The sequence below is a fragment of the Pseudomonas sp. CC120222-01a genome (assembly GCF_003097235.1).
Taxonomy (GTDB): domain Bacteria; phylum Pseudomonadota; class Gammaproteobacteria; order Pseudomonadales; family Pseudomonadaceae; genus Aquipseudomonas.
Genome location: NZ_QEQQ01000010.1, coordinates 1 through 55,089, shown reverse-complemented (window position 1 = coordinate 55,089; position 55,089 = coordinate 1). Strand labels below are relative to the sequence as shown.

The window sequence follows — 55,089 nt, the reverse complement described above, 5'->3', positions numbered from 1 at the left end:
GGTATTGGCCCCGATGATGCCATCCGCGTTCCCCGCCTCATGCCCGCTGGCATTCAGCAGATTCTGCAACTCCATCCGTTCGCTGCGGCTCAATGGCAGGTCTTCTTTTGGCCAACTGCCGCTGATGAAGCCCCAGCCTGAGAAGCGATCACCCAGCAGGCTCACCGCCAGGGCATAGGACGACGAGTTGTTGTACTTGAGGATCGCGCGGAAATTGTCCAGCACCAGGAACGCGGGCCCACGGGCGCCAGCCGGTAACAGCAGGGCCGCCGACAGCTGGTTGCTGCCAGCTGGCAGCTGGGTACCTGCCGGTAGCTTCACGCCCATCTGCAGCCACTCGTTCACCGGCTTGCGCAGCGCGCCGTCTGCCTGCCAATAGTCGAAACCTGCTGGCACCTGAACTTCGAAGCCCCACGGCTGGCCATGCTTCCAGCCCGAGCTTTGCAGGTAGTTGGCCGTTGAGGCCAGGGCATCAGGCGTGCTGTTCCAGATATCGCGACGGCCGTCACCGTCGAAGTCCACCGCGTAGGTGTTGTAGGTGGTCGGGATGAACTGGGTCTGGCCCATGGCACCGGCCCACGAACCACGCATGGCCTCAGGCTGGATATCGCCATGCTGGATGATTTGCAGTGCGGCGATCAGTTGGTCCTGGGCGAACTGTGGGCGGCGCCCTTCATAGGCCAGGGTGGCCAGGGAGCGGATCACCGACTTGCTTCCCTGGAACTGGCCGAAGTTGCTCTCCATCCCCCACACCGCCACCAGCGCCTGGCGGTCGACGCCATAGCGCTGCTCGATGCGGGTCAGCAGTTCGGCGTTCTGTTCCAGCAGTTTCTTGCCGTTGCGTACGCGCAGGGGCGACAGCGCTCCATCCAGGTATTCCCACACCGGGCGGGTAAATTCGGGCTGGCTGCGATCGGCCTTGATCACGTCCATGTCTGGCGTGACGCCGAGGAACGCACGGTCGAAGGTGCTCACTGCGATGCCGGCCTGCAGTGCCTGTTGGCGGAAACCGGCTTGCCATTGGGCGAAGGTTTGCAGCGGCTGGATTTCAGTGCTGACGTCGGGCGTGGCGCCAGGCAGGGTAACGACCGGTGCAGGCTGGGCAGGGGCCAGCGGCAGGGCGTCGGCGGCGGTGGGTTTTTCCGCGCAGGCGACGAGCAGGATGAAGCTGGAGGCCGCGAGCAACTGGCGGGAATTCCAACGGGGGAGAAGACTCAAGAGCATGCACAGATCCAGAATTGCAGGTCAGGTGCCGACCATACCATGCCTGCGCTTGCGATGCTTTCATGCCGCCAAAAAGTAAGAAGCCTCCCAATCTCTCGATTGGAAGGCTTCGCGGCGGTAGCTGCCTTTGCCCTTTTCCGGTTGTTCCTGGCGGCAGCGGAACAGGGGTTGGGCGATGATCGATTTGGCCTTGTTGGGGCCGTGCTTTTTCGGCTTTTTGCTCATGGCGGGGTTCCCGACTGGTTGGTTTCGGGGCGCACTTTAGGCCTGAGAGGGTGGCGGGGCCAATTGATTGTGTTTATGGCCCAAGCCCCAGCTATTCCGCAGGAAGCACCAATCGCTGGCCAGCCATCAACAGTGCCAGCCGAGACAATCCGGTCCATGGCGAACCCTCGGCCTGCCCCTTGATCTGCGCATCGATACGCTGGGCATCCTGCAGCAATTGCGCCCAACGCTGCGCCGAGAGGCGCTGCAGGGCCTTGCTGACCAGCGGTCGGCGTTTGTCCCACACGGGTGGGCGCGCTTGGCTGAAGGCTTTGTCCAGCGGCACACCTTGGCTGAACTGCTGCGCCAACCCGGCCAGCAGGCGCAACTCACGGGCCAGTGCCCAAAGAATCACCGGGGGTTCCACACCTTCGCCGCGCAGGCCTTCGAGCATGCGCAGGGCATGGGCGGCTTCGCCATTGAGGATGGCGTCAACCAGCCCGAAGACATCGAAGCGCGCACTGTCGGCAACCGCCGCCTGTACCGTTTCGACGGTGATCTGCTTGTCGTCTGCCAGCAGCTTGAGCTTTTCGATCTCCTGGGCAGCGGCCAGCAAGTTGCCTTCGACCCTTGCGGCGATCAGGTCGACGGCATCGCGCTGGGCAGACAGCCCGGCCTGGGACAGGCGCTGGTTGATCCACTGGGGTAATTGCTGGGCATCCACCGGCCAGATCTGGATGAACTGGCAGTGGGCACCTTCGATCAGTGCCTTGCCCCACTTGGTCTTCTGCGCGCTGCCATCGAGCTTGGGCAGGCTGATCAGCAGCAGGGTGTCTTCGGCGGGCCTGGCGCAGTACTCCATGAGCGCTGCGGCGCCCTTGTCGCCGGGCTTGCCCGACGGCAGGCGCAGCTCCAGCAGGCGCCGCTGGGCGAACAGCGACAGGCTGGCACCCGCTTGCAGCAGGGTCCCCCAGTCGAAATTGGCGTCGGCACTGAACACCTGGCGTTCGTCAAAACCCTGCTGTCGCGCCGCTGTGCGGATGGCGTCGGCGGCTTCCTGACACAGCAGCGGGTCGTCGCCGCTGACCACGTAGACCGGGGCCAGGCTACCTTGCAGGTGCTTGTTGAGTTGGGCGGGAGCGAGCTTCATGGGGAGCAGGCGGGGCACCGAAGTGCCCCGCTCGGGCTTAGTTGCCCGGGATTTCCAGAGGCGACTGCTGCGGCGTTTCCGCCTGCTGGCGGCGCGCTGCCTCCAGTGCATCGGCTTCGGCCTTGGCACGTGCGTCGGCCTTGCGTTGCAGCTCATCAAGCTGCGAGGGGCTCAGCAGTTGCAGGCGTGCAACCATCGACTGCACCAGGTCGCGACGCATTTCTTCGCGTGAGCGCAGGGCTTCCTGGTCGGAGCCGGTGATGTTGGAGCCGTCACGCACGTAGACCTTGCGTACTTCTACCTTGTCGCTCAGCAGTTCGAGGTTGTTCAGCCCCAGGATGCTGTAGTTGAGCGTGGTGGTGAGTTCGTACTCGGCGGTGCGGTTGCCACCGGTATAGCTGGCCGAGCGCGAGTTTTCCTGCTCGTTGGTCAGTACCAGGCGATAAGGTGCGCCGGCGTGCACATTGACGCCACTGCGCTCAAGCACCTGGCGCAATTGCACCACGGTCTGGCCGTAGGCGTTGCGCGCACTGACGTCCAACTCTTTGACGCTCAGTGCATTGGTGCCGGTGCCGCGCAGCTGGAAACCGCAGGCGCTGAGCAGGACAGCCAGGCCCATTACCAGCAGATTGCGTTTGATCATGTTGTTGCTCCCTTGTGGGCCGATACCGCCCACCCGCACGGGGTGCAGGTGGGCGTTGCCATCAGTTGGCGACGATGTTGACCAGTTTGCCCGGTACCACGATGACCTTGCGGATGGTCAGGCCATCGATGAAGCGCAGGACGTTTTCGTTGCTGCGGGCAGCGGCTTCGACTTCCTCGCGGCTGGCGGCGGCCGGCATTTCCACCTGGCCGCGCAGCTTGCCGTTGACCTGCACCACCAGGGTGATGCTGTCCTGTACCAGGGCGCTTTCGTCGACTGCTGGCCAGCCAGCGTCGATAACGGCCTGATCGTGGCCCAGCTGCTTCCACAGCTCGTGGGAGATGTGCGGGGTGATCGGTGCCAGCAACAGGGTCACGGCCTCCAGGCCTTCCTGCAGCAGTGCGCGGTCCTGTTCGGTGGCCTGCGGGGCCTTTTCCAGCACGTTCATCACGGTCATCACCTGGGCGATGGCAGTGTTGAACTTGTGGAACTGGCCCACGTCAGTGCTGGCCTGCTTGATCGCGGCGTGGATGGCGCGGCGGATGACCTTCTGTGCGTCGTCCAGTGCGGCGACATCCAGCTTGCCCGGCAGACCTTGGGCAACATGAGCCTGGGCCAGGCGCCATACGCGGCGCAGGAAGCGGCTTGCACCCTCGACGCCGGAGTCGGACCATTCCAGGCTCGCGTCAGGCGGCGAGGCGAACATCATGAACAGGCGGCAGGTGTCGGCGCCGTACTGGTCGATCATCGATTGCGGGTCGACGCCGTTGTTCTTCGACTTCGACATCTTCTCGGTGCCGCCGATTTCCACCGGCAGGCCGTCGGTCTTCAGGCGGGCGCCGATGATCTTGGCCTTGGCATCGCGCTCGATTTCGACATCGGCCGGGTTGAACCAGTCCTTGCCGCCGTTGCTGGCCACGCGGTAGTAGGTCTCGGCGACTACCATGCCCTGAGTCAGCAGGTTCTTGAACGGCTCGTTGGAGGTGACCAGGCCTTCGTCGCGCATCAGCTTGTGGAAGAAGCGCGCGTACAGCAGGTGCAGGATCGCGTGCTCGATACCACCGATGTACTGGTCAACCGGCAGCCAGTGGTTGGCCGCTTTCGGGTCGACCATGCCTCCTTCGTAGTTCGGCGAAGCGTAGCGGGCGAAGTACCAGGACGACTCCACGAAGGTGTCCATGGTGTCGGTTTCGCGCTTGGCTGCGGCGCCGCATTTCGGGCAGCTGCACTCATAGAACTCGGGCATGCGTGCCAGCGGCGAACCGGCGCCGTCCGGTACCACGTTTTCCGGCAGGGTGACCGGCAGCTGGTCTTCCGGAACCGGCACGTCGCCGCACGACGGGCAGTGGATGATCGGGATCGGGCAGCCCCAGTAGCGCTGGCGGCTGATGCCCCAATCGCGCAGGCGGAACTGGGTACGCGATTTGCCCAGTTCCTTGCGGATCAGGGCCGCTTCGATGGCGTCGAAGGCGCCGGCGAAGTCGAGGCCGTCGAACTCGGCAGAGTTGATCAGTTGGCCATGCTCGCCATAGGCGGCCAGCCACTCGCTGCCGACGTCATCGCCAGCGCTGGTGCGCACCACGGCCTTGACCGGCAGGTTGTACTTGTGGGCGAACTCGAAGTCGCGCTCATCGTGGGCCGGCACCGCCATCACGGCGCCGTCGCCGTAGTGCATCAGCACGTAGTTGGCGACCCACACCGGCAGCTTCTCGCCGGTCAGCGGGTGCTCGACGAACAGGGAAGTGGGCATGCCCTTCTTCTCCTGGGTGGCCATGTCGGCCTCGGCGACGCTGCCGCTCTTGCATTCGTCGATGAACGCCTGCAGCGCCGGATTGCCCTGGGCGGCCTGGGTGGCCAGCGGGTGCTCGGCGGCAACGGCGACGTAGGTGGCGCCCATCAGGGTGTCCGGACGGGTGGTGAAGACTTTCAGGGTGCCTTCGTGGCCAATGCTGGCCTGGTCGAACGGGAACTGTACTTCCATGCCGCGCGACTTGCCGATCCAGTTGCGCTGCATGGTCTTGACCTGCTCAGGCCAGCCCGGCAGCTCGTCGAGGCTTTCCAGCAGCTCGTCGGCGTAGTCGGTGATGCGGAAGTAGTACATCGGGATTTCGCGCTTCTCGATCAGCGCGCCCGAACGCCAGCCACGGCCGTCGATGACCTGCTCGTTGGCCAGTACGGTCTGGTCGGCCGGGTCCCAGTTCACGGTCCCGTTCTTGCGGTAGATGATGCCTTTCTCGAACAGGCGGGTGAACAGCCACTGTTCCCAGCGGTAGTAGTCCGGCTTGCAGGTGGTGACTTCACGCGCCCAGTCGATGGCCAGGCCCAGGCTCTTGAGCTGGGACTTCATGTAGTCGATGTTTTCGTACGTCCACTTGGCCGGGGCGACGTTGTTTTTCATCGCCGCGTTTTCCGCAGGCATGCCGAAGGCGTCCCAGCCCATCGGCTGCAGGACGTTCTTGCCCAGCATGCGCTGGTAGCGGGCAATCACGTCACCGATGGTGTAGTTGCGCACGTGGCCCATGTGTAGCTTGCCGCTCGGGTACGGGAACATCGACAGGCAGTAGTACGTGTCCTTGCCTGGCTGTTCGGTAACAGCGAACGATTGTTGCTCGTCCCAGAAGTTCTGGGCGGCGGCTTCGATATCACGGGGCGTGTATTGTTCGTGCATGGCTACTTTTTGCTGAGAGAGAAGAGACCTTGTTCCAGGCAGCGGAACCTCGCTGCGTCCGGCACTCCGGTGTCGTTTTAGAGTGAACGCCGTAGCATACAGCAGCGCCGCGCATCGTGGGAAACCTTGATTGCGAATGCCCGCTGGTCGCGGCATCCGGCTGCTTTTTGCAGCGACGCTAAGCTCAGGTGTGGGGGGAGATAATCTTTATCTTCAATGAGGTGAACGGATGGGAGAGACGCAGCTACCCGCAAGCAAACCGGAGCTTTACGAACGCCTGATCGACCGTCTTGGCCTGGCACTGGAAGTCGCCAGGACCTCGGTAAGATTACGCGACGAGATGCCAGCCGAGCTGGAGTTGCGTGGCTTGAGCCATGCAGAGTTCGAAGTGATCAAGGCTTACCTGGAGTCCCTCCCGGAACGCCGCAGTGCCTGCGCCGGTACATTCCCGCAAGCGGAACCGGCAACGGCCAAGATTATCTGGCTCAAGGACAAGAAACGCCCCGCCAATTCGGCGAGATCCAGGACGCTGCCACATCGCTAGCCGTTCAGGACGCCAGGCGCGGGCTATCGCGCGCCGGTTCTTCAACACACTTCCCATGATCGACGCCGGCCCGGACTTGTTGACCGGCGTCGATCCTCTATAGGCTGCACACCTTCCATGGAGGTGTGTTAATGCCGATCCGGTTCTTCATCAAGCAATGGCTGATGCCGCCTGGCGTCCTGTTTCTGCTGCTGCTCGCGGCGTGGTGGTTGCGCAGCCGGCGGCCGCGGCTGGCGGCGCTGTGTTTTGCCGTGGGACTGGGAGGCCTGTGGCTGATGAGCTTGCCACTGGTGGTGCAGGAGTCTGCCCGCCTGCTGGAAACCGAGCCGCCGCTGGCGACAGCTGATTGGGCCGGGCTGGCGAGCAGGGCGGACGCCATCGTCGTGCTTGGCGCTGGGCGCGAACGCGGTGACCCGGCCTGGGGCGGTGATGACCAGCCCACGGCGACGGCCCTTGAGCGCATGCGTTTTGCTGCTCGGCTGGCGAAAGCCTCGGGGCTGCCGGTGCTGACCAGCGGTGGCTTGCATTACGGTACGCCGCCTAGCGAAGCACAGCTGATGGCGGATCGCCTGCGCGAGGATTTCGCCGTCGAGGTGAAATGGAAGGAAGAGGCCAGTCGCACCACCTGGGAGAACGCCCAGCTGAGCGCCAAGGTGTTGCAGCCGCTGGGAATACGCCGCGTGGTGGTGGTGACCCAGGCGTGGCACATGCAGCGTTCACGCTGGAGCTTCGAGCGGGCCGGGTTCGAGGTGGTGCCGGCACCGGTGGGGTTCCTGGGGCGCGATCATGCACGGCCGTTCGCTGGGTTGCTGCCCGAGAGCCGGGCCATGTGGCAGAGCGGGCAGTTGCTCAATGAAGCGGCGGGGTTGGCGGGGTATCGATTGTTCTACTGAACCTTGTGTCGCCAGTGCCGGCCTCTTCGCGGGCACGCCCGCTGCCACATGGGAACGCGAAACCCTGTGGGAGCGGGCGTGCCCGCGAAGAGGCCAGTGCAGGCGGAATCAGACTGTCTTGGCAATACGGCCCGCCAGCAGCGCCCAACCCAGCAACAGTACACACAGAATGGCCAGCGGCCAGGAACGCCACTGCAGGTAAGGCGTCAGCTGCTGCATCGGCACCACTTCGCCATACAGCACCGCCCGCTGGAATTGCGGCACTTCAGCGGTAATCCTGCCAAACGGGTCGATCAGTGCGGTCACGCCATTGTTGGTGGCACGGATCATCCAGCGGCCGGCCTCCAGCGCACGCATCTGTGCCATCTGCAGGTGCTGCAGCGGGCCGATCGATGTGCCGAACCAGGTGTCGTTACTGATGGTCAGCAGCAGGTCGCTGCGTGCTGCCAGGCCTGCAGCGAACTCGGGGTAGACCACCTCGTAGCAGATGAACGGCGCAATCTGGTAGCCCTTGGCCTGCAGCAGTGTCTGGTCCGCAGGGCCGCGGGCAAAGTCCGACATCGGCAGGTTGAAGAACTCGATCGCGCCGCGAAGCAGGTCCTGCAAGGGCACATATTCGCCAAACGGCACCAGTTTCTGCTTGAGGTAGGTACCGTCGCCTTCGCCGGTAACCGTGACACCGTTGTAGAAGCGGCGCTGGTGATGCACCACTTCACGCACCGGCACGCCGGTGATCAGCGCCGAGTGCCGGTCGGCGGCAAAGCGGCCCATCACATCGATATAGCCTTGGGCCTGGTCCTTGAGCACCGGCACGGCGGTTTCCGGCCACACCAGGAGGTCAACCGGCTTGGAGCTGAAGCTCATGTCGCGGTACAGCGCCAGCTGCGCGTCGATGTGCGCCGGGTCCCATTTCAGGTCTTGCTCGACGTTGCCCTGCAGGGCGGCAACCTTGAGTGGGTCACCGGCTGGCTTGGTCCAGGCATGGTCCTTCAGGGCCATGCCGATCACCCACGGCGCCAGCAGCAGTACTGCGCCGATGGCCAGGAACGACGGGCGTTCGCGCAAGCGGTGCAGGTTGCACAACAGCGCGGCACTCAGCGCCAGGACGAAGGAAATCAGCCACACGCCACCCAGCGGCGCAAGGCCCGCCAGCGGGCCATCGAGCTGGCTGTAACCCGCGTACAGCCAAGGGAAGCCGGTAAGGAACCAGCCACGGAAGGCCTCCTGCAGCAGCCACAAGGCAGCGAAGCACAGGGCGTCGGCCAGGGGCGCCTCGTTGCGCCTGAGCCAGCGCGCCCACAGCCAGGTGGGGAGGGCGAAGAACCAGGCGAGGGCGGCGAAGAATGCCAGCAGCAACACGATCGCCAACAGCGGCGAGGCGCCGCCGTAGGTGTTCATGCTGACGTAGATCCACCAGGTGCCGGCGCCGTAGAGGCCAAAGCCGAACCACCAGCCACGCCACATGGCCTGGCGCGGGCTGAGCTCGCGCAGGCCAAGGTAGAGCAGGGCGATGGACAGCAGGGCCAGCGGCCAGATGTCGAACGGCGCCAGGGCCAGGAGGGTCGATGCACCGGCCGCCAGGGCCAGCAGGTTACCGGGCCAGCCGGGGCGGGTGATCCAACGCATGTTTGTCCTTAGCGGGTGATCGGGGTCAGGCGCAGCAAGTGTATCCGCCGGCTGTCGGCATTGAGAATACGGAACTTGTAGGCGCCGATCTCGGTGGTCTCGTTGCGCTTGGGCAGGTGGCCGAAGGCGCTCATCACCAGGCCGCCGACGGTGTCGAATTCGTCATCCGAGAACTCGCTGTCGAAGAACTCGTTGAAGTTGTCAATCGGGGTCAGCGCTTTGACCAGGAAGTCGCCGCTGGGCAGTGGCTTGATGTAGCTGTCTTCCTCGACGTCGTGCTCGTCCTCGATGTCACCGACGATCTGTTCCAGCACGTCCTCGATGGTCACCAGGCCCGCCACACCGCCGTACTCGTCGATGACGATGGCCATGTGGTTGTGGTTGGCGCGGAATTCGCGCAGCAGCACGTTCAGGCGCTTGGACTCGGGCACGAAGGTGGCCGGCCGCAGCAGGTCCTTGATGTTGAAGCTGTCGCCGTTCTCCTTGAGGATCAGCGGCAGCAGGTCCTTGGCCAGCAGGATCCCGAGCACATCGTCATGGCTTTCGCCGATCACCGGGTAGCGCGAATGGGCGGCGTCGATGACGGCCGGGAGGAACTCGCGCGGCGATTGGGTCGCCTTGATGCTGATCATCTGCGAACGCGGGACCATGATGTCGCGTACCTGCAGGTCAGCGACCTGGATGGCACCTTCGACAATGGTCAGCGCTTCGCTGTCGAGCAGCTTGTTCTGATGGGCTTCGCGCAGCAGCTCAAGGAGTTCCTGGCGGTTTTTCGGCTCATGGGCAAAAGCCTGGGTCAGTTTACCCAGCCAGGACTTCTGCCCGTTGCTCGATCGATCTTCGCTCATGGCGGTTCTCGTGATCCTTCGTGTATCAGTGTGTGAGAGGTTCGTTTTCATCGTCGGCGTACGGGTCAGGGTGACCCAGTTCTGCCAGCAAATCCCGTTCCAGTGCTTCCATCTCTTCGGCCTCATCGTCCTCGATGTGGTCGTAGCCGAGCAGGTGCAGGCAGCCGTGGATGACCAGATGCGCCCAGTGCGCTTCCAGTGACTTGCCCTGTTCGGCCGCCTCGCGCTCGACCACCGGCACGCAGATCACCAGGTCGCCCAGCAGCGGGATATCGAGCAGGTCATCGGGCACGTCGGCCGGGAACGACAGCACATTGGTCGCGTAGTCCTTGTGCCGGTAGGTGTGATTGAGTTCGCGGCCTTCGGCTTCGTCGACCAGACGAATGGTCATTTCCGAATCGGCGGTACGCTGGCGCAGGGCCAGTTCACACCAGCGGCGGAAGGCGGCGTCATCCGGGGCGGCAGCATCCGTGGCCCGTTGCAGGTCAAGTTCAAGCATCTTTGCCGGGGACCTCGGGCTTGGCCTGGCGCGCTTCGAAGCGGTCGTAGGCCTCGACGATACGTTGCACCAGTGGGTGACGAACCACATCTTTGGGTTGGAAGTGGGTAAAACTGATCCCCGGTACGTCCTTGAGCACTTCGATCACGTGGGCCAGGCCCGACTTGGTGCCGCGGGGCAGGTCGACCTGGGTGATGTCACCGGTGATCACCGCAGTCGAGCCGAAGCCGATACGGGTGAGGAACATCTTCATCTGCTCGAGCGTGGTGTTCTGGCTCTCGTCGAGGATGATGAAGCTGTTGTTCAGGGTGCGGCCGCGCATGTAGGCCAGCGGGGCGATCTCGATCACCTGGCGCTCGATCAGCTTGGCCACGTGCTCGAAGCCGAGCATTTCGTACAGTGCGTCGTACAGCGGGCGCAGGTACGGGTCGATCTTCTGGGCCAGGTCGCCAGGCAGGAAGCCGAGCTTTTCGCCCGCCTCGACCGCCGGGCGTACCAGCAGGATGCGGCGCACCTGCTCGCGCTCCAGGGCATCGACGGCGCAGGCGACGGCAAGGTAAGTCTTGCCTGTACCGGCCGGGCCGATGCCGAAGTTGATATCGTTGCCGAGGATTTCCTTGACGTAGCGCTGCTGGTTGACACCGCGCGGGCGGATATTGCCCTTGCGCGTGCGCAGCGAGACGCTGACCTCGTTGACCGCCGGGTTGTCGATGTTCTCCACCGTCGATTCCTGCAGGTACAGGTGCACGGTTTCCGGCGACAGGTCATTCGCCTTGGTCTCGCGATAGAGACGGCGCAGCAGTTGCTCGGCAGCGGAAGTGGTCTTGGGTTCGCCGATCAGCTCGAATTGGTTGCCGCGGTTGCGGATTTCGATAGCCAGGCGTTGTTCGATCAGGCGCAGGTGCTCGTCGAACTGGCCGCACAAGTTGGCGAAACGGTGGGCCTCGAAGGGTTCGAGGATGAAGCGATGAGGTTGTATGGGTGCGTTCAAGGTCGTTTTTAGCCGCTCGACGGCAATGAATGTGAACTCAAGAATAACCCTTGAAGGGCAGTGGCGAAAGCACTGAAACGATCAAGGGTTGCTACAGGCCGTGTACCTGCGCGGGGCTGGGCCTGCTCTGCTATGATGCGCGCCTTTTCTTACGCATGTGTTATCCCGCCGAACATGAGCAAACGCGAACCCGCCGTCTATAAAGTGATCTTCCTCAACCAGGGGCAGGTCTTCGAGATGTATGCCAAGCAGATCTACCAGAGCGACCTGTGGGGCTTTCTGGAAATCGAAGAGTTCGTTTTCGGCGAGCGTACCCAGGTCGTGGTCGACCCGAGCGAAGAGAAACTGAAGAATCAGTTCGAAGGGGTGATCCGCAGTTTCGTGCCGATGCATTCGATCGTGCGCATCGACGAGGTGGAGCGCCTGGGCACGGCCAAGATCAGCGAGGCCAGGGCCAGTGGCAACGTGATGCCGTTCCCCATGCCGATGCCGGAGAAGTAAGGGTCAGGGGAGTGGCGAGAACGGCGTGCGCCCTTCGGCGTTCTGCAGTTCCAGCAGGTATTTGCGGAAGATCTGGCCGAGCACCTGGGTGGCGTGCTCAAGCTCGTCGCGAGGCATCTGCTCGGTCACTTCGTCGGCCATGTCCAGCGCATCCTCGGCGCCGTTGACCGCGGCCATCTTCAGCAGGATATAGGCCTGCACGTTGTTGGCCTTGACCCCTTCGCCATGGAAGAACATGGCGCCAAGGCGGTATTGGGCTTCGGCGTGGCCTTGCAGCGAGGCCTTTTCGAACCAGTCCAGGGCCTTTTTCAGGTTTTTCGGCGTCAGCGTGTAGTAGTACTCGCCCAGCTCGAACTGTGCCTGGGCGTCCCCGGTCGCCGCTGTTTCCTCGCAGGCTTTCAGCGCGTTCTGCAGGTCTTCTGGCTGAACATTGAGCGTGCAGCGCCCCGTTGCCGGAATCAGCAACGAGTTACCGCCCTCCGCCATAGCCAGCAGGGGCTGAAGAAGCAACAGGCAGCCCAAGGTCAGGGCGCGGCCGGTGCGGTTCATGGGGATCGACTTACCTCTGCAAAGCTGCGGCCAATGTCTCTGGTGGCACATTATGGGATAAGCAGCGCCAACCTTACAAAGTTTTACGCGAAAAACTGTCTGGGTGGAGAAGATAACTGATTGTGCATGAGGATTTATTGCCTGTACCGGCCTCTTCGCGGGCAAGCCCGCTCCCACAGAGGCCGGTGCAGGCGACCAATCACTTCAGCGCGGCAAAGGCTTTTTCGGCCGCATCCAGGGTGATCTGCAGCTCTTTCTCACCGTGAGCGATCGACGTGAAGCCCGCCTCGAACGCACTTGGCGCCAGGTACACGCCACCGTCGAGCATCAGGTGGAAGAACCGCTTGAAGCGTTCGGCATCGCTGGCCATCACATCGTCGAAGGTGACGATGTCGTCGGCACCACTGAAGTACAGGCCGAACATGGCGCCCGCCTGAGTGGTGACGAACGGTACGCCCGCGGCATCGGCACGCTGCTGCAGGCCATCGAGCATACGGGTGGTGAAGTCGGTCAGTTCGTCATGGAAGCCTGGGCGGCTGATCAGCCTCAGGGTGGTCAGGCCGGCGGCCATGGCCAGCGGGTTGCCCGACAGGGTGCCGGCCTGGTAGACCGGGCCCAGCGGGGCGATGCAGCCCATGATTTCGCGTTTGCCACCGAAGCAGCCGACCGGCATGCCGCCGCCGACGATCTTGCCGAAGGTCGACAGGTCCGGCTTGATCCCGTAGTGACCCTGGGCACCGCCGAGCGAGACGCGGAAACCGGTCATCACTTCGTCGAAGATCAGTACCACGCCGTGCTTGTCGCACTGCTCGCGCAGGCCTTCGAGGAAGCCTGGCGCCGGCGGCACGCAGTTCATGTTGCCGGCCACTGGTTCGACGATGATGCAGGCCACGGTCTGACCGACTTCGGCGAGGGTCTTCTCGACCGCAGCGATGTCGTTGAACGGCAGGGTCAGGGTGTGCTTGGCGAAGTCTGCCGGTACGCCTGCCGAGCTCGGCACGCCTTGGGTCAGCAGGCCGGAACCGGCCTTGACCAGCAGGCTGTCGGAGTGGCCGTGGTAGCAGCCTTCGAACTTGATGATGGCGTCACGGCCAGTGTAGCCACGGGCCAGGCGGATGGCGCTCATGGTCGCTTCGGTGCCGGAGCTGACCATGCGCACCATTTCCATCGACGGCACCAGCGAGCAGACCAGGTCGGCCATCTCGGTTTCCATCGCAGTCGGTGCGCCGTAGGACAGGCCGTGCTCCAGCTGGCGGCGTACCGCATCGAGCACGTCAGGGTGGCCGTGGCCGAGGATCATCGGGCCCCACGAGCCAACATAGTCGACATAGCGCTTGTCATCTTCGTCGACGACGTAGGCGCCTTCGGCATGCTTGAAGAACAGTGGGGTGCCGCCGACGCTCTTGAAAGCGCGGACCGGCGAGTTGACGCCGCCAGGGATGTGCTTCTGGGCTTGGGCGAACAGGGCTTCGGAACGGGACATGGGATCTTCTCTCGAAATCAGGAAGCGAACAGGGCGTTGAAGGCGCGGGCGCGGCGGGTGACTTCCTGCGCGCTGTCGGCACCGAACAGGCCGTGGATCACCGCCAGCAGATCGGCGCCATGGGCGATCAGCGGGGCGGCGTTGTCGAGGGTGATGCCACCGATCACGGCGATCGGCAGTTTCACCTGGGCGCGGGCCTGCTCCAGCAGATCGACGTTGGCAGCCGGCGCACCGGGCTTGGTGACAGAATTGAAAAAGCGACCAAAGGCCACGTAGCTGGCGCCTTCGCTGGCAGCCTGGGCGGCCAGCTCGAGGCTGGCGTGGCAGGTGGAGCCGATGATCGCCTGGCGGCCGAGCAGGGCGCGCGCCGGCGTCAGCGGGCCGTCGGTCTGGCCCAGGTGCACACCGACGCCCAGGCGTGCGGCCAGTTCGGCGTCGTCGTTGATGAGCAACTGGGTGCCGTAGCGCTCGCAAAGCTTCATCAGCGCCTCGGCCTCACGCAGGCGGCGGGCAGCGTCATCGCTCTTGTCGCGGTACTGCAGCAGGCACACACCGCCTTCCAGCGCGGCTTCGACGTGGGACAGGAAACGGCCGGCGAGCAGCTGGCTGTCGGTGATTGCGTACAGACCGCGTAGCTTCATTGAAAGCCTCGTATCAGGAGCAGAAATCCAGGGGCAGGCGGCGCGGGACGTACTGGCCCTTGCCCAGCTGTTCGGCGTCGCGCAGGGTGCGCCAGGTGTAATCCAGGGCACTTTTCACCGCGCTTTGCAGCTGCTCGCCAAGGGCCAGGCGACCGGCCAGGGCGCTGGCCAGGGTGCAGCCCGAACCGTGGTAGCTGCCCGGCAGACGCTGGCAGGTCCAGGTGTGGCTCTGGCCGTCGCGGCTGTACAGGCGATTGTGGATTTCGTCCTCGTCGCCGTGACCACCGGTAATCAGCAGGTTTTTGCAGAACGGCAACAGTTTTTCGGCACACTCGTCGGCAGTGCCTTCAGGGAGTTCGGCCAGGATGCGCGCTTCTGGCAGGTTTGGCGTGGCGATGGTCGCTAGCGGCAGCAGGCGTTCGCGAAGGGCATAGCCGACTTCGTCCTTGCCCAGGCGGCCACCGCCACCGGCTCGCAGCACCGGGTCGCAGACCAGCGGCAGGTGCGGGTGGGCACTGAGCAGTTCGGCGACGGTGTCGACCATATCGATCGAGCCGAGCATGCCCAGCTTGACCGCAGCGACCGTGGAGTCGGCCAGCACGGCATTGGCCTGGGCCAGGACCCACTCGCGGTCGAGCACGCGGAAGTCGGAAACGTTGACGGTATCCTGCACGGTCAGGGCGGTCACGGTAGGCGCGGCGTGACAGCCTTGGGCGATCAGGGCTTCGATATCTGCCTGCAAGCCGGCGCCGCCACTTGGGTCGTGGCCGGAGAGACAGAGGACAACGGGGCGGGAGCTGTAGGTATTCATGGTCGGCGAGCTTACCACCAAACCCATTTGCGCGGATCGTCCTACAAACGAGATTTGTTGATCGAGTGGTCAGATTTATCCGTTCTATGGCTCTGAAAGCATTGTTCTAGAGCTATTCAATTGAAAATTGGAGTGGCCCGTGGCCAGCGTTGAAAGCTATGCTAGAGTGCTCGGATAACTCGACAAACGGGCTCTGCCGGATTTCGTCGTCTCAAAAGGATCGGAGGCCATCGCGACGCGACCGGACAGGCCATGCTGGGGCTGTATGCGCTATTTGCTGATTGTGCTTCTGGGCTGGTTGCCCGTGCTGGCCGGAGCCGTCGAAATCGACGAGGCGACCCGGCATCTTCCATTGGGCAAGATCATGCAGGTCTACGAGGACCGTGATGGCAGCGCGAGCATTGCCCAGGTCAGCGCGCCTATCTTTGCCAGCCGTTTCCGCACGCATCACCAGGACGTGCTGAACGCCGGTTACTCGACTTCGGTGTTCTGGCTCAAGGTCGATCTGCAGTATGTGGCTTCTGCCAAAGCACAGCCGCGCCAGTGGTTACTGGAGCTGGCATATCCCCCCATGGACCATATCGAGCTGTACCTGCCAGGCAGCGATGGCCAGTTCCGCCTGGCCCAGCGTACCGGCGACGCCTTGCCCTACGAAAGCCGACAGATCCGCCAGAACAATTACCTGTTCGAACTGCCACTGCAACCCGGGCAGTCGACTACCGCCTACCTGCGCCTGCACAGTCAGGGTTCGGTGCAGGCACCACTGGCATTGTGGTCCGCCGAAGCCTACATGGAAGACCAGCCGACCCGCCTCTATGTGCTGGGCATGATCTACGGCGTGCTGCTGGTGATGGCGGTGTACAACCTGTTCATCTACCTCAGCGTGCGAGACGTCAGTTACCTCTACTACATCCTCTACATTGCCTCGTTCGGCTTGTATCAGGTGTCGGTGAACGGGGCAGGGGTTGCCTACTTCTGGCCGGACAGCCCGTGGTGGGCCAACGCCGCGACGCCGCTGTTCATTGGCGCTGCGGGCCTGTTCGGTTGCCAGTTCGCGCGTCACTTTCTGCAGTTGGGCAAGATCAGCCGCAGTTTTGACCGGCTGTTGCAGCTATTGATGCTCGGTGGCGTGCTGGTGATGGTGTTGTCGGTGAGCATGCGCTACGGCATCGCCTTGCGCATGGCCACGGTGCTGGCCCTGCTGTTCACTGTGAGCATCTTTGCCGCCGGGTTGTATGCCTGGGTGCGCGGCCTGCGCGTGGCGCGCTGGTTCATCATCGCCTGGACGGCGTTCCTGCTAGGTGGGCTGGTCAATACCCTGATGGTGCTGGGTTACCTGCCCAACCTGTTCATCACCATGTATTCCAGCCAGCTGGGGTCGGCGCTGGAAGTGGCGTTGCTGTCACTGGCATTGGCCGACCGTATCAACAGCATGCGCGAACAGCAGGCGCAGACCCTGCGTGATACCGGCGAGGCGCTGGAGCAGATGAACCAGCAACTGGCCAGGAGCAATCACCTGAAGGACGAATTCCTCGCCACCGTGACCCACGAACTGCGCACACCGATGAATGGCGTGATCGGCTCGCTGGAGCTGATGCACACGCTGCCCATGAGTGCCGAGATGGCCCAGTACCACCGCACGGCGGTCGGCTCGGCCCAGGACATGATGGACATGGTCGACGACATTCTTACCTTGACCGAACTGCAGGCCGGCCGCATGCGCCTGCAGGCACTGCCGTTCAGCTTGCGCCGAACGCTGCAGGACCTGCGTGCCGGCTATGCCGGAACAGCCCTGGGCAAGGGTTTGTACCTGAGCCTGGACATCCCCGCCGAGCTGCCGGACGAGTTGCTGGGCGATGCGCAGAAAGTGGCCCGCTGCCTGGGCTGCCTGGTGGACAACGGCCTGAAGTTCACCCATCACGGTGGGGTGATGATGCAAGTTCGCGGTCGCCGCCTTGGCCCCGACAGCCTGGCGCTGACCTTCACCATCAGCGACAGCGGCATCGGTTTCGATGACCTGGACCAGGCGATTCTTTATCAGCGTTTCTTCCAGGTCGATGGCTCGATGACCCGGCGCTATGGCGGGCTCGGTATTGGCTTGTCGATCTGCCGGCAATTGGCCGAACTGCTTGACGCCAAGCTGTCCCATGAGTCGACGCGGGGGTTGGGCAGCCGCTTCGAGCTGACCTTGAATGTGGCGATTGCCCAGGTTCAGATGCCGCCTGGGAGGGTGGTTTCGGGGGCTACTCGATTCTGATTCAAGGTGCTTTATCAGGGCTACCCACCACATGTTTAGTCATTATTGTCACTTTGACTGACCCGCAGGGAGTGCTTCACTGGGCCTTTCAGGCATGCCCGGATCCAGGAGCTCCCGATGAACCTGCACCAGTACGCTGAAACCCACGAAGTCACCAACCAGCCACCGTCGCTCGACGGTGCCAACCTGTACCGTCTCGACCTGCCGCTGCAGGAGTGGTCGCGGCGTTTCGGGGCCGGTTGGGCCGAAGCGCGGATCGACGCCTATGGTGCCTTGGCCGGCGGCCCGCTGATGGCCGCAGGCTTCCTGGCCAATGCGCACAAGCCGGAATTCAGCAGCCATGACCGCTACGGCCATCGCATCGACCTGGTCGAGTTCCACCCCGCCTACCACGAGCTGATGCGCACTGCCGTCGAACACGGCCTGCCATCGTTGCCCTGGGCTGAACCTCGCCCCGGGGCCCACGTGGCGCGGGCGTCGATGACCTACCTGCACAGCCAGGCAGAAGCCGGTACCGGCTGCCCGCTGACCATGACCTTCGCCGCCGTGCCGGCATTGCGCTTGCAGCCCGAGCTGGCCGAATACTGGCTACCGAAGATACTCGCCCGTGATTACGACCCGCGTAACGTTGGTGACCGCCACAAGGCCGGCGTGACCCTGGGCATGGCCATGACCGAGAAGCAGGGCGGCACCGACGTGCGCGCCAATACCACCCGTGCTTACCCGGTCGGCAGCCCCGGCCCGGGGCAGGCCTACGAACTGGTCGGGCACAAGTGGTTCTGCTCGGCACCGATGTGCGACGCCTTCCTGACCCTGGCGCAGACCGACAAGGGCCTGAGCTGCTTCCTGCTGCCGCGCCATCGGCCCGACGACAGCCGCAACCAGTTCTACATCCAGCGCCTGAAGAACAAGCTGGGCAACAGCTCCAACGCCTCCAGTGAAGTCGAGTTTCGCGGTGCCTTGGCGTGGATGGTGGGCGAAGAAGGGCGCGGCGTGCCGACCATCATCGAGATGGTGGCCATGACCCGCTTCGACTGCATGGTCGGCTCCAGCGCGCTGATGCGCCAGGCGCTGACCCAGGCCGCACACCACTGCGCCTATCGCAAGGTCGGCGGCCGGGTGCTGAGCGAACAACCGCTGATGCAGAACGTGCTCGCCGACCTGGCGCTGGAAAGCGAGGCCGCGTTGGCCCTGAGCCTGCGCATGGGGCAGGCACTGGAGCAGCTCGACGACCCGCAGCAGGCTCATTTCGCGCGGTTGGTCACGGCGGTGGGCAAGTACTGGATCTGCAAGCGGGCGCCGGCCATGATCAACGAGGCCGCCGAGTGCCTGGGCGGTGCTGGTTATGTCGAAGACAGCATCCTGCCGCGGTTGTACCGCGAAGCGCCGGTCAACTCGACCTGGGAAGGTTCTGGCAACGTGCAATGCCTGGACGTGTTGCGGGCGTTGTCCAAGGAGCCGGGGGTGCTCGATGCGCTGTTCGCCGAGCTGGGCGACGGGCATGGCGACCCGCGCCTGGCCGCACATATCGGCAACCTCAAGGGGGCGTTCGCCGATACCAGCGATATCCAGTACCGGGCACGGCAGTTGACCGAGGACATTGCCCTGGCGTTGCAGGCCAAGCTGCTGCTGGAGGCGGGCAATGCCGTGGTCAGCGATGCGTTCATCGGTAGCCGGTTGAGCGGTGGAGGGCGGGTGTATGGCGCATTGCCGCGTGGCATCGATGTCGAGGCACTGGTGGCGCGGGCGACACCGGCCTTGCCAAGTTGAAGACGACGGCTGACCACCGGGGATGTATTTAGTAACAAAGGCAGGCAAGATGGCTGACATGCATGTCCAGACAGGAAGCCCAGTGTGAGCCAAGCTTTTGTAGTCGTTGATACTCCCGAACAGGCCGTCGACCGTCTGGCGGCCTTGCATGAACAGGCCACCGGGGCCCTGAGCCAGGCCCTCAAGCGTTACCTGAAGGACCGTACCGAGCCAAGTGCCGACGAGCGCGCCTTGTACCGCTACCCGGCACTGCGCCTGACCTACTACAGCCACGGCGAAGTGGCCGCTACCACCCGCGCCTATGCCAAGGTCCAGGTGGCGGGCACCTACAGCGTCACCGTCACCCAGCCTGCGGCATTCCGCGGTTACCTGCTGGAGCAGCTGCGCCCGCTGATGCATGACTACACGGTGACCGTGGAAGTCGGCGTCAGCGAGCAGAACATCCCGTACCCCTATGTGGTCGACCAGGGCGATGAGCTGGCCGGCAGCGGCATCACCGCCGCGGAACTTGCGCGGGTGTTCCCCAGCACCGACCTGTCGGCAGCCACCGACAACATTGCCGATGGCCTGTACGACTGGGGCAATGCCGAAACCCTGCCGCTGGCGCTGTTCGATGCCGCCCGCGTGGACTTCTCGCTGCGCCGCCTGGTGCACTACACCGGCAGCGACTGGCGCCACGTGCAGCCGTGGATCCTGTTGACCAACTACCACCGTTATGTCGATCAGTTCATCAGCCACGGCCTCGAGCAGCTACGCGAAGACCCGCGCTTCGTGCGCATGGTGCTACCGGGTAACGTGGTGATCGAGAAGGGCATGGACCATGGTGAAACCCAGGCTCTGGTGGCCAGCGTGGTCTGGCACCGCTACCAGATGCCGGCCTACCACCTGATCGCGGGCGACGGTGATGGCGTGACCCTGGTCAACATCGGCGTCGGCCCGTCCAACGCCAAGAACATCACCGACCACCTGGCGGTGCTGCGCCCGCACTGCTGGCTGATGATCGGTCACTGCGGTGGCCTGCGTCAGTCGCAGACCATCGGCGACTATGTCCTGGCCCACGCCTACATGCGCCGCGATGGCATTCTCGACCGTGTGGTGCCGCCGAACATTCCGATTCCGGCCCTGGCCGAAGTGCAGCTGGCGCTGCAGGAGGCTGCGGCACAGGTGACCGGCGAGCGTGGCGAAGAACTGAAGAAGCGCCTGCGCACCGGCACCGTGCTGACCTACGACGACCGTAACTGGGAGTTGCGCTGGGCCCAGGAGCGACCATTGATCAACCTGTCGCGTGCCGTGGCGGTGGACATGGAAAGCGGCACCATCGCTGCCCAGGGTTATCGCCTTCGGGTGCCGTACGGCACCTTGCTGTGTGTTTCCGACAAGCCGCTGCACAGCGAAATCAAGCTGCCGGGTTCGGCCAACGCCTTCTACAACCGTGCGGTCAGCCAGCACCTGAAGATCGGCATCGCCGCCCTCGACCTGCTGCGCACCGAGCTCAATTCGTTGCACTCGCGTAAACTGCGCAGCTTCGATGAGCCGCCGTTCCGCTGAGGATCCATGCCACTGCCACCCCGTTCCAAGCCGCGCCGCCCCCAGGCGCGGCCTGCCGGCCCCCGTCGCCAGGCCAAGGCGCCACCGGCCGAGCCACGCCTGATCCTGTTCAACAAGCCATTCGACGTGCTGACCCAGTTCAGCGACGGAGAAGGGCGGGCGACGCTCAAGGATTTCATCGACATCCCAGGCATCTACCCGGCCGGGCGGCTCGACCGTGACAGCGAAGGCTTGTTGCTGCTGACCAACGATGGCGGGCTGCAGGCGCGCATTGCCGATCCGAAGCACAAATTGCCCAAGACCTACTGGGTGCAGGTGGAAGGCGAACCGAGCGACGAACAGATCCAGCGATTGCGCGATGGTGTGGAGCTCAATGACGGTCCAACCTTGCCTGCTGAAGCCCGGCGCCTCGACGAGCCCGAGCTATGGCCGCGCAATCCGCCGGTACGTTTTCGCAAGAGCGTGCCGACCAGCTGGCTGGAGCTGGTGATTCGCGAGGGGCGTAATCGCCAGGTGCGGCGGATGACTGCGGCAGTGGGCTTGCCGACCTTGCGCCTGGTGCGGGTGCGGATCGGTGATTGGGCGCTGGATGGGCTGGAGCAGGGGTGTTGGCGTGAAGTAGCGCCCAAGCTCACGCGCTAACGGCCTAGACCCCTTCGAGAAACGCCACCACCACGCTCTTGATGATGAATGCCAGCACCCCCAGCCCGAGCACGAAGAACAGGATCATCGTGCCAAAGCGCCCGGCCTTGGACTTTTTCGCCAGGTCCCAGACGATGAAGCCCATGAAGCCGATCAGTACGGTGACCAGCACGATCATCATCCACTCTTCGAATACGGCGGGATCCATCTGTGTTCTCCAGGCAGGCTGAGCTTGCGATTATACGCGGGCGAGCGGGCGTTTAGCGCAGGTGGGTCAATGGCAGCTCGGTACTTGCCAGGACCTGGTTGAGCACGAAGCTCGAACGCACGCTGGTCACGCCTTCGATCCGGGTCAGGCTGCCTAGCAGCAGTTTCTGATAGTGGTCCATGTCCGGCACCACCACCTTGAGCTGGTAGTCGGCATCCATACCGGTGACCAGGCTGCATTCGAGCACCTGCGGCAGGTTGCGGATGGCGGCTTCGAAGGTTTCGAAGCGCTCCGGGGTGTGCCGGTCCATGCCGATCAGCACGTAGGCGGTCAGGCTCAGGCCGAGCTTCTTGCGATCGAGCAGGGCGACCTGGCGCGAGATATAGCCGTCGTCTTCCAGTTGCTTGACCCGACGCGAGCATGGCGATGGCGACAGGCCGATGCGCTCGGCCAGCTCCTGGTTGGAGATGCGCGCGTCGCGCTGCAATTCGGCGAGAATGCTCAGGTCGTAGCGGTCAAGTTTGCTCATGGAAAAGGCCTTTTCTGTTCGGATTGCGGTGAATTATCGATCCAGGGTTAAAAATTGCGCAAGTGCTATTTAACTGAGCAATCTTCGCAATCCTCTGCCGCAGTCTCTCCCGTATCTTTACCTACAGAATCACTGCCCGGACATCAGTCCACGGCGACGCGCCCCAGGCGGGCGGTCGCGGCCAGCCATCCAACAGGATCTGCAGGCCCCCGGGCTACACAGCTTCCAGAAGACGCTGTGAGGTGAGCCGGCGCCACAAGTGCCGAGCACGGACGACAATTCTCAAAGGGAGGCCACTGGCCTCCCTTTTTTCATGTCCGCGATTTCATCTGCCCGTGGCACTGGCGCGGTAGACTGGCTGCATGCCGCAATCTTTACCGTGAGGAACAACATGAAGTCGCGCATCTGGCAGTTGGCAGGTGTTGGTTTGCTGGGTTTGAGCATCAGCTTCGGGGCCATGGCCGAAGGGCCGGATGAGGGGCGTGGCGAAGGGCATGGCAACGAGGGTGGCCCCGGCCGCTCGCTCAACTCCCGTGGCGAAGTGCAGCAGACGCAGTCCCCACGGCAGGGTTATTACCAGGATATCCCCCGGCACAACGGCGACAACCGCCACTGGCAAGCCGGCGGCCCAGGGCAACGGCCCGGCGGCGACTGGCAGGGGCGCCCGGATGGCCACGGCAATGGCTGGGGCCCCGGGCCTCAGTATCGCCCAGGGCATACCATCGATCACTTCCCGGACCGCTACTGGAAGGTGCCGTACCGCGGCAATGATTACTTCTACTCCGGTGGCTACTGGTACCGCCCGCATGGTGGTAGCTACGTGGTGGTGACCCCGCCTTACGGCGTGCGGGTCAACTACCTGCCGTCCTATGCGCGGGAAGTGTGGCTGGGCGGCGCACTGTTCTTCCTGGTGGCCGACACCTACTACCAGTACCTGGCCGACAGCCAGGAGTATGTCGTGGTCAACCCGCCCGCCATGGCCCCGGCGCCGTTGCCAGCGGCAGCCCCGGCCGGCAACAGCTACGACGTGATTGCCTACCCGATGTATGGCCAAGGGCAGGAGCAGCAGGACCAGGACCGCTACCAGTGCCACCGCTGGGCGGTGAGCCAGTCAGGCTTTGACCCGGCAACGGCACCCTATGCGCCACCTGTCGAAGTGGCGAGCAACTACCGACGGGCGCTGAGTGCCTGCTTCAGTGGCCGAGGCTATAGCGTCAACTGATTCACACCGGGTCGGCATGCACCATCACATCCGCCCGTGGATAACGCTGGCGGATGACTGCCGAAGCCTGCACGCACAGGTCGTGGGCCTCAATCAGTGGCAGTTGTCCCGGCAGTTCCAGGTGCAGTTGCACGAACCACTGGTTGCCCGACACCCGCGTTCGCAGGTCGTGCACGCCTTGCACGCCGGGAATGCCCAGGACCAGTTCGATCATCCCTTCGCCAATGTCACCGGGCAATTCCTTGTCCATCAGGATCGCCGTGCTTTCGCGGGCAATCTGCAAGGCACTCCAGAGGATGTAGAACGCGATGCCGAGACCGAACAGCGCATCCAGCTGCGGCCAGCCGAAGCGCGCCAGCAGCAGGGCGAGCAGGATGCTGCCGTTGAGCAGCAGGTCGGAGCGGTAATGCAGTGAGTCTGCGCGCACCGCAGTGGAACCGGTCAGGCGAATGACCTTGCGCTGCAGTGCCAGCAAGGCCACGGTCAGCGCCAGCGACAGTAGCATCACGGCGATGCCGATGGCCGTGTCACCCAGCGGCTCGGGTGCTTTCAGGCGCTCGACAGCCTGCACCCCGATCAACACCGCGCTGACCCCGATGAACAGGGCCTGGGCCATGCCGGCCAGGGCCTCGGCTTTGCCGTGGCCGAAACGATGGTCGTCATCGGCCGGGCGCAGGGCGTAATGCACGGCGAGCAGGTTGAGGAACGAGGCGACGGCATCCAGTGCCGAGTCGGTCAGCCCGGCCAGCAGGCTGACCGAGCCACTCAGCCACCAGGCGACGGCCTTGCTTATGACCAGAATGCTGGCCACCGCCAGTGAAGCGCGGGTGGCCAGGCGCAGCAGGCGTTGGTGTTCGGCCGGGGTAATCATGCCCAGGGTGATGTCCTTGTAAAGATCAGGCCGCAGGTACCAGGCCCAGGGCCGCCAGCTGCTCGACGCTGCCGCGGTGTTGGATCAGCCGTGGGTCATCCAGCGGCAGGCGCTGGCCCAGTTCGCTTTCCAGAATGGCCTGCAGCTTGAGGTTATCGACCTTGCCATCCGGGCTGACGGCGTCACGCAGTTTTGCCGGGTCGACCTGGGCCGTGTGCCCGCCCTTGTAGTAGATGGCGCCCGTGGCGAAGTCGATGCCAAAGGCGATCAGGCCCGGGATCACATAGAACAGGATGCCGATGGCGTCCATTGCGGCAACCACGGGGTCGATCTTGCCGCCGATCTGGCCACGGCGTTCGGGATAGAAGATGGTGCCGCAGGCCGTCAGTTGGGTCAGCAGGGTGACGACAAGGGCGCCACCAATGACGCGGGATGGGATGCGCATGTAAATCTCCGAAAAGTATTCAGCAGGGCAAGCGAAGCGCCAGCACCTGAAGCTAAGACCATGATAGAGCAGGCTGGGTTCGCCGTTATACTCGCCAGACTGTTCGAGGACCACCATGATTTCTTTACCGATCGATGCTGTCTTGCCCGCCTTGCGCGAAGCCCTGCTAAACCGCGACGAAGCCGTACTCGAAGCGCCCCCCGGCGCGGGCAAGACCACTCGCGTGCCGCTGGCGCTGCTCAACGAGCCGTGGCTGGCCGGGCAGACCATCCTCATGCTCGAACCGCGCCGCCTGGCTGCGCGGGCGGCAGCCGAGCGGCTGGCCAGCGAACTGGGCGAAAAGGTCGGTGAAACCGTGGGCTACCGCATCCGTCTGGACAGCAAGGTCGGTCCGAACACCCGTATCGAAGTGGTCACCGAAGGCATCCTCACCCGCCGGCTGCAGTCCGACCCTGCACTCGAAGGTGTGGGCCTGCTGATCTTCGACGAGTTTCATGAGCGCAGCCTCGATGCCGACCTGGCCCTGGCGCTGAGCCTCAATGGCCGCGAACTGCTGCGTGACGACCCCGCACTGAAAATCCTGCTGATGTCGGCGACCCTGGAAGGCGAGCGCCTGTCGCGGCTGCTGGGCGACGCGCCGGTGGTCAGCAGCGAAGGCCGCATGCACCCGGTGGATATCCGCTGGGGCCGGCCGTTCCAGCCGGGCGAGTTCATCGAGCCGCGGGTTGTGGACAACGTGCTGCTGGCATTGGCCGAGCAGCCCGGCAGCGTGCTGGTGTTCCTGCCCGGCCAGGCCGAGATTCGCCGCGTGCATCAAAGCCTGCAGGATGCCCTGGGTGAGCGGCCGGACGTGCTGCTGTGCCCGCTGCACGGCGAACTGGACCTCAATGCCCAGCGCGCCGCCATCGACCCGCCGGCTAAAGGCCTGCGCAAGGTGGTGCTGGCCACCAACATTGCCGAAACCAGCCTGACCATCGACGGCGTGCGCGTGGTCATCGATGCCGGCCTGGCCCGCGTGCCGCGTTTTGATCCGGGGAGCGGCATGACCCGCCTGGACACCCAGCGAATCTCCCGGGCCAGCGCCACCCAGCGCGCCGGCCGGGCCGGGCGCCTGGAGCCCGGGGTGTGCTACCGCCTGTGGTCCGAAGCCCAGCATGACCAGCTGGCCGCCCACGGCAGCGCCGAGATCCTCCAGGCCGACCTCGCTGGCCTGGCCCTGCAGTTGGCGCGCTGGGGGGTTAGCCCTGACCAGTTGTGCTGGCTCGACCAGCCGCCGGCAGCAGCCTTCTCCCAGGCGCAGGACCTGCTGGCGCGGCTGGGCGCGTTCAAGTCGGGCTGCCGCGACAACCTCAGCGAGCACGGCCAGGCCATGGCCGAGCTGCCGGCTCACCCACGCATCGCCCACCTGCTGCTGCGTGGCCAGGACCTGGGGCTGGCGACGATGGCCTGCGATGTCGCCGCTTTGCTTGGCGAACGCGATATCCAGCGCGGTGGCGGCGCCGACCTGCACAGCCGTCTGGCGCTGGTCAGCGGCGAAAGCAAGGCCAGCCGCGGCGGCCAGGGCGGCGTGCAACGCGCGCGGCAGCTCGCTCGCCAGTACCGTGGCCTGCTGCGCGGCAAGCCCGGAGCAGCCGTTGCCGACCCCGATCACCCCCGCTGGCTCGGCGCGCTGCTGGCGTTGGCCTACCCCGATCGAGTCGCCCAGCAGCGGCGCGAGGGCGGTGCTGAATATCGCTTGGCCAACGGCCGCGCCGCCTTGTTCGCCGAGGTCGATGCGCTGATGAAGTGCCCGTGGCTGGTGATCGCCGACCTCGGCAGCCGACAGGGCCAGCGCGAAGAGCGCATCTATCTTGCGGCCGAGTTCGAGCCTGCGCTGCTCGACGACGTGCTGGCCGAGCAGGTCGAGCGTGTCGATCTCCTCGACTGGGACGAGCGCGAGCAGGTGTTGCGTGCCGAACGCCAGACCAAGGTCGGCGAACTGGTACTGGCGCGCGAACCGTTGCCCGGCCTGGATGATGAAGCCCGCGCCAAGGCGCTGCTGGGTCTGGTGCGACGGAAGGGCCTGAACCTGCTGACCTGGACCCCGGAACTGCGCCAATGGCAAGCGCGGGTGGCGCTGTTGCGTCGGCTGGACCTGGACAAGGAAGGGCAAAGCGAATGGCCCGACCTGGGTGACGAGGCACTGTTGGCGACCCTGGAAGACTGGCTGCAGCCCTATCTGGGCAAGGTCTCTCGGCTGAGCCACTTCGCCGCGCTGGACTTGTCGTCGATCCTGCGCAATCTGCTGCCCTGGCCTTTGCCCCAGCGCCTGGATGAATGGGCGCCGGCGCATCTGGCGGTGCCATCCGGCTCGAATATCCGCCTGGACTACAGCGAACACCCGCCGATCCTCGCCGTGCGCCTGCAGGAACTGTTCGGCCTGGCCGACACCCCGCGCATTGCCCAGGGTCGTCAGCAGGTGAAACTGCACCTGTTGTCGCCAGCGCGGCGGCCAGTGCAAGTGACCCAGGACCTGGCCAACTTCTGGCGTACCACCTATGCCGAGGTGAAGAAAGACTTGAAAGGGCGCTATCCCAAGCACTACTGGCCGGATGACCCCCTGGTAGCGGAGGCTACCGCGCGGGCCAAGCCACGCGGTACCTGAATACGTCGCGTCAGCCGCTCTGCTGGAGAAGGAAGGTGAGCGTTTCGCCTTCTTTCGTGTTCAGCAGATACATGGGCTGGTGGCTGTGATGCGGGACATCCTTGATAGCGCCAACACGGTAGCCTTCATGATCGCGCAAGTAGCAGACCAGGCCATGTTTCGTAAGCTCCAGTGGCTCGATCTTCCAGTAATCGGTGACTGTGGCTCGCTGGTAGAAGCCCAGGTAGTCGTTGCGGCTCAGGCCCAGTTTTTTGGGAGGGGACGCGTTGTCAGCGAGGCTGATGTGGTAGTGCAGGCGATCGTGGGTCTGGGAGTCGAAGGCAAAATCCAGGTGTATGGATTGCTCCTCGCCGCCGGCCAAGAGCCAGTCGTATTGGGGGGCGATCCCCCTGATCCATTTATCGTGGGTTTTGCTCAACCGCAAGGGCACATATCTGCCGGTAGCGATTACATGCAGGCGGCCGCGGAACGATTTGGCATAAGCAGTTTGGATTGTCTGGTCCATGTGGAGTCTCCGAGTGATTGGGACTCCACCGTATGAATCGGGCATCCCCCATGGGAGGCTGAATGCCTTCCTCCAGCGCCGCGTGGGTACACAGCGTCAGGCGGCTGATTCAGCTTCCAGCAACATGAACAGGCGATACAGCACCACCGTGCTGAACAGCTGCAGGAACCCACTCAGGCTGTCCAGGGCCAGTTCGACGCCCGGCGCAGGCTCGGGGAAGGCCATCAGCAGCAGCCCGTCGATCAGCCAGATCGGTGCCAGCACGCCCAGCACGCAGATCATGATGCGCAGGAAGTGCCCGGTGGTCATCCGCGCACTTTCGCGCATCGACTGCACCACCGGCAGGCCACGCAGCACCAGCAGGTACTCGGCGAACACCAGGTTGATCATGATCCAAACGCCCGGGAACACCAGCAGCGCCAGGCCGGCCATGATCAGCAACGAGCTGATCGTGATCAGCAGGGCCAGTTGCGGCCACAGCTGCACGGCGCGGGCGAACAGGTCGCGTTTGCGGATCTCCTGGCCGTTGCTGCGGGTGTCCAGGTAGAGGATCAACGCCGCGCTGTACAGCGGATAGAACAACAGGCTGATCAGCATGCCGTAGGCTGGCGAGGCCTGGTCGCCCAGCTGGCGGTACAGCAGCTGGGTCGTGAAGGCTTCGAGCACCACCAGCGGCAGGCACAGCGGGATGATGTTGGCCAGGTGGCGGCGGAAGAAGTACAGGGAGTCGCGCAGAACGCTCAGCGGATTCATCAGTCAACATCGCAAGGCAGTAAAAACAGGGGCCTAACTTTAGCCCAGAGCTGTCACTTGCTGAAAAAAGTTTCACCCGTGCAGTGATTGAATCCTTCGCCCGGGCGCCCCATCTTTGCCATGTCCGATGTCCTGCTAGCCCATGAGGTAGCCCCATGAACACTGATGAACAAACCCTGATCGACGGCCTGTTTGGCCGCATCAAACAAGCCGAAGACCCGAGCCAGCCACGTGATGCGCAGGCCCAGGCACGGATCGAGGAGCATGTCCGCCAGCAGCCGGCGGCGCCTTACTACATGACCCAGGCGATCCTGGTTCAGGAAGCCGCGATCAAGCGCCTGGACGAGCAGAACAAGCAGCTGGAGGCCGAACTGAAACAGGCCCGGGCACAGCTTGAAGCGACCCGTGCCAGCAGTGGCAATGGCGGCGGTGGGTTCCTCTCCAGCATCTTTGGTGCCGGTGCGCGCAATCCGGAGCCGGCTCAGCCGCAGCGCCCAAGTGCGCCGGTAGCATCGGGTGGCGGTTGGCGCGAGCCGAGTGCACCAGGCTTCTCCCAGCCGCAGGCGCAAATGCAGGCACCCGCACAACCGCAACAGGCCGGCTTTGGCGCCGCGCCGGCGCGCAGCGGTGCCAGCAGCTTCCTCGGTGGCGCGATGCAGACCGCTGCGGGTGTCGCCGGTGGCGTGTTGCTGGCGCAAGGCATCAGCAGCCTGTTCAACCACCACTCGCAGCCTGAAGAGGTGGTCGAGGTGATCAAGGAAGAACCGGCACCGGCCAGTGACAACGGCGGCTGGAATGACCAGGGCGGGCAGCAGCAAGTGGCTGACAATGGCGGCTGGGGCAATGACCAGGGTGGTTTTGCCGACACCGATTATGGCAGCGATGACGGTGGCTTCTTCTCGGATGACGATACGTTCGTCTGACCGGTCTGGCATACTGGCCGCATTTTAGGGGGGCGCTTTGCGCCCCTTTCGCGACGCAAGGCCGCTCCTACAAGGGATCGCATTCCTCTGTAGGAGCGGCCTTGTGTCGCGAAAGGGCTGCAGCCCCAGCAGACCGGGAGGTTCCAAGGTGAAAAAGATCGCGCTGTTCGCCGATGTGCAGAACCTCTACTACACCGTGCGCCAGGCCCATGGCTGCCACTTCAATTACACCGCACTGTGGAAGGACGTCAGCCGCGAAGGCGAGATCGTCGAAGCCGTGGCCTATGCCATCGACCGCGGTGACAGCAAGCAGCAGCAATTCCAGCAGATCCTGCGCAACCTCGGTTTCGACGTGCGCCTGAAGCCGTTCATCCAGCGCAGCGATGGTTCGGCCAAGGGCGACTGGGATGTGGGCATCACCCTCGATGTGATCGATGCGGCCAGCCGGGTCGACCAGGTGGTGCTGGCCTCCGGTGATGGTGACTTCGACCTGCTGCTGGAGCGGGTCATCCAGCGCCACGGCACCGAGGCGGTGGTCTACGGCGTCCCCGGCCTCACCGCGTTGTCGCTGATTCGCGCCGCCACCCGTTATGTGCCCATCGAGGGCGCGCTGTTGCTCAAGCACTAAGGTTTTTTCATGGAACGTATTGCTGTCATCGACTTTGAAACCACCGGTATTTCCCCCGGTGCCGGCTGCCGTGCCACCGAGGTGGCGGTGGTGATGCTGGAACGCGGGCGTATCGTCGAGCGCTATCAAAGCCTGATGAATGCCGGTGTGCCGGTGCCAGCCTTCGTCGCCGGGCTGACCGGCATCACCACTGCCATGCTGCGCACGGCGCCGCCGGTGGACAAGGTGATGAACGAAGTGGCCGAGTTCGTCGGTGATACCCCGTTGCTGGCGCACAACGCTGCCTTCGACCAGAAGTTCTGGGATTACGAACTGAGCCGCATCGGCCGCAGCCGTCGCCAGTCCTTCGCCTGTTCCCTGCTGCTGTCACGGCGCCTGCTGCCGGCGGCGCCGAACCACAAGCTGGGCACCCTGACCCGTTGGGCCGGCCTGCCGGATACCGGTACCGCGCACCGGGCCATGGCCGATGCCGAGATGGCCGCCAACCTGTTGCAGCATCTGGCAGGCGTGCTACGCCAGAGCCACGGCGTTCAGCAACTTTCCCACGAGCTCCTCTGTCGCCTGCAGAAAACGCCTGCCGCGAAGGTTCGCGAAATCTTGGCCAAGCTCGCCTGATGAGTGCACTAAAAGTGTGCCGCTCATTTCGCGGTGTTTTGTAACTTATCTTTACTTGCACACAGGCCTAAACTCGGTCACCCGAAAACGGATTTCTGAGTTGTCTGCCATGCCTGCCTCCCGTCGCTTTCCGCTATTGCTCGTCGGCGCCTTTCTGGCCTTGTACCTGGTCTGGGGTTCCACCTACCTGTTCATTCGCATTGGCGTCGAGTCATGGCCGCCGATGCTGATGGCGGGAGTGCGCTTCCTGATCGCGGGCGGGTTGCTGTATGGCTTCCTGCGTTGGCGCGGGGTGCCGGCACCGACCTGGCCACAATGGCGTGCTGCAGGTGCCATCGGCTTTCTGCTGCTCAGCTGCGGCAACGGTGGTGTGACCGTGGCCGAGCATGCTGGCGTGGCATCGGGTGTGGCGGCGTTGGCAGTGGCCACCGTGCCACTGTTCACCCTGGTCTTTGGCTTGCTGTTCGGCCACCGCAACTCGAGGCTGGAATGGGCAGGGATCTTCCTCGGCCTGCTCGGTATCGGTTTGCTCAACCTCGGCTCGAACCTGCAGGCCAGCCCGATCGGCGCGGCGCTGATCCTGTTCGCGGCGGCTTCGTGGGCATTCGGTTCGGTGTGGAGCAAAAGCCTGCCGCTGCCCCAGGGGCCGATGGCCAGTGCTGCCGAGATGCTGGTCGGCGGTGCGGTATTGCTGCTGGGCAGCGCGCTGTCCGGTGAGCGCATGACGCAGATGCCGACTGTTGCTGGCTGGGGCGCGCTGGCCTATCTGGTGCTATTCGGTTCGATCCTCGCCTTCAGTGCCTACATGTACCTGCTCAAGAACGTGCGCCCGGCCGCTGCCACCAGTTATGCCTACGTCAACCCGGCGGTGGCGGTGCTGCTGGGCATCCTCTTCGCCGGTGAAGAGATCGGCGCGGAAGAATGCCTGGCCATGGCGGTGATCATCGGCGCCGTGGTGCTGATCGGCCTGCCGCAGTGGCGCAAGGCGCCGGAACAGCCGTTGAAGGGCGAAATCTGCAAGTAGCCAGGGGCGATGCGGTAAACTTGCCGCCTTCGCTGAACCCCCTGACGGTATTGCCATGAATTTCGCCCAACTCGGCCTGATCGAACCGCTGCTGCGCACCTTGCAGCAGCTGGACTACACCACCCCGACCCCGGTCCAGGCCAAGGCCATCCCTGCCGTGCTGGCCGGCCGCGACCTGATGGCCGCCGCCCAGACCGGCACCGGCAAGACCGCCGGTTTCGCCCTGCCAGTGCTGCAACGCCTGGCGTTGGAAGGTGAGAAGGTAGCCAGCAACTCGATCCGCGCACTGGTGCTGGTGCCGACCCGCGAGCTGGCCGAGCAGGTGCACAACAACGTGCGCGAGTATGCCGAGAACCTGCCGCTGAGCACCTACGCGGTGTACGGCGGGGTCAGCATCAACCCGCAGATGATGCGCCTGCGCCGTGGCGTCGACCTGCTGGTGGCAACGCCCGGTCGCCTGCTCGACCTGTTCCGTCAGAACGCGGTGAAGTTCAACCAGGTACAGACGCTGGTGCTGGACGAAGCCGACCGCATGCTCGACCTGGGTTTTGCCGAGGAGCTGCAGTCGGTCTACGCCGCCTTGCCGCGCAAGCGTCAGACGCTGCTGTTCTCCGCCACCTTCTCCGAGCAGATCCGCATGCTCGCCGGCCTGGCCCTGAACGACCCGCTGAGCATTGAAGTCAGCCCGCGCAACGCTGCGGCGACCACAGTCAAGCAGTGGCTGGTGCCTGTGGACAAGAAGCGCAAGACCGACTTGTTCATGCACCTGCTGCGCAAGCAGCGCTGGAAGCAGGTGCTGGTGTTCGCCAAGACCCGCAATGGCGTCGATCAGCTGGTCGAGCGTTTGCTGGCTGAAGGCGTCAATGCCGACGGCATCCACGGCGACCGCCCGCAGGCCACCCGCCAGCGCGCGCTGGACAGTTTCAAGGCGCGGGAAATCCAGGTGCTGGTAGCGACCGATGTCGCGGCCCGTGGCCTGGATATCGACGACCTGCCGCTGGTGGTCAACCTCGACCTGCCGATCGTGGCCGAGGATTATGTGCACCGTATTGGCCGTACTGGCCGGGCCGGCAACAAGGGTGAGGCGATCTCGCTGGTGTGTGCCGATGAAGTGCAGATGCTGTCGGCGATTGAAGTGCTGACCCGGCAGACCTTGCCGCGTCATGAGGAGCCGGACTTCATTCCCGAGCACCGGGTACCGATGACCGATGCCAGTGGTCAGGTTGTGAAGAAGCCGAAGAAGCCCAAGAAACCAAAAGAGAACAGCGCCAAGCGTGGCCTGGGGCGCTGGATGGACAGCGCCGAGGCAGGTGCTGCTGAGCCATCGGTGAAGGCCGTGCGCAAGGTGCCGAGCTTCAACGGCGGGCCGCGCAAGCGTAAGCCGTAAGCGGGTCCTACGGGACCCACTGGCTTGCTCGATACTCGAAGGCTGGTGGGATCCCTGTGGGAGCGGGTTTACCCGCGAAGAACCCAACGCGGTGCATGGCACGGGCTTCGCCCGTGTTCGCGGGTGAACCCGCTCCCACAGGAAGGGGGTTAGCCGTTGGATCTGAGCCAGTTTGCTGCAGCTCGCCCCGCCCGCAATCCGCTCGCAAAGCACGCCGTCAGCAGATACCCCCCTGTCGGCGCCTCCCAGTCCAGCATCTCGCCCGCACAGAACACCCCAGGCATCCGGCGAACCATCAACCCTTCATCCAGCCCTTCGAAACGCACGCCACCGGCACTGCTGATCGCTTCGTCCAGCGGTCGCGTGCGTACCAGTGTGATTGGCAAGGCCTTGATCGCCTGTGCCAGCGCCTGAGGATCAGCAAAGGTCGCCTGATCCGTCAGCTCCCGCAGCAACCCCGCCTTGACCCCGTCGATGCCCAACTGACTGTGCAGATGCTTGGCCATCGAGCGCGACCCGCGTGGCTTGGCCAATGCCTGGGCAATCTTGTCCACAGGCTTGTCCGGCAGCAGGTCGAGCAACAGCCTGGCCTGCCCCTCATGCTCGATGGCCTGGCGCAGCTGCGCCGACCATGCATACACCAGGCTGCCCTCGACGCCCTGTGCGGTGAGGATGAACTCGCCCTTGCGCGGCGCCATGCCCGGCACGCTCAGGGCAATGTTTTTCAGCGGCGCTCCGGCGAACTTGTCCACAAGCACTGGGCTCCAGCCTTCAACCTCGAAACCGCAGTTGCTTGGCCGCAGTGGCGAGATATCCACAGTGCGTTCGGCCAGCAATGGCTGCCAGGCACCGTCGGAGCCCAGTCTTGCCCAGCTGGCGCCACCGAGGGCCAGCACCACGGCGTCGGCCATGACCTGCAATTCACCCTGTGGATAAGCGATCCGCAAGCTACCGTCGGCATTCCAGCCCAGCCAGCGATGGCGGGTGTGGATAACTACGCCGTTGTCACGCAGCCGCTTCAGCCAGGCGCGCAGCAATGGAGCGGCCTTCATGTCGGTCGGGAAAACCCGGCCCGATGTACCCACGAAGGTTTCAATACCCAGCCCGTGAATCCACTGGCGCAGCGCATCGGCATCGAAGTCGCGCAACAATCCGTCGATCTCGCCCTGCCGCTCGGCGTAGCGCGACACGAACTGTGGATAAGCTTCCGAATGGGTGATGTTCATGCCGCCGACGCCGGCCAGCAGGAACTTGCGGCCCACCGATGGCATGGCGTCGAACACTTCCACCGCCAGGCCTGCCTGGGCCATGGCTTCTGCAGCCATCAGGCCAGCTGGGCCGCCACCGATCACGACGGCCAGGGGAGGGGAAGCGGGGGATTTTTCAGACATGGTAGGCAGCAGGCTGTGGAAAAGACTGCACATTCTAGCGCAGCCGGGCCAACGTAAGCACTGAACAAAAAATGATCAATGTTCTGCAGGGCACGCAGGCAAAGGGCTGTAGCGCCTTTCCCGCAGGTTATCCACAAGCGGTTCCACAGTCATTGTGAACAACCGATGACCCGTGCCGCACTGTGGTGAAGAATGCCGTGGCGCCTGGCCAGGGCTTCGCGGTCCTTGCTGTAGCCGCCACCGATTACCCCGACCACCGGGATATCGCGACCCAGGCAGTGGCGCATTACCCGTTCGTCACGCGCTGCCAGGCCCTGGTCGGTGAGTTGCAGGTAGCCCAGGGCATCGTCCTTGTGCACATCGACGCCGGCGTCATACAGCACCAGGTCGGGTTGATACAGCGGCAGCAGGTAGTTCAGCGCATCGTCCACCACCTTCAGGTATGCCGTGTCGCCCATGCCGCGGGGCAGGGGAATGTCCCAGTCACTGTGGGCCTTGCGTGCCGGGAAGTTCTGCTCGCAGTGCAGGGACACGGTGATGGCGTCCGGGGTGTCGTGGAGGATGCGTGCCGTGCCGTCGCCCTGGTGCACATCGCAGTCGAAGATCAATACCCGGTGCACGCGGCCGGCTTCGAGCAGGTAGCGGCTGATAACCGCCAGGTCATTGAAGATGCAGAAGCCGGCCGGGTGGTCGTAGTGGGCGTGGTGGGTGCCGCCGGCCAGGTGGCAGGCGATGCCATGCTGCAGCGCCATCTCGGCGGTCAGCAGCGAGCCGCCCACTGCGCGCACGGTGCGCCGCGCCAGGGCTTCGCTCCAGGGCAGGCCGAGGCGTCGCTGGTCCTCGCGGGACAGTTCGCCGTTCATGTAGCGCTCGATGTAACTGCGGTCATGGGCCAGGGCGAGGATATCGTTGGGGCAGATGTCCGGGCGCAGCAGGGCCTGGTCGGTGGTCAGCCCGCTGCCGACCAGGTGGTCGCGCAGCAGGCGGAACTTGTCCATCGGAAAGCGGTGCTCGGCGGGGAATTCCGGGCTGTAGTCTTCGTGGTAGATCAGCGGCAACGGCATGGGGGCTTCGCAATCAGGGCCAGCGCTGATCTTGCCAGTTATTTCCCCACGCTGGCCAATACGCGTTGCCAGTCTGGCTCGTTCAAGCGTCCAAGGATTCGCGCCTTGCCGTTGGCGTCCACCGAGACGAACAGCGCGCTGGCATAGTTGCTTTCGCGCTCACCACCGGCCACGCGCTGTTGGCGGGCGAAATGGTCGATGCAGCCATTGTGGGTCACCAGCACCAGGTTGTGCCCGGCACGCTTGCGCGCCAGCGCTTCACGGGCGAACTGGTTGTCGCAGCTTTCCAGCCAGCCTTCGCTTGCTACGGATTGGCCAAGGATGAAGTGCGCCGTCTGCTGGGTACGCACTTTGGGGCTGGCGAGCACATCGGCATTGCTCAGGCCCAGTTGCTTCAAGCCTTGGCCGACCCGCGTGGCGGCCTCGCTGCCGGCCACGGTGATGCCGGTGGGGTCGTTCAGGCATGGGCCGGGTGAGCTGTCGCAACGCTCGGCATGGCGGATCATCACGATTACCGCACCATCGGCCCAGTCTTGCAGGAGGCCGCTTTCACTCAACTGCTGCTCGTTGCCAAGGTCCACGATATGGGTCCTCGTCGCCAGCCAGGTGGTCACTGCCGCGATCACCATGCACAGGCCGAGAGCGGCACCAAGGGCTTTGCGTGACATGCGTCGCTTGCGACGGGCGTGGATGGCGGGATGGCCCAAGGTGTTGCTCGGCTGCATGCGTCACTCCAATGGCGCGGCGGTGGTTTGGCGGTATTGTGCTCAGCCGTCTGTCGGGGGCTGGTGAAGGGGTTGTGAAAATTGCATTCTGGGCGCCGTCGGTTGCGTGAAAAACCTGGCCGCGCCTACGCTGTTAAATGCCATCGCGTGAAACCGGAGCTCGTTCCATGACCCCCATCCTCCACCTGGAAAGCGCACGCCTGGTGCTGCGCCAATGGCACGACGACGACCTGCGCGAGTTCGCCGCGCTGTGTGCCGACCCGCAGGTGATGCGCTATTTCCCGGCGCCGATGACGCGGCTGGAAGCGGCGGCGCTGATCGGCAGGATTCGCGGGCATTTCAACGAGTACGGCTTCGGCCTGTGGGCCCTGGAACGGAAGGATAGCGGGGCTTTCATCGGCATGACGGGTTTGCTCAATGTCAATTTCGACGCGCCGTTCGCCCCGGCGGTGGAGATTGGCTGGCGCCTGGCCCGGCGCCATTGGGGCCTGGGGTTTGCCAGTGAGGCGGCGTGGACCTGCCTGCGTTGTGCTTTCGCCCAATTGCGCGTGGAAGAGGTGGTGTCGTTCACTAGCGAGAGCAACTTGCCGTCGCAGAAAGTCATGCAGGCCATCGGCATGGTCCAGGACGCCAATGGCAGCTTCGACCACCCCCGCCTGCCCATCGGCCACCCGCTGCGCCCCCATGTGCTGTACCGCATTGACCGCGCGCATTGGGAGCAGACCCTGCGCACTGAATGAGCCGCCATGCACGGCGTTGATGACAAACCCTGTATCATTTCTCTATCTACACGATCTGCAAGGTGCTCGCCGAAAGATGTTCAGCGCCTGTGAAACCGAGCGCCGCTCACGCGGCGCATCGCGAGCAAGCTCGCTCCTACAAGGAGAACCCCCGATGAGTCATGTGTTGGACGACCTGGTCGACCTGTTGAGCCTCGAGTCGATCGAGGAGAACCTGTTCCGTGGCCGCAGCCAGGACCTGGGCTTCCGCCAGCTGTACGGTGGCCAGGTGCTGGGCCAGTCGCTGTCGGCAGCCAGCCAGACGGTCGAGGATGCGCGCCATGTGCATTCGTTGCACGGTTACTTCCTGCGCCCGGGCGACGCCAGCCTGCCGGTGGTCTATTCGGTCGACCGCGTGCGTGACGGCGGCAGCTTCAGCACCCGGCGGGTGACGGCGATCCAGAAGGGCCAACCGATCTTCACCTGCAGCGCGTCGTTTCAGTACGACGAGGAAGGCTTCGAGCACCAGGCGCAGATGCCCGATGTGGTCGGCCCGGAAAACCTGCCGACCGAAGTCGAGCTGGCCAGTGCCCATGCCGACAAGCTGCCTGAGCGTATCCGCGACAAGGTGCTGTGCGCCAAGCCGATCGAGATCCGCCCGGTGACCGAGCGTGACCCGTTCAACCCCCAGCCCGGCGACCCGGTGAAGTACGCCTGGTTCCGCGCCGACGGCACACTCCCTGACGTACCTGCACTGCACAAGTACTTGCTGGCCTACGCCTCCGATTTCGGCCTGCTGACCACTTCGCTGCTGCCCCATGGCAAGTCGGTGTGGCAGCGCGACATGCAGATCGCCAGCCTCGACCATTCGCTGTGGTTCCACCGCAACCTGCGCGCCGATGAGTGGCTGCTGTACGCCACCGACAGCCCGTGGGCCGGCAATGCCCGTGGCTTCTGCCGCGGCAGTATCTTCAACCGCGCCGGCCAGCTGGTGGCCTCGTCGACCCAGGAAGGCCTGATTCGCCACCGCAAGGATTGGGCATGAGCCTGGGCGAAATCCGTAACTGGGTGTTCGACATGGACGGCACCCTGACCGTGGCGGTGCACGATTTTGCCGCCATCCGCGTCGCCCTGGATATCCCGGCCGAGCACGACATCCTCACCCACTTGGCGGCGCTGCCGGCGGCAGAAGCGGCGGCCAAGCATGCCTGGCTGCTTGAGCACGAACGCGACCTGGCGATTGCCTCGACTGCCGCTATCGGGGCGGTGGAGCTGGTGCGTGAGCTGGCCGAACGTGGTTGCCGCCTGGGCATCCTGACTCGCAATGCGCGGGAACTGGCACATGTGACGCTTGAGGCAATCGGCCTGGCGGACTGCTTTGCGGTCGAGCACATTCTTGGGCGCGATGAGGCTGAGCCGAAGCCGAGCCCGGATGGATTGTTGAAGATTGCCAGCGCTTGGGGTGTGGCGCCCGGCGAGCTGGTGATGGTCGGGGATTACCGCTTTGACCTGGACTGTGGGCGGGCTGCTGGGGCGCGCACAGTGCTGGTGAACTTGCCGGATAACCCATGGCCGGAGCTGGTGGATTGGCATGCAGCAGATTGCCGGGCATTGCGGGTGATGCTGGGCTGAATTATCTGATGTCTGTGCTGGCCTCTTCGCGGGGCAAGCCCGCTCCTACAGGATTACCGCAGGCTCAGACTCTGTACGATACCTGTAGGAGCGGGCTTGTCCCGCGAAAGGGCCGCTACTGGCTATGCTGAACCCCAGTCTTTCCTCTGAATGGAGCCTCACTCATGACCAGCAAGGCCATCTATGTGCAACCCGGCGGCGGCTACGACAAGGTCGAAGTCGGTACCTGCGAGGCCCCAGCGCCCAAGGCCGGCGAGATCACCGTACAACTGCATGCCAGCTCCCTCAACTATCACGACTTCGCCGTTGTCAGCGGCATGTGGGGCCCGAGCGAGCGACGCATTCCCATGGCCGATGGCGCTGGCGAAGTGGTCGCGGTCGGTGCAGGCGTGAGTGAATTCAAGGTCGGCGACAACGTCGTCAGCACCTTCTTCCCCGACTGGCTAGATGGCCAGGCCAACGTCGAAGGCTTTGGCCGGGTGCCGGGCGATGGCATCGATGGTTATGCCCGCGAACAGGTCACGGCTGCGGCCACCTCGTTCACCCTGGCACCCCAGGGCTTCAGCCACGCCGAGGCTGCGACCCTGACTACGGCCGGCCTCACCGCCTGGCGCACCTTGATGAGCGATGACCACCTCAAGCCCGGCGACACGGTGCTGGTGCAGGGCACCGGCGGTGTGTCGATCTTCTCCCTGCAGTTCGCCAAGCTGGCAGGGGCCACGGTCATCGCCACGTCGTCCAGCGACGCCAAGCTCGAACGCCTGAAAGCCCTCGGCGCCGACCACCTGATCAATTACAAGAGCACCCCGGCCTGGGGCGAGAAGGCGCGAGAGCTCACGGGCAATCGCGGCGTCGATCATGTGATCGAAGTGGGCGGGCCGGCGACCCTGGAACAGTCGATGATCGCCGCGCGCATCGGTGGGCACGTGTCGCTGATCGGCATTCTTACCGGCGTGGCCGGGCAGCTGCCGCTGGTGCAGGCACTGGTGCGGCAGATCCGCCTGCAAGGTGTGCTGGTGGGCAGCCGTGCGCAGCAGCAGGCGATGGTGCGGGCGATCGATGCCAACGGCTTGCGGCCGGTGGTGGACAAGCATTTCGAGCTGGAGCAGATCGTCGAGGCGTTCCGCTATCAGGAGAGCAACCGGCATTTCGGCAAGATTTGCCTGACCTGGTGAAACTGTAACGAGCGTCCGACAAGCCAATACATTTGCGCACATCGGCAGGGGAAGGCGGCTGGCTAGAATGCCCCGCTTCAGATGCGACTGATTCTCTTCAAGAGGATTCCCCGATGTGCTTTCTTCGTTGTATTCGGCAGCGCCTGCTGCTTGCCCTGGTGGTGCTGGCGACCACTGCCGGCTTTGCGCAAACCGCCAGTGCCCTGCAAGTGACCGACGTGCTCGGGCGCAAGGTCGAAGTCGAGCATGCGCCACAGCGCATCGTGCTCGGTGAGGGGCGGCTGTTCTTCGCCCTGGCGCTGCTCGACCGTGACAACCCGTTCCAGCGCGTGGTCGGTTGGCAGAACGACATGCGCTTGCTCGACCCGCATACCTATGACGTGTACGCCAAGCTGTACCCGCAGGTGGCCAAGCTGCCATTGATCGGCCAGGCCTCCGAGCAGAGCGTCAGTGCCGAGCAGATTCTCGCGCTCAAGCCGGACCTGGCGATCTTCAGCATCGCCGGCGAAGGCCCGACCCAGCACAGCCCGGTGGCCGACCTGCTGGAAAAGGCCGGGGTGCCGGTGCTGTTCGTCGACTTCCGCGTGCACCCGATCCGTAACACTCGGGTCAGCATGCAAGCGCTGGGCACCCTGCTCGGGCGTGAACAGCAGGCGCAGGAATACCTGAGCCTGTACGACCGTCACCTCAAGCACATCACCGACAGCGTGGCCTCGCTAAAACCCAGTGAGCGGCCGAAAGTGTTTCTCGAACTGCTGGCGGGCGTGTGGCAGGCACCGGGGCATACCACCGGCAAGAGCGGCCTGGGCAGCGTGGTCGAGGCAGTCGGCGGGCACAACATCGGCGCTGACGTGGTGCCGGGCGCGTTGGGCGACGTCAGTGTCGAATACGTGCTGCAAGCCGACCCGGACGTGTACATCGCCACCGGCAACCGTGCGCCGGGCGTGCTGCTGGGCGCGGGTGTATCCACCGAGACTGCCCGCCAGAGCCTGGCGAAGATCACCGCACGCCCCGAGTTCGCGCCGCTGCGGCCGATCCAGGCCGGGCAGGCCCACGGTCTGTGGCATGACTTCTACAACTCGCCGTTCAACATCCTCGCGATCGAAGCCATGGCGCGTTGGGTGCATCCCGAGCGCTTCGAGGATGTCGACCCGCAGGCGACCATGGGCGAAATCAACCGCATGCTGAAGGTAGGCCTGGACGGCCAGTACTGGGTCGACGCCAAGTGACTGCGCTGGCGCAGGAAGGCGCGGCACTCGCCGCCTGGCATTACCGCCGCCTGCTCTGGCGGCGGGCCTTGCTGGTGTTCGCGCTGGCGCTGCTGTTGCTGTTGTCGGTACTCGGAGACCTGGCCAGCGGTGCCTCGGGCATGGGCCTGGGGCAACTGCTGCAGGGCATCTTCGACCCGGCGACGCTGAGCGCCACCGAGCGGGTGATCATCTGGAACGTGCGCCTGCCGTACTCGCTCATGGCGGTGCTGGTGGGCGCGGCCTTGGCGCTCGCTGGCGCCGAGATGCAGGCGATCCTCGACAACCCGCTGGCCAGCCCCTTCACCCTCGGCGTGTCGTCATCGGCGGCGCTCGGTGCATCGCTGGCGATCGCCTATCCACTGGGTATCGCCTGGCTGGCGCCGAGCGCGCAGGTGACGGTGATGGCCTTCGTCTTCGCCTGCCTGTCGGTGGTGTTGCTGCAGGCCATGTCGCGCTTGCGTGGTGCAGGGGTGGAGAGCCTGGTGCTGTTCGGCATCGCCCTGGTGTTCAGCTGCAATGCGCTGGTCTCGCTGCTGCAGTTGCTGGCCACCGAGGACGTGCTGCAGCAACTGGTGTTCTGGACCTTGGGCAGCCTGGCCCGGGCCGACTGGCAGAAGCTCGGCATCCTCGCCCTGGTGCTGGCGCTGTTGTTGCCGTTCTCGCTGCGCGCCGCGCCGGCCATGACCTTGCTGCGCATGGGCGAGGACCGCGCACGCAGCTTTGGCGTGGATACCCGGCGCCTGCGCTTTGCCTCGCTGCTGCGCATCAGCCTGCTGTCGGCCACGGCCGTGGCGTTCGTCGGCACCATCGGTTTCGTCGGCCTGGTCGGGCCGCATATCGCCCGTTTGCTGGTCGGTGAGGACCAACGCTTTCTGCTGCCGGCCAGTGCGCTGGTGGGAGCGTTGATGCTGTCGTTGTCGTCGCTTGCCAGCAAGTTGATCCTACCCGGGGTGATCGTGCCGGTGGGCATCGTAACGGCGTTGGTCGGGGTGCCGGTGTTCGTGCTGCTGGTGTTCCGCCGGGGGAGAAAATTGTGAGCCTGTTGATCGATGAAGTGGCGGTCGCCTATGGCGCGCGGCAGATCCTGCACGGGGTGAGCTTGCCTGAGCTGCCGGCCGGTAGCCTGGTGGCGCTGGTCGGTCCCAACGGCGCGGGCAAATCGACCTTGCTGCGGGCGCTGGCGGGGCTGGAGCGGATGAAGGGCGGCTTGAGCCTGGATGGCCAGGACGTGACCCGGCTGAGCTTTGCCGAGCGCTCGCGGCGGCTGGCCTACATGCCCCAGCAACTGCCCCCGGGGATTGCCCTTGGAGTGCTGGAAAGCATTGTCGCGGCGCTGCGCGTGAGTGGTGCGGCTGACCTGCTTGGCAACGCCTACGAGGCATTGCGCCAGCTCGGTATCGAGGCGCTGGCCGAGCGCTCGCTCGACAGCCTGTCCGGTGGCCAGCGGCAACTGGTGGCACTGGCGCAGCTGATGGCGCGCAATCCGCAGGTGCTGCTGCTCGATGAGCCGACCAGTGCGCTGGACCTGCATTACCAGTTGCGGGTGATGGGCGCGGTGCGCGAGCGGGTGGTGGCGCATCGGTTGCTGGCGGTGGCGGTGTTGCATGACATCAATCTGGCGGCCAGCCATGCCGATTGGCTGGTGGTGTTGCGCGGGGGCAGGGTGGTGGCGTGCGGGGCGCCGGAGGAGGTGCTGCAGCCTGAGCTGCTGGCTGAGGTGTATGGCGTCGCGGCGCGGGTCGAGCGCTGTTCGAAGGGGCGATTGCAGGTGCTGGTGGATCGGGCGTTGGCCTGATCTCTGAGTTGACACGGTCACTGTGGGAGCGGCCTTGCGTCGCGAAAGGGCCGCAAAGCGGCCCCCTGCCTTTTGTTCTGCCGCTGAGATCGAGGGGCTGCTGCGCAGCCCTTTCGCGACACAAGGCCGCTCCCACAAGGGATAGCGCAAGTCCCGACAGTGATCAGTCCGGCAGCAGGCGATCCCGGCTGTTGGACAGGTGCAGGCAGATCGCCGCCCGCGCCGCGTCGGGGTCCTGGCGACGGATGGCATTGAGGATCGCCTCATGCTCGAGGTTGGCCAGGTACGCATGCCGCGCCAGCTTGGCCCCGGTGCGTTCGGCCAGGGCCATGCGGTTACGCGGGATCAGGCCGTTGCCCAGCTGCGCCATCATCTCGCTGAAATACAGGTTGCCGGTGGCCTCGGCGATCAACAGGTGGAAGCGCCGGTCCGCTTCGATGCAGCTGTCACCGGCAGCCGCCAGGTCCTGATAGTCATCCAGCGCCTTGCGCATGCGTGCCAGCTGCTCGTCACTGCGGCGCACGGCCGCCAGGGCCGCCGCCTGGCCCTCCAGGCCGATGCGCAGCTCCAGCAGGTCGCGCACACTCGCGGCATTCTCCGCCCCCACGCGCAAACCCGCCTGGCCCTGGCGCTCCATCACGAAAGTGCCGATGCCATGGCGCGGTTCCACCAGGCCTGAGGCCTGCAGCTTCGACAGCGCTTCGCGGACCACGGTGCGGCTGACGCCATGCTCGCGCACCAGGGTGTTCTCCGACGGCAGCTTGTCCCCCGGCTTGAAGGTGCCCAGCAGGATCTGCTGGGTCAGGCTCGACACCAGGTCATGGGCGCGGCTGTGGCTGCGTTTGGCGGGGGAAGTATCCATGGGGAGTTCCAGGGTAAGGTACTTGTACGACAAGTTAACCGATAAAAATATTTTTTGCCTGGTTTTTCCCTGCACGGTACAGGGCCGTTAATTACGTTGTCGTCATGTTCGACGCCATCTTGCTATTTATATGCTTGTATTTTGCTGTTTAGGCGACATTCGGCATCTTGTCGTACAACCTTGCTGCGCATATGCTCCATCCCACTGTCATGTCAGACAACTTCGACCCGCACAAAAACAATTAGTGGGAGATCCACAAGTGAACGACACCCTCGCTCCGTCTGCCCGGAATGAAGGCGACGCTTTGGCCAGTGCCGTGGCCAAGGTCAAGCGCCACGTCCTGCCGCTGTTCGTCATCATGTTCATCGTCAACTACCTCGACCGCGTCAACATCGGCTTCGTCCGCCCGCACCTGGAAAGCGACCTGGGCATCAGTGCCGCCGCCTTTGGTTTCGGCGCCGGGCTGTTCTTCATCGGCTACGCGCTGTTCGAGGTGCCCTCGAACATGCTGCTGCAAAAGGTCGGTGCGCGGTTGTGGCTGACCCGCATCATGTTCACCTGGGGCCTGGTGGCCACCGCCATGGCCTTCGTCCAGAACGAAACCCAGTTCTACGTGCTGCGCTTTTTGCTGGGTGTGGCCGAGGCGGGCTTCTTCCCTGGCGTGATCTACTACTTCACCCGCTGGCTGCCGGCCGTCGAGCGCGGCAAGGCGATCGCCATCTTCCTCAGCGGCTCTGCCTTGGCGTCGCTGATTTCCGGGCCGCTGGCCGGCGCGCTGATGCAGATCCAGGGCCTGGGTCTGTACGGCTGGCAGTGGATGCTGTTCATCGAAGGCATGGCCTCGGTGACCCTGTGCTTCTTCGTGTTCTTCTGGCTCGACTCCAAGCCGCAGGATGCCAAGTGGCTGAGCCAGGCCGAGCAGGAGGCGCTGGTGGCGACCATCGACCGTGAGCAGCAAGAGCGTGAAGCGGTTGGCGCGGTGAAGCCTTCGGCGTGGAGCCTGCTCAAGGACCGCCAGATCGTGCTGTTCTGCCTGATCTACTTCTGCATCCAGCTGACCATCTACGCTGCCACCTTCTGGCTGCCAAGCATCATCAAGCGCATGGGCGACCTCAGCGACCTGCAGGTCGGCTTCTTCAACTCGATCCCGTGGCTGATCTCGATCATCGCCATGTATGCCTTCGCCGCGGGTTCCACACGCTGGAAGTTCCAGCAGGCCTGGGTTGCCGGTGCGTTGATCGTCGCCGCCATCGGCATGTTCATGTCCACCACCGGCGGCCCGGTGTTCGCCTTCGTCGCCGTGTGCTTCGCCGCCATCGGCTTCAAGTCGGCCTCGTCGCTGTTCTGGCCGATTCCGCAGGGCTACCTGGACGCCCGGATCGCCGCGGCCGTGATCGCCCTGATCAACTCGGTCGGCAACCTCGGCGGCTTCGTCGCCCCCACCACCTTCGGCCTGCTCGAACAGCAGACCGGGTCGATCCAGGGCGGGCTGTATGGCCTGGCCGTGACCTCGGTGCTGGCGGCCATCGCCATCTTCTTCGTACGCATTCGCCCGAAGGGCGCTCCCTCTGAAGACCACAAGGCGCCTTCTGCCTTGGGCCAGACCCACTGATGACTGCGAGACAACAACCATGAATATGCAGACCAATCCCGCCGTTCACACCAGCACACCCGTCGTCACCGACCTGCGCGTTATCCCCGTGGCTGGCCACGACAGCATGCTGCTCAACCTCAGTGGCGCCCACGGCCCGTACTTCACCCGCAACGTTGTGGTGTTGCGCGACAGTGCCGGCAACACCGGCCTGGGCGAAGTGCCCGGTGGCGAGAAGATCCGCCAGACCCTGGAAGACGCCCGCAGCCTGGTGGTTGGCCAGCCGATCGGCCACTACCAGCGCGTGCTCAACGCCATGCGCCAGACCTTCGCCAACCGCGACTCCGCCGGCCGTGGCCTGCAGACCTTCGACCTGCGTATCACCGTGCATGCGGTGACCGCCATCGAGTCGGCGCTGCTCGACCTGCTCGGCCAGCACCTCAACGTCCCGATGGCGGCACTGCTGGGTGAAGGCCAGCAGCGCGAGGCAGTGAAGATGCTCGGCTACCTGTTCTACATCGGCGACCGCCAGCAGACCGACCTGGCCTACCGCAACGAAGCCGACGCCGACGACGACTGGTTCCGCCTGCGCCACGAAAAAGCCCTGACCCCGGAAGCGGTGGTGCGCCTGGCCGAGGCCGCCAAGCAGCGCTATGGCTTCAGCGACTTCAAGCTCAAAGGTGGCGTGTTGCGTGGCGAGGAGGAAATGGAGGCGGTGACGGCCCTGGCCGAACGCTTCCCCGAAGCGCGTATCACCCTCGACCCGAACGGCGCCTGGTCGTTGAAAGAAGCCATCGCCCTGTGCCGCGACAAGCACGATGTACTGGCCTACGCCGAAGACCCGTGCGGTGCCGAGAACGGCTACTCGGGCCGTGAGGTGATGGCCGAGTTCCGCCGTGCCACCGGTCTGCCGACGGCCACCAACATGATCGCCACCGACTGGCGGCAGATGGGCCATGCGATCCAGCTGCAGTCGGTGGACATCCCCTTGGCCGACCCGCACTTCTGGACCTTGCAGGGTTCGGTGCGGGTGGCGCAGATGTGCAACGACTGGGGCCTGACCTGGGGTTCGCACTCGAACAACCACTTCGACATTTCGCTGGCGATGTTCACCCAGGTGGCAGCGGCGGCGCCGGGTGAAATCACCGCCATCGATACCCACTGGATCTGGCAGGACGGCCAGCGCCTGACCCGTGAGCCGCTGCGGATCGTCGATGGCCATGTGCGGGTGCCGGCGCGGCCGGGGCTGGGGGTGGAGCTGGATGAAGACCAACTGGCCAAGGCCCATGAGTGCTACCGCAACATGGGGCTAGGGGCGCGGGATGACAGCGTGGCGATGCAGTTTCTGATTCCGGGTTGGAGCTTCGATAACAAGCGGCCTTGCCTGGTGCGTTAAGGCGGCTGGCCCTTTCGCGGGCATGCCCGCTCCCACAGGTACTGCACAAGACCCCTGTGGGAGCGGGCGAGCCCGCGAAGAGGCCAACACCATTTACCCTGCTTCAAAGAATGCCCGCGCCATTGCCACAAAGCTCCCCAGCACCGGGTTCGGGTTATCCCGGCAAAACGCCAGAAAGATCTCCGCCTGCTGCTCCATCCCCACCAACGGCTTGAACACTACCTGCTCCAGGCGCAACGCCTGCGCCGAAGCCGGCACCACCGCACAGCCCAGCCCCACATTGACCAAGCCCAGGATCGAATGCGTCTGCCCCAGCTGATGCAGGTACTGCGGCTGCACCTCGTGCCGGGCAAACAGGTTGGCGATGCGATCATGGAAATAGCGCCCTTCGTTGGCGCTGTACATCACGAACGGCTGCTCATCGAAATCGCTTGGCCTGATCCGCTCGCGTGCCGCCAGCGCATGCCCGGCGGGGAGGGCGGCGACGAAGGGTTCGCGGTGGATCGGCAGGTATTCCACGCGGGCGCTGGGCAGCACCTGGCGCACCAGGCCGACATCGATCAGGCCGGCTTCCAGGTCATGCACCTGGGTGGACGAGACGCGCTCGCTGAGCACCAACTCGATGTCCGGCAAGGTCTGCCCGGCGTGCACCAGCAAGCGCGGGATCATGCTGTAGGCGCCGACGGCGGTGAAGCCCAGGGTCAGGCGGCCAGCTTCGCCATGGGCGATACGCCGCGCCGACTGGCTGGCCGATTCGGCGATTTGCAGGATGCGCCGGGCATCTTCGAGAAAGCTCTGCCCGGCCAAGGTCAGGCGCGCCTGGCGGTTGTTGCGCTCCAGCAACAGCACCCCGAGGGCATGTTCCAGCAGCTGGATCTGCCGGCTCAGCGGCGGCTGGGTCATGTGCAGGCGGGTGGCGGCGCGGCCGAAATGCAGCTCTTCGGCGACGGCGACGAAGCAGCGCAGCTGGTGCAGCTCCATGATTCAATTCCTGAATTATTCGATCCAGCATCTATATTAGACCTGTATCAAATGCGGGCCTAGCATCGAGTCATGTCTTCGAACTGCCGGATGCCCACGATGAACAACAAGCCCATCGACGTGCTGCTGACCCAGCCCGTACCCGAGGCCATCGATGCCCAGCTGGTCAGCGCCTACCAGGTGCATCGGTTGTATCAGCATGACCACCCGCAACAGCTGCTTGCCGAAGTTGGCCCACGCATTCGCGCTGTGGTCACTGGTGGCGCCAAGGGCCTGTCGAACGCGCTGATGGACCAGTTGCCCGCCCTCGAGATCATCGCCATCAGCGGTATCGGCACCGACGCCGTGGACCTGCGCCACGCAGCCAGCCGCGGCATCCACGTCACCACCACGCCGGGCGTGCTCACCGCCGATGTGGCCGATCTGGCCATGGGCCTGATCATCAGCACCCTGCGCCGCCTGGGCGAGGGTGAGCGGTTGGTGCGCGACGGTTTGTGGGGCACGGTGAACCTGCCATTGGCGCGCAAGGTCAGCGGCATCGAACTGGGCATCATCGGGCTGGGCGAGGTGGGCAAGGCCATCGCTCGGCGCGCAGCAGCATTCGACATGCGCATTGCCTACAACGGGCGGCGCGAGCAGCCAGAAACGGGTTATCGCTATGAGGCCAATCTGGTCGAGCTGGCGCGTTCGGTGGATGTGCTGGTGGTGGCGGCTTCTGCCGATGGCGGCCAGGTGCTGGTGACGGCCGAGGTGCTCGATGCGCTGGGGCCGGAGGGGTACCTGGTCAATGTGGCGCGGGGCAAGTTGGTGGATGAAGACGCGCTGGTGGAGGCGTTGCGTGAACAGCGCATTGCCGGGGCCGGGCTGGATGTGTTCGTCGATGAGCCGTATGTGCCGCCTGCGTTGCGTGACCTGAACCAGGTCGCCCTGCAGCCGCATCGCGGCAGCGCCACGCTGCAGACCCGGTTGGAGATGGGGCGCATGGTGCTGAACAACCTTGCAGCCTGTTTTCGAGGCGAGGTGCCGCCGAATCGGGTGATCGACCTATAGGGCCTCTTCGCGGGACAAGCCCGCGAAGAGGCCGGCACAGGCAACACAAGGCCCCAAAGGGCCACACCTTCTCTGTACAAGAACAATCGCTTCCACCGAGAAGCAAGAGGGTCCACATGAACAGCAAATCCGCCGTCGCCGCTTCGCAGGCCGTGGCCGGGACCGGTCGCCATCGCTTCCTGGTCCTGGCGCTGATCTTCGTCATCACCGTCATCAACTACGCCGACCGCGCCACCTTGTCGATCACCGGCACCGAAGTACTAAAGGACCTGGGCCTAGACCCGGTGATGCTGGGCATGATCTTCTCGGCCTTCGCCTGGGCCTACGCCCTGGGCCAGGTCCCCGGCGGCTGGCTGCTCGACCGCTTCGGCGCGCGCCGGGTGTACGGCGTCAGCCTGATCCTCTGGTCACTGTTCACCCTGCTGCAAGGCACGGTCGGCTGGCTGGGGCTGGCGGGTGTTTCGGCGGCGGTGGCGCTGTTTTCCATGCGCTTCATGCTCGGCCTGGTGGAGTCGCCAGCGTTCCCGGCCAACTCGCGCATCGTCAGCTGCTGGTTCCCCACCCGCGAACGCGGTACGGCCTCTGCCTTGTTCAACTCGGCGCAGTACATGGCGGTGGTGGTGTTCGCCCCGCTGATGGCGTGGATGACCCACAGCATGAGCTGGGAGCAGGTGTTCATCTGGATGGGCGTGCTGGGGCTGGTGCTGAGCGTGGTGTGGTTCCGCCTTTATCACGAGCCACACAGCGCACCGGGGCTGAGCCGCGAAGAGCTGGACTACATGCGTGAAGGCGGCGCCCTGGTCGACCTGGAAAAGGAACGCAAGACGGCCAAGAGCAAACCGACCCGCGCCGAGCTTGCGCAGCTGTTCACCAGCCGCAACCTGTGGGCGGTGTACCTGGGCCAGTACTGCATCACCGCGCTCACCTACTTCTTCATCACCTGGTTCCCGATCTACCTGATCAAGGGCCGTGGCATGACCATCATGGAAGCCGGCTGGGTCGCTGCGCTGCCGGCCATCTGCGGCTTTACCGGCGGAATCCTCGGCGGCTTCGTTTCCGACTGCCTGATCCGCCGCGGCGTGCACCCGTCCAAGGCGCGCAAGACCCCGTTCGTGATCGGCATGGCGCTATCCACCAGCCTGGTGCTGGCCAACTATGTGGATGGCAACGCGGCGGTGATCGCCCTGATGACCCTGGCCTTCTTCGGCAAGGGCCTGGCGGCGGTGGGCTGGGCGGTGCTGTCGGATGTAGCGCCGAAGAAGATGGTCGGCCTGTGTGGTGGCGTGTTCAACGGCATCGGCAACATTGCCGGCATCGTCACCCCGCTGGTGATCGGTTACGTGGTCGCCAGCACCGGCTCGTTCCACAACGCACTCTGGTTCGTGGCCGCCCATGGCGTGCTGGGGATCTTCGCTTACCTGTTGCTGGCCAGGCGCTTCGAGCGTACCGGGCAGGCGTAGGCAGACGCCTGAGCAACAGAGGCCCCGGGAGACCGGGGCTTTTTTGTGCCCGGCCGAAACACATCCAAATGAAAAACAAAAGCGTCAGATGGCCCGCTGGCGTGATCGGATATGCCATTCGCGACATCTGGCGTTTATGGAAATGCACTGTCGTGATCGAACAGTTCCGAGGCGTTCTCGTGTAATTTCCCACAGCCTCGCGGGGCTTAAATGAAGCCCGAACCACACCGGCATCTTGCTCTGTGACGTGTGCCAAAGATCAACAACAGCGCACCAGCAACGTGTCGACTTCCTGATTTGAAAGGAGCTATTTTCGCCTACGCCTGCCCGTCCTTCCTTGTGTCAGCAAAAAGAGAACAAGATCAATGAACACCGTGGGATCTGATGGCAACCTTGCACAAGGTTTCAAGCCACGTCATGTAACGATGCTGTCCATTGCGGGCATCATCGGCGCAGGACTTTTCGTAGGCTCCGGGCACGCCATCGCGGCAGCCGGGCCAGCCACCATTCTTTCGTACTTTGTGGCCGGGACCCTGGTGGTACTGGTCATGCGCATGCTCGGCGAAATGGCCGTGGCACACCCGGACACCGGATCGTTCTCCACCTACGCTGACCAGGCCATCGGCCGCTGGGCCGGCTATACCATCGGCTGGTTGTACTGGTGGTTCTGGGTGCTGGTGATTCCGATCGAGGCACTGGCAGCAGGGCATGTGCTCAACGCCTGGTTCCCCGATATCCCCAGCTGGATCTTCGCCCTTGCCTCGGTGTTGTTGCTGGCGGGCACCAACCTGTTCAGCGTGGCCAAGTACGGCGAGTTCGAGTTCTGGTTCGCCATCCTCAAGGTCACCGCGATTCTCGGCTTCATCGGCCTCGGCTTCGCCGCGCTGATGGGCTGGCTACCCAACCGTGAAGTCAGCGGCCTGAGCGGGTTGATCGCCGAGCACGGCGGCTTTGCGCCCAAGGGCTGGTCTGCCGTCATCGGTGCGTTCATCACCGTGATGTTCAGCTTCATCGGTACCGAAGCCGTGACCATTGCCGCGTCCGAGTCCAGCGACCCGTCGCGCAACATTGCCAAGGCCACCCGCTCAGTGATCTGGCGTATCAGCACCTTCTACATCCTGTCGATCTTCGTGATCATCTCAGTGGTGCCGTGGAACGACCCGCAGCTGGCGGTGGTTGGTTCTTACCAGCGCGCGCTGGAAATCATGAACATCCCCAACGCGGCGTTCATGGTCGACCTGGTGGTGCTGGTGGCCGTGACCAGCTGCATGAACTCGTCGATCTACATCGCCTCGCGGATGATGTACTCGCTGGCCAAGCGCGGCGACGCCCCGGCATTCCTCAACAAGACCTCCAAGGTAGGCGTGCCTCGTGCCGCGGTGTTCGGCAGCACCCTGATCGGTGCCGCCATCGCTATCCTCAACTACTTCGCACCCAAGGGCGTGTTCGAGTTCCTGCTGGCCAGCTCTGGCGCCATCGCGCTGCTGGTGTACATGGTCATCGCCATCTCCCAGCTGCGCATGCGCCGCCGCCTGGAGCGCGAGAACACCGAGTTGAAGTTCCGCATGTGGCTGTTCCCGTACCTGACCTGGGCGGTGATCATCTTCATCGCCGGCGCACTGGCGGTGATGATGTTCACCCCAGAGCACCGGGCGGAAGTGAGTTCGACCTTGGGCCTGGCGATCGTGATTTCCTTCCTGGGGATCGTGACCTCGCGGGGCCATGCGCAAACGGTGGGGGCGCGGTCGATGGGGTGATTGAGTTCACCTTGCAACAAGGGCGAGGGCACCAGTGGATGGGTGCCCTTGTTTTTTGTGTCAGCACTGCTGTCACAAGTGCAGCAGAAAAGTAGTCGCACCGGTGGTGCGACAATTGGATAAAAGTCTCACCAGTGGCGAGACAATTTATTCGAGGTCTAGTCGCTTACCAACTCGATGTACCTATTCACAGCTGGCGCTTTCTCGAAGCGCCGATGCACCAGACTCAACCACGAGCTGGCTTGGCAATCGGCAATACGCCGGTAGTTCACCTGCGGCAGGCTGATGCGCTGCACCACAGACTCCGGCACCACCGCAATCCCTCGCCCCAGTGACACCAAGGTAATCACCGCCACCAGGCTGCCAGGTTGCGGCCCCAGCCGTGGGACAAAGCCACCCTGCGCCGCCACCTCCAGCGTGCCGGAAATTTGCTCGGGCAGGATGAAGGTTTCGTTGACCAGGCGCGCTGCCGGAATCTGCGACAGTTCGTTGATCCGCGAACTGGCGGGCAGGGCGAGCACGAAGCCTTCCTGATGCAGGGCGATGGCTTCGAGTTCTTCTGGCAGCTCCATCGGTGAGCGCACATAAGCCAGGTCGAGCAGGCTGTCACGCACCATGCCCGGCAGCTCGGCCATGGGCAGTTCGCGGATGTTCAGACGCACACCGGGGTGTGCGTCGCTGAAGCTGATCACCTGCCGCTGCAACATGCCCGAGTACGCCGCCGACGCCACATAGCCCAGCTCGATACGCCCGCTTTCACCCCGCCCGGCACGCTGCGCGCCGAGCTGCGCGGCATCGAACTGGCGCACCGCCTGTTCGGCTTCGATCAGCAGCGCCTGGCCGGCGGCGGTGAGGTTCACTTCGCGCTGGTTGCGCTCGAACAGCCGCACACCCAGCTCGCGCTCCATGTCCTGAATCTGCCGGCTGAGGGTGGGCGGGGCGATGCCCAGTTGTTCGGCGGCACGGGTGAAGTGACCGTGGCGGGCGACGCAGAGGAAGTAGCGGAAGTGACAGATCTCCATGCGGTGTTACCTGCAGGCTAATGATGCGGTTCCTTGAGGCTAACAAGCTTCGGGGCTGAAGGCATTAAGGTGATTGCAACCTGCAGGGGACCGCTGCGCGGTCCATCGCAGGCAAGCCAGCTCCCACAGGTACAGCGCAAGACGCTAGGGTCACGCTGTACTTGTGGGAGCCGCGCTTGCCGGCGATGGGCTGCAAAGCAGCCCCGGCGATCTGGCAGACAAACGAAAATCGGAGCCCAACGATGCCCTCAGCCCGCTTCACCCTGCTCACCGCCTCCCTGGTCTGCGCCCTGATTGGGCTGCTGACTGCGGGAATATGAGATGTTCACCTTTCAACTTTGTCTAGAAGCACTCGGACCATTTCGTTGAGGTGATGGGAAGCAGCGACCCTGCGATGGTCGCCCAGCATGACTCCGGTGTGGTTGAGATAGCGGGCACAGTTCATGAGTTTCGTCGCTTGCTCTTTGATGGCCATTGCCGAGATCCCGGGGGTGGCGCTGAATAGTTGTTGTGCAAGACCGTAGCGAAACTCGGGATTGCCTGCGTTAAGGGGGGCTGCGGTTTCATTTTTCGGCATGGGGGACTCTCCTGGATGACTGCGCTGGTGGTGAGGTTGCTGGGGCCGCTGTGCGGCCCTTTCGCGACGCAAGGCCGCTCCTACAAAAAAGGCGGCTGCAGGTGGATTTCACGGGGCTTTGGTCATGCCCAACTCGGCGTCGTCCAGTAGGGCTTTTGCTAGGGCGCAGAGGTAGTGCGAGGCCCAGAGCAGTTGGGGTTTGTCTTCCATGAGGCCGTCAATGGACAGGTCGCGAACGTAGCCCATCAGTTCTGATGCCTGCTCGCGGGCGGCTTGGCAGGGGATACCGGCTTCGATGCGGAATAGTGGGTGGGTCTGGTTGTCACCTTGGAAGAAGGTGGTTTTGCCTACGGTGAATCTAGTTTCTTCGGTCGCCATTGTATGATCTCCCTGAAGTCGTAGATGCCTGACCTGGCTGGCCAGGCGGATCATGATGCGGATCAGTGCAGCGTCTGCGGATCGGCGGGCTTCTGGATCTGGGCCAGCGCCGTTTCGAGCAATTTGCGCAAGCTGTCTAGCTCGTGCATTGACGTCATGATCAGCAACGACACTGGTGACTTGGGCTGCATCAGCATTGCCTGCTGGGCGACGGCTTCGGCGCAAAGCGCGTAGTCGGAGGCCATCATCAGCGTGTCTTCCAGGGAGTGGAGGAGGTGGGGTGGATCGGGGACTATCTTCAGCATTGTGCAGGCCTGTTCAGTTAGGGCCGCTACCATCTGCTGTCAAACAGAAAGGTGGCAGCTGTGCATGGGTTGACAGACCGGCGAACAGACCAAAACCGGCGCACACGGGGTGCCCCATGACAGCTGCCATAAAAGGCAAAGCCATGTGGTTAGTTCGGGGCGGCCTGTCAAAGCCGATCGTTGCTTGGCAACGACAAACCGACACTAGTGCTTCGCCCGGAACACCACAATGGCTGGGAGTATCTTTGGGAAATCTCCTACAAGAAAGGGGTTAAATCTGATTTTTTCGCTGCGATTCGAAACAATCTGTAAGGCCCAAGCAGGTGGATTAGATTATCTCAGACACAAAAAAAGACGCCCTAGGGCGTAATGCCAGTCAGTTAAGCTGACTGGCATTTTCATTTTCGGGTCGGGTATTTTGCTGGTCGTTGCTTCACTGCTCTGGGGAACCAACGATCAGGTCGCCGATGAGGTAGGACATACTGCGCTGCTGATGCCTGCAAGTCCGCCAGAAATCCTGGCAGGTTGCCGGGATGATTCAGTGATGTGCCATGCAGCAAGCCCAAAATTGCCCAGCTGCAGGCGGTAAAACTCATTTCGCAGGGATAAACACCTGGGCACTGCCTCGACATCTGAACCATCTGATAGCGCAGCAGGTTGTAGCCCAGCAGCACGCCCCAAAGTTCTTGCGCAATCATCTCTGGTGTCTTGCT

54 protein-coding genes and 1 pseudogene (1 of these 55 only partly in view) are annotated in these 55,089 nt (G+C 64.1%); 26 read left to right on the top strand and 29 right to left on the bottom strand.

What is annotated here, in order from left to right:
* The 5 genes from N430_RS14625 to leuS form a co-directional block, all read right to left on the bottom strand.
* On the bottom strand, positions 1–1,224 hold the 5' portion of the coding sequence (locus N430_RS14625; RefSeq protein ID WP_110637740.1) for a lytic murein transglycosylase. 93 nt of this gene lie to the left of the window's left edge; 1,224 of the gene's 1,317 nt are visible here — the first part of the coding sequence; it begins with the start codon at positions 1,222–1,224; the stop codon falls past the left edge of the window.
* 60 nt (positions 1,225–1,284) lie between these two features.
* Positions 1,285–1,449 carry an alternative ribosome rescue factor ArfA gene (arfA, locus tag N430_RS14620; protein ID WP_009685838.1) on the bottom strand — a complete coding sequence of 55 codons (165 nt, stop codon included), beginning with the start codon at positions 1,447–1,449 and terminating at the stop codon, positions 1,285–1,287.
* A gap of 91 nt (positions 1,450–1,540) precedes the next feature.
* Positions 1,541–2,578, bottom strand: a complete 1,038-nt coding sequence (holA, locus tag N430_RS14615; RefSeq protein ID WP_110637739.1) for a DNA polymerase III subunit delta — start codon at positions 2,576–2,578, stop codon at positions 1,541–1,543.
* A 37-nt stretch (positions 2,579–2,615) separates the two neighbouring features.
* Positions 2,616–3,221 carry an LPS assembly lipoprotein LptE gene (gene lptE / locus N430_RS14610; RefSeq protein WP_110637738.1) on the bottom strand — a complete coding sequence of 202 codons (606 nt, stop codon included), beginning with the start codon at positions 3,219–3,221 and terminating at the stop codon, positions 2,616–2,618.
* 61 nt (positions 3,222–3,282) lie between these two features.
* Positions 3,283–5,889, bottom strand: a complete 2,607-nt coding sequence (gene leuS / locus N430_RS14605; RefSeq protein ID WP_110637737.1) for a leucine--tRNA ligase — start codon at positions 5,887–5,889, stop codon at positions 3,283–3,285.
* Positions 5,890–6,118: 229 nt separating this feature from the next.
* Between leuS and N430_RS14600 the strand changes: the two genes are divergently transcribed.
* Complete coding sequence (locus tag N430_RS14600) at positions 6,119–6,433, top strand: hypothetical protein (protein ID WP_110637736.1); 315 nt, start codon at positions 6,119–6,121, stop codon at positions 6,431–6,433.
* Positions 6,434–6,564: 131 nt separating this feature from the next.
* Positions 6,565–7,326 carry a YdcF family protein gene (locus N430_RS14595; protein WP_110637735.1) on the top strand — a complete coding sequence of 254 codons (762 nt, stop codon included), beginning with the start codon at positions 6,565–6,567 and terminating at the stop codon, positions 7,324–7,326.
* A gap of 108 nt (positions 7,327–7,434) precedes the next feature.
* Here N430_RS14595 and lnt read toward each other — a convergent pair whose 3' ends face one another.
* From lnt to N430_RS14575, 4 genes are read right to left on the bottom strand one after another with little or no spacing between them, the layout of a single operon-like run.
* Positions 7,435–8,952 carry an apolipoprotein N-acyltransferase gene (gene lnt, locus N430_RS14590; protein ID WP_110637734.1) on the bottom strand — a complete coding sequence of 506 codons (1,518 nt, stop codon included), beginning with the start codon at positions 8,950–8,952 and terminating at the stop codon, positions 7,435–7,437.
* Positions 8,953–8,960: 8 nt separating this feature from the next.
* The gene (locus N430_RS14585; protein WP_027917759.1) at positions 8,961–9,800 is read right to left on the bottom strand and encodes an HlyC/CorC family transporter; all 840 of its coding nucleotides are present in this window, start codon (positions 9,798–9,800) and stop codon (positions 8,961–8,963) included.
* 25 nt (positions 9,801–9,825) lie between these two features.
* A complete protein-coding gene (ybeY, locus tag N430_RS14580; protein ID WP_110637733.1) occupies positions 9,826–10,299 on the bottom strand; it encodes an rRNA maturation RNase YbeY in 474 nt (157 codons plus the stop codon).
* Entirely contained in the window at positions 10,292–11,290 is a 999-nt protein-coding gene (locus N430_RS14575; protein WP_110637732.1) for a PhoH family protein, read from the bottom strand. Before N430_RS14575 ends, ybeY begins: the two co-directional genes overlap by 8 nt.
* 174 nt (positions 11,291–11,464) lie before the next feature.
* Here N430_RS14575 and N430_RS14570 point away from each other — a divergent pair, with 174 nt between their 5' ends.
* On the top strand, positions 11,465–11,791 hold the full coding sequence (locus tag N430_RS14570) for a DUF1820 family protein (protein ID WP_110637731.1): 327 nt from the start codon (positions 11,465–11,467) through the stop codon (positions 11,789–11,791).
* Between the two features lie 3 nt (positions 11,792–11,794).
* On the opposite strand, the gene N430_RS14565 is transcribed toward N430_RS14570, so the two are convergent.
* The 4 genes from N430_RS14565 to N430_RS14550 form a co-directional block, all read right to left on the bottom strand.
* Positions 11,795–12,340, bottom strand: coding sequence for a tetratricopeptide repeat protein (locus N430_RS14565; protein ID WP_103448848.1), 546 nt, complete (start codon positions 12,338–12,340; stop codon positions 11,795–11,797).
* Positions 12,341–12,539: 199 nt separating this feature from the next.
* Positions 12,540–13,823 carry a glutamate-1-semialdehyde 2,1-aminomutase gene (gene hemL, locus N430_RS14560; protein WP_110637730.1) on the bottom strand — a complete coding sequence of 428 codons (1,284 nt, stop codon included), beginning with the start codon at positions 13,821–13,823 and terminating at the stop codon, positions 12,540–12,542.
* 17 nt (positions 13,824–13,840) lie between these two features.
* Positions 13,841–14,464: a thiamine phosphate synthase gene (gene thiE, locus N430_RS14555; protein WP_110637729.1), complete on the bottom strand. Its 624-nt coding sequence runs from the start codon at positions 14,462–14,464 to the stop codon at positions 13,841–13,843.
* Between the two features lie 13 nt (positions 14,465–14,477).
* On the bottom strand, positions 14,478–15,275 hold the full coding sequence (locus N430_RS14550; protein WP_110637827.1) for a hydroxymethylpyrimidine/phosphomethylpyrimidine kinase: 798 nt from the start codon (positions 15,273–15,275) through the stop codon (positions 14,478–14,480).
* Positions 15,276–15,540: 265 nt separating this feature from the next.
* Between N430_RS14550 and N430_RS14545 the strand changes: the two genes are divergently transcribed.
* From N430_RS14545 to N430_RS14530, 4 genes are all read left to right on the top strand, one after another.
* A complete protein-coding gene (locus N430_RS14545) occupies positions 15,541–17,532 on the top strand; it encodes a hybrid sensor histidine kinase/response regulator (RefSeq protein WP_110637728.1) in 1,992 nt (663 codons plus the stop codon).
* Positions 17,533–17,649: 117 nt separating this feature from the next.
* Entirely contained in the window at positions 17,650–19,302 is a 1,653-nt protein-coding gene (locus N430_RS14540) for an acyl-CoA dehydrogenase family protein (protein ID WP_110637727.1), read from the top strand.
* Between the two features lie 84 nt (positions 19,303–19,386).
* Positions 19,387–20,850, top strand: coding sequence for an AMP nucleosidase (gene amn / locus N430_RS14535; protein ID WP_110637726.1), 1,464 nt, complete (start codon positions 19,387–19,389; stop codon positions 20,848–20,850).
* A gap of 6 nt (positions 20,851–20,856) precedes the next feature.
* The gene (locus N430_RS14530; RefSeq protein WP_110637725.1) at positions 20,857–21,492 is read left to right on the top strand and encodes a pseudouridine synthase; all 636 of its coding nucleotides are present in this window, start codon (positions 20,857–20,859) and stop codon (positions 21,490–21,492) included.
* Positions 21,493–21,496: 4 nt separating this feature from the next.
* Here N430_RS14530 and N430_RS14525 read toward each other — a convergent pair whose 3' ends face one another.
* Together N430_RS14525 and N430_RS14520 are read right to left on the bottom strand one after the other, a co-directional pair.
* Positions 21,497–21,700: a DUF2788 domain-containing protein gene (locus tag N430_RS14525; protein ID WP_027917747.1), complete on the bottom strand. Its 204-nt coding sequence runs from the start codon at positions 21,698–21,700 to the stop codon at positions 21,497–21,499.
* A gap of 52 nt (positions 21,701–21,752) precedes the next feature.
* On the bottom strand, positions 21,753–22,229 hold the full coding sequence (locus N430_RS14520; RefSeq protein ID WP_003249795.1) for an Lrp/AsnC family transcriptional regulator: 477 nt from the start codon (positions 22,227–22,229) through the stop codon (positions 21,753–21,755).
* Positions 22,230–22,620: 391 nt separating this feature from the next.
* Here N430_RS14520 and N430_RS14515 point away from each other — a divergent pair, with 391 nt between their 5' ends.
* Positions 22,621–23,451 (top strand): DUF6515 family protein, encoded by an 831-nt coding sequence (locus tag N430_RS14515; RefSeq protein WP_110637724.1) that lies wholly within the window; start codon positions 22,621–22,623, stop codon positions 23,449–23,451.
* A gap of 1 nt (position 23,452) precedes the next feature.
* Here the strand turns inward: N430_RS14515 and N430_RS14510 are convergent, their stop codons facing one another.
* A complete protein-coding gene (locus N430_RS14510; RefSeq protein WP_110637723.1) occupies positions 23,453–24,322 on the bottom strand; it encodes a cation diffusion facilitator family transporter in 870 nt (289 codons plus the stop codon).
* 25 nt (positions 24,323–24,347) lie between these two features.
* A complete protein-coding gene (locus N430_RS14505; RefSeq protein ID WP_110637826.1) occupies positions 24,348–24,767 on the bottom strand; it encodes a polyribonucleotide nucleotidyltransferase in 420 nt (139 codons plus the stop codon).
* Between the two features lie 115 nt (positions 24,768–24,882).
* On the opposite strand from N430_RS14505, the gene hrpB reads away from it, so the two are divergent.
* Positions 24,883–27,411 carry an ATP-dependent helicase HrpB gene (gene hrpB, locus N430_RS14500; protein ID WP_110637722.1) on the top strand — a complete coding sequence of 843 codons (2,529 nt, stop codon included), beginning with the start codon at positions 24,883–24,885 and terminating at the stop codon, positions 27,409–27,411.
* 10 nt (positions 27,412–27,421) lie between these two features.
* Here the strand turns inward: hrpB and N430_RS14495 are convergent, their stop codons facing one another.
* Both N430_RS14495 and N430_RS14490 read right to left on the bottom strand, forming a co-directional pair.
* Complete coding sequence (locus tag N430_RS14495; RefSeq protein WP_110637721.1) at positions 27,422–27,916, bottom strand: hypothetical protein; 495 nt, start codon at positions 27,914–27,916, stop codon at positions 27,422–27,424.
* Positions 27,917–28,012: 96 nt separating this feature from the next.
* On the bottom strand, positions 28,013–28,669 hold the full coding sequence (locus N430_RS14490; RefSeq protein ID WP_110637720.1) for a YciC family protein: 657 nt from the start codon (positions 28,667–28,669) through the stop codon (positions 28,013–28,015).
* A 155-nt stretch (positions 28,670–28,824) separates the two neighbouring features.
* Between N430_RS14490 and N430_RS14485 the strand changes: the two genes are divergently transcribed.
* From N430_RS14485 to N430_RS14465, 5 genes are all read left to right on the top strand, one after another.
* Positions 28,825–29,592 (top strand): DUF2076 domain-containing protein, encoded by a 768-nt coding sequence (locus tag N430_RS14485; RefSeq protein ID WP_110637719.1) that lies wholly within the window; start codon positions 28,825–28,827, stop codon positions 29,590–29,592.
* 148 nt (positions 29,593–29,740) lie between these two features.
* On the top strand, positions 29,741–30,220 hold the full coding sequence (locus N430_RS14480) for an NYN domain-containing protein (protein ID WP_027917740.1): 480 nt from the start codon (positions 29,741–29,743) through the stop codon (positions 30,218–30,220).
* A gap of 9 nt (positions 30,221–30,229) precedes the next feature.
* A complete protein-coding gene (locus tag N430_RS14475) occupies positions 30,230–30,835 on the top strand; it encodes a PolC-type DNA polymerase III (RefSeq protein ID WP_110637718.1) in 606 nt (201 codons plus the stop codon).
* Between the two features lie 109 nt (positions 30,836–30,944).
* Positions 30,945–31,859, top strand: coding sequence for a drug/metabolite exporter YedA (yedA, locus tag N430_RS14470; RefSeq protein ID WP_110637717.1), 915 nt, complete (start codon positions 30,945–30,947; stop codon positions 31,857–31,859).
* 55 nt (positions 31,860–31,914) lie between these two features.
* The gene (locus tag N430_RS14465; RefSeq protein WP_110637716.1) at positions 31,915–33,246 is read left to right on the top strand and encodes a DEAD/DEAH box helicase; all 1,332 of its coding nucleotides are present in this window, start codon (positions 31,915–31,917) and stop codon (positions 33,244–33,246) included.
* 149 nt (positions 33,247–33,395) lie between these two features.
* Here N430_RS14465 and N430_RS14455 read toward each other — a convergent pair whose 3' ends face one another.
* From N430_RS14455 to N430_RS14445, 3 genes are all read right to left on the bottom strand, one after another.
* Positions 33,396–34,637: a TIGR03862 family flavoprotein gene (locus tag N430_RS14455; RefSeq protein ID WP_110637714.1), complete on the bottom strand. Its 1,242-nt coding sequence runs from the start codon at positions 34,635–34,637 to the stop codon at positions 33,396–33,398.
* A gap of 149 nt (positions 34,638–34,786) precedes the next feature.
* Positions 34,787–35,701 carry a histone deacetylase gene (locus N430_RS14450; protein ID WP_110637713.1) on the bottom strand — a complete coding sequence of 305 codons (915 nt, stop codon included), beginning with the start codon at positions 35,699–35,701 and terminating at the stop codon, positions 34,787–34,789.
* Between the two features lie 38 nt (positions 35,702–35,739).
* Positions 35,740–36,426 carry a histidine phosphatase family protein gene (locus tag N430_RS14445; RefSeq protein WP_110637712.1) on the bottom strand — a complete coding sequence of 229 codons (687 nt, stop codon included), beginning with the start codon at positions 36,424–36,426 and terminating at the stop codon, positions 35,740–35,742.
* A gap of 167 nt (positions 36,427–36,593) precedes the next feature.
* Between N430_RS14445 and N430_RS14440 the strand changes: the two genes are divergently transcribed.
* From N430_RS14440 to N430_RS14410, 7 genes are all read left to right on the top strand, one after another.
* Positions 36,594–37,166 (top strand): GNAT family N-acetyltransferase, encoded by a 573-nt coding sequence (locus tag N430_RS14440; RefSeq protein ID WP_110637711.1) that lies wholly within the window; start codon positions 36,594–36,596, stop codon positions 37,164–37,166.
* Positions 37,167–37,320: 154 nt separating this feature from the next.
* Positions 37,321–38,190, top strand: coding sequence for an acyl-CoA thioesterase II (tesB, locus tag N430_RS14435; protein WP_110637710.1), 870 nt, complete (start codon positions 37,321–37,323; stop codon positions 38,188–38,190).
* Entirely contained in the window at positions 38,187–38,777 is a 591-nt protein-coding gene (locus tag N430_RS14430; protein ID WP_110637709.1) for an HAD family hydrolase, read from the top strand. The genes tesB and N430_RS14430 overlap by 4 nt, the downstream gene beginning before the upstream one ends.
* Before the next feature lie 164 nt (positions 38,778–38,941).
* A complete protein-coding gene (locus N430_RS14425) occupies positions 38,942–39,952 on the top strand; it encodes an NAD(P)-dependent alcohol dehydrogenase (RefSeq protein ID WP_110637708.1) in 1,011 nt (336 codons plus the stop codon).
* A 113-nt stretch (positions 39,953–40,065) separates the two neighbouring features.
* Positions 40,066–41,181: an ABC transporter substrate-binding protein gene (locus N430_RS14420; protein WP_110637707.1), complete on the top strand. Its 1,116-nt coding sequence runs from the start codon at positions 40,066–40,068 to the stop codon at positions 41,179–41,181.
* Positions 41,178–42,239, top strand: a complete 1,062-nt coding sequence (locus N430_RS14415) for an iron ABC transporter permease (RefSeq protein WP_218278057.1) — start codon at positions 41,178–41,180, stop codon at positions 42,237–42,239. Before N430_RS14420 ends, N430_RS14415 begins: the two co-directional genes overlap by 4 nt.
* Positions 42,236–42,997 carry an ABC transporter ATP-binding protein gene (locus tag N430_RS14410; RefSeq protein WP_110637706.1) on the top strand — a complete coding sequence of 254 codons (762 nt, stop codon included), beginning with the start codon at positions 42,236–42,238 and terminating at the stop codon, positions 42,995–42,997. Before N430_RS14415 ends, N430_RS14410 begins: the two co-directional genes overlap by 4 nt.
* A 163-nt stretch (positions 42,998–43,160) precedes the next feature.
* On the opposite strand, the gene N430_RS14405 is transcribed toward N430_RS14410, so the two are convergent.
* Positions 43,161–43,859: a FadR/GntR family transcriptional regulator gene (locus N430_RS14405; RefSeq protein WP_110637705.1), complete on the bottom strand. Its 699-nt coding sequence runs from the start codon at positions 43,857–43,859 to the stop codon at positions 43,161–43,163.
* Between the two features lie 259 nt (positions 43,860–44,118).
* Between N430_RS14405 and N430_RS14400 the strand changes: the two genes are divergently transcribed.
* Positions 44,119–45,471 carry an MFS transporter gene (locus tag N430_RS14400; RefSeq protein WP_110637704.1) on the top strand — a complete coding sequence of 451 codons (1,353 nt, stop codon included), beginning with the start codon at positions 44,119–44,121 and terminating at the stop codon, positions 45,469–45,471.
* 19 nt (positions 45,472–45,490) lie between these two features.
* Positions 45,491–46,846, top strand: coding sequence for a glucarate dehydratase (gene gudD / locus N430_RS14395; protein ID WP_110637703.1), 1,356 nt, complete (start codon positions 45,491–45,493; stop codon positions 46,844–46,846).
* A gap of 93 nt (positions 46,847–46,939) precedes the next feature.
* On the opposite strand, the gene N430_RS14390 is transcribed toward gudD, so the two are convergent.
* The gene (locus N430_RS14390) at positions 46,940–47,827 is read right to left on the bottom strand and encodes a LysR substrate-binding domain-containing protein (protein WP_110637702.1); all 888 of its coding nucleotides are present in this window, start codon (positions 47,825–47,827) and stop codon (positions 46,940–46,942) included.
* A gap of 99 nt (positions 47,828–47,926) precedes the next feature.
* Between N430_RS14390 and N430_RS14385 the strand changes: the two genes are divergently transcribed.
* From N430_RS14385 to gabP, 3 genes are all read left to right on the top strand, one after another.
* Complete coding sequence (locus tag N430_RS14385) at positions 47,927–48,877, top strand: 2-hydroxyacid dehydrogenase (RefSeq protein WP_110637701.1); 951 nt, start codon at positions 47,927–47,929, stop codon at positions 48,875–48,877.
* 116 nt (positions 48,878–48,993) lie between these two features.
* Entirely contained in the window at positions 48,994–50,337 is a 1,344-nt protein-coding gene (locus N430_RS14380; protein ID WP_110637700.1) for an MFS transporter, read from the top strand.
* 365 nt (positions 50,338–50,702) lie between these two features.
* Positions 50,703–52,094, top strand: a complete 1,392-nt coding sequence (gene gabP, locus N430_RS14375; RefSeq protein WP_110637699.1) for a GABA permease — start codon at positions 50,703–50,705, stop codon at positions 52,092–52,094.
* 158 nt (positions 52,095–52,252) lie between these two features.
* Here gabP and N430_RS14370 read toward each other — a convergent pair whose 3' ends face one another.
* The 5 genes and pseudogenes from N430_RS14370 to N430_RS14350 form a co-directional block, all read right to left on the bottom strand.
* Complete coding sequence (locus N430_RS14370) at positions 52,253–53,116, bottom strand: LysR family transcriptional regulator (RefSeq protein ID WP_110637698.1); 864 nt, start codon at positions 53,114–53,116, stop codon at positions 52,253–52,255.
* Between the two features lie 325 nt (positions 53,117–53,441).
* Positions 53,442–53,693 carry a DUF3077 domain-containing protein gene (locus N430_RS14365; protein ID WP_110637697.1) on the bottom strand — a complete coding sequence of 84 codons (252 nt, stop codon included), beginning with the start codon at positions 53,691–53,693 and terminating at the stop codon, positions 53,442–53,444.
* A gap of 108 nt (positions 53,694–53,801) precedes the next feature.
* Complete coding sequence (locus N430_RS14360) at positions 53,802–54,071, bottom strand: DUF3077 domain-containing protein (RefSeq protein ID WP_110637696.1); 270 nt, start codon at positions 54,069–54,071, stop codon at positions 53,802–53,804.
* Between the two features lie 62 nt (positions 54,072–54,133).
* Positions 54,134–54,376, bottom strand: coding sequence for a hypothetical protein (locus N430_RS14355; protein ID WP_110637695.1), 243 nt, complete (start codon positions 54,374–54,376; stop codon positions 54,134–54,136).
* A gap of 398 nt (positions 54,377–54,774) precedes the next feature.
* Positions 54,775–55,089 (bottom strand): annotated as a pseudogene (locus N430_RS14350) (IS4 family transposase); the annotation flags it as partial.

Excerpts from the sequence above, each read along its gene's own strand:
- arfA (WP_009685838.1), bottom strand. The coding sequence starts at position 1,449 with ATGAGCAAAAAGCCGAAAAAGCACGGCCCCAACAAGGCCAAATCGATC.
- holA (WP_110637739.1), bottom strand. The coding sequence starts at position 2,578 with ATGAAGCTCGCTCCCGCCCAACTCAACAAGCACCTGCAAGGTAGCCTG.
- lptE (WP_110637738.1), bottom strand. The coding sequence starts at position 3,221 with ATGATCAAACGCAATCTGCTGGTAATGGGCCTGGCTGTCCTGCTCAGC.
- leuS (WP_110637737.1), bottom strand. The coding sequence starts at position 5,889 with ATGCACGAACAATACACGCCCCGTGATATCGAAGCCGCCGCCCAGAAC.
- N430_RS14600 (WP_110637736.1), top strand. The coding sequence starts at position 6,119 with ATGGGAGAGACGCAGCTACCCGCAAGCAAACCGGAGCTTTACGAACGC.
- N430_RS14595 (WP_110637735.1), top strand. The coding sequence starts at position 6,565 with ATGCCGATCCGGTTCTTCATCAAGCAATGGCTGATGCCGCCTGGCGTC.
- lnt (WP_110637734.1), bottom strand. The coding sequence starts at position 8,952 with ATGCGTTGGATCACCCGCCCCGGCTGGCCCGGTAACCTGCTGGCCCTG.
- N430_RS14585 (WP_027917759.1), bottom strand. The coding sequence starts at position 9,800 with ATGAGCGAAGATCGATCGAGCAACGGGCAGAAGTCCTGGCTGGGTAAA.
- ybeY (WP_110637733.1), bottom strand. The coding sequence starts at position 10,299 with ATGCTTGAACTTGACCTGCAACGGGCCACGGATGCTGCCGCCCCGGAT.
- N430_RS14570 (WP_110637731.1), top strand. The coding sequence starts at position 11,465 with ATGAGCAAACGCGAACCCGCCGTCTATAAAGTGATCTTCCTCAACCAG.
- N430_RS14565 (WP_103448848.1), bottom strand. The coding sequence starts at position 12,340 with ATGAACCGCACCGGCCGCGCCCTGACCTTGGGCTGCCTGTTGCTTCTT.
- hemL (WP_110637730.1), bottom strand. The coding sequence starts at position 13,823 with ATGTCCCGTTCCGAAGCCCTGTTCGCCCAAGCCCAGAAGCACATCCCT.
- thiE (WP_110637729.1), bottom strand. The coding sequence starts at position 14,464 with ATGAAGCTACGCGGTCTGTACGCAATCACCGACAGCCAGCTGCTCGCC.
- N430_RS14550 (WP_110637827.1), bottom strand. The coding sequence starts at position 15,275 with ATGAATACCTACAGCTCCCGCCCCGTTGTCCTCTGTCTCTCCGGCCAC.
- N430_RS14545 (WP_110637728.1), top strand. The coding sequence starts at position 15,541 with ATGCGCTATTTGCTGATTGTGCTTCTGGGCTGGTTGCCCGTGCTGGCC.
- N430_RS14540 (WP_110637727.1), top strand. The coding sequence starts at position 17,650 with ATGAACCTGCACCAGTACGCTGAAACCCACGAAGTCACCAACCAGCCA.
- N430_RS14530 (WP_110637725.1), top strand. The coding sequence starts at position 20,857 with ATGCCACTGCCACCCCGTTCCAAGCCGCGCCGCCCCCAGGCGCGGCCT.
- N430_RS14525 (WP_027917747.1), bottom strand. The coding sequence starts at position 21,700 with ATGGATCCCGCCGTATTCGAAGAGTGGATGATGATCGTGCTGGTCACC.
- N430_RS14520 (WP_003249795.1), bottom strand. The coding sequence starts at position 22,229 with ATGAGCAAACTTGACCGCTACGACCTGAGCATTCTCGCCGAATTGCAG.
- N430_RS14515 (WP_110637724.1), top strand. The coding sequence starts at position 22,621 with ATGAAGTCGCGCATCTGGCAGTTGGCAGGTGTTGGTTTGCTGGGTTTG.
- N430_RS14510 (WP_110637723.1), bottom strand. The coding sequence starts at position 24,322 with ATGATTACCCCGGCCGAACACCAACGCCTGCTGCGCCTGGCCACCCGC.
- N430_RS14505 (WP_110637826.1), bottom strand. The coding sequence starts at position 24,767 with ATGCGCATCCCATCCCGCGTCATTGGTGGCGCCCTTGTCGTCACCCTG.
- hrpB (WP_110637722.1), top strand. The coding sequence starts at position 24,883 with ATGATTTCTTTACCGATCGATGCTGTCTTGCCCGCCTTGCGCGAAGCC.
- N430_RS14495 (WP_110637721.1), bottom strand. The coding sequence starts at position 27,916 with ATGGACCAGACAATCCAAACTGCTTATGCCAAATCGTTCCGCGGCCGC.
- N430_RS14490 (WP_110637720.1), bottom strand. The coding sequence starts at position 28,669 with ATGAATCCGCTGAGCGTTCTGCGCGACTCCCTGTACTTCTTCCGCCGC.
- N430_RS14485 (WP_110637719.1), top strand. The coding sequence starts at position 28,825 with ATGAACACTGATGAACAAACCCTGATCGACGGCCTGTTTGGCCGCATC.
- N430_RS14475 (WP_110637718.1), top strand. The coding sequence starts at position 30,230 with ATGGAACGTATTGCTGTCATCGACTTTGAAACCACCGGTATTTCCCCC.
- yedA (WP_110637717.1), top strand. The coding sequence starts at position 30,945 with ATGCCTGCCTCCCGTCGCTTTCCGCTATTGCTCGTCGGCGCCTTTCTG.
- N430_RS14465 (WP_110637716.1), top strand. The coding sequence starts at position 31,915 with ATGAATTTCGCCCAACTCGGCCTGATCGAACCGCTGCTGCGCACCTTG.
- N430_RS14455 (WP_110637714.1), bottom strand. The coding sequence starts at position 34,637 with ATGTCTGAAAAATCCCCCGCTTCCCCTCCCCTGGCCGTCGTGATCGGT.
- N430_RS14450 (WP_110637713.1), bottom strand. The coding sequence starts at position 35,701 with ATGCCGTTGCCGCTGATCTACCACGAAGACTACAGCCCGGAATTCCCC.
- N430_RS14445 (WP_110637712.1), bottom strand. The coding sequence starts at position 36,426 with ATGCAGCCGAGCAACACCTTGGGCCATCCCGCCATCCACGCCCGTCGC.
- N430_RS14440 (WP_110637711.1), top strand. The coding sequence starts at position 36,594 with ATGACCCCCATCCTCCACCTGGAAAGCGCACGCCTGGTGCTGCGCCAA.
- tesB (WP_110637710.1), top strand. The coding sequence starts at position 37,321 with ATGAGTCATGTGTTGGACGACCTGGTCGACCTGTTGAGCCTCGAGTCG.
- N430_RS14430 (WP_110637709.1), top strand. The coding sequence starts at position 38,187 with ATGAGCCTGGGCGAAATCCGTAACTGGGTGTTCGACATGGACGGCACC.
- N430_RS14425 (WP_110637708.1), top strand. The coding sequence starts at position 38,942 with ATGACCAGCAAGGCCATCTATGTGCAACCCGGCGGCGGCTACGACAAG.
- N430_RS14420 (WP_110637707.1), top strand. The coding sequence starts at position 40,066 with ATGTGCTTTCTTCGTTGTATTCGGCAGCGCCTGCTGCTTGCCCTGGTG.
- N430_RS14405 (WP_110637705.1), bottom strand. The coding sequence starts at position 43,859 with ATGGATACTTCCCCCGCCAAACGCAGCCACAGCCGCGCCCATGACCTG.
- gudD (WP_110637703.1), top strand. The coding sequence starts at position 45,491 with ATGAATATGCAGACCAATCCCGCCGTTCACACCAGCACACCCGTCGTC.
- N430_RS14390 (WP_110637702.1), bottom strand. The coding sequence starts at position 47,827 with ATGGAGCTGCACCAGCTGCGCTGCTTCGTCGCCGTCGCCGAAGAGCTG.
- N430_RS14385 (WP_110637701.1), top strand. The coding sequence starts at position 47,927 with ATGAACAACAAGCCCATCGACGTGCTGCTGACCCAGCCCGTACCCGAG.
- N430_RS14380 (WP_110637700.1), top strand. The coding sequence starts at position 48,994 with ATGAACAGCAAATCCGCCGTCGCCGCTTCGCAGGCCGTGGCCGGGACC.
- gabP (WP_110637699.1), top strand. The coding sequence starts at position 50,703 with ATGAACACCGTGGGATCTGATGGCAACCTTGCACAAGGTTTCAAGCCA.
- N430_RS14370 (WP_110637698.1), bottom strand. The coding sequence starts at position 53,116 with ATGGAGATCTGTCACTTCCGCTACTTCCTCTGCGTCGCCCGCCACGGT.
- N430_RS14365 (WP_110637697.1), bottom strand. The coding sequence starts at position 53,693 with ATGCCGAAAAATGAAACCGCAGCCCCCCTTAACGCAGGCAATCCCGAG.
- N430_RS14360 (WP_110637696.1), bottom strand. The coding sequence starts at position 54,071 with ATGGCGACCGAAGAAACTAGATTCACCGTAGGCAAAACCACCTTCTTC.
- N430_RS14355 (WP_110637695.1), bottom strand. The coding sequence starts at position 54,376 with ATGCTGAAGATAGTCCCCGATCCACCCCACCTCCTCCACTCCCTGGAA.